Annotated in this window: 39 protein-coding genes; 26 read left to right on the top strand and 13 right to left on the bottom strand. The window is 50.8% G+C overall.

Annotated elements, in window-relative coordinates; all coding sequences use genetic code 11:
• From NT140_12045 to NT140_12025, 5 genes are all read left to right on the top strand, one after another.
• The coding region (locus tag NT140_12045) for a transposase (protein MCX5832595.1) at positions 1 to 592 on the top strand (592 nt) is incomplete at its 5' end.
• A gap of 116 nt (positions 593 to 708) precedes the next feature.
• Positions 709 to 1,788, top strand: a complete 1,080-nt coding sequence (locus NT140_12040; GenBank protein ID MCX5832594.1) for a tetratricopeptide repeat protein — start codon at positions 709 to 711, stop codon at positions 1,786 to 1,788.
• Between the two features lie 172 nt (positions 1,789 to 1,960).
• On the top strand, positions 1,961 to 2,437 hold the full coding sequence (locus NT140_12035) for a ParB N-terminal domain-containing protein (GenBank protein MCX5832593.1): 477 nt from the start codon (positions 1,961 to 1,963) through the stop codon (positions 2,435 to 2,437).
• A gap of 206 nt (positions 2,438 to 2,643) precedes the next feature.
• Positions 2,644 to 2,916, top strand: coding sequence for a hypothetical protein (locus tag NT140_12030; protein ID MCX5832592.1), 273 nt, complete (start codon positions 2,644 to 2,646; stop codon positions 2,914 to 2,916).
• A 33-nt stretch (positions 2,917 to 2,949) separates the two neighbouring features.
• A complete protein-coding gene (locus NT140_12025) occupies positions 2,950 to 3,486 on the top strand; it encodes a hypothetical protein (protein MCX5832591.1) in 537 nt (178 codons plus the stop codon).
• A 217-nt stretch (positions 3,487 to 3,703) separates the two neighbouring features.
• Here NT140_12025 and proC read toward each other — a convergent pair whose 3' ends face one another.
• The 5 genes from proC to NT140_12000 form a co-directional block, all read right to left on the bottom strand.
• Positions 3,704 to 4,522, bottom strand: a complete 819-nt coding sequence (proC, locus tag NT140_12020; protein MCX5832590.1) for a pyrroline-5-carboxylate reductase — start codon at positions 4,520 to 4,522, stop codon at positions 3,704 to 3,706.
• 165 nt (positions 4,523 to 4,687) lie between these two features.
• On the bottom strand, positions 4,688 to 4,939 hold the full coding sequence (locus NT140_12015) for a hypothetical protein (GenBank protein ID MCX5832589.1): 252 nt from the start codon (positions 4,937 to 4,939) through the stop codon (positions 4,688 to 4,690).
• Between the two features lie 33 nt (positions 4,940 to 4,972).
• Positions 4,973 to 5,149: a hypothetical protein gene (locus NT140_12010; GenBank protein ID MCX5832588.1), complete on the bottom strand. Its 177-nt coding sequence runs from the start codon at positions 5,147 to 5,149 to the stop codon at positions 4,973 to 4,975.
• A 245-nt stretch (positions 5,150 to 5,394) separates the two neighbouring features.
• On the bottom strand, positions 5,395 to 8,058 hold the full coding sequence (locus NT140_12005; protein ID MCX5832587.1) for a CHAT domain-containing protein: 2,664 nt from the start codon (positions 8,056 to 8,058) through the stop codon (positions 5,395 to 5,397).
• A 355-nt stretch (positions 8,059 to 8,413) separates the two neighbouring features.
• Positions 8,414 to 8,641 (bottom strand): hypothetical protein, encoded by a 228-nt coding sequence (locus tag NT140_12000; protein ID MCX5832586.1) that lies wholly within the window; start codon positions 8,639 to 8,641, stop codon positions 8,414 to 8,416.
• Positions 8,642 to 9,384: 743 nt separating this feature from the next.
• Between NT140_12000 and NT140_11995 the strand changes: the two genes are divergently transcribed.
• The 5 genes from NT140_11995 to NT140_11975 all read left to right on the top strand — a co-directional run bounded on the left by NT140_11995 (position 9,385) and on the right by NT140_11975 (position 15,514).
• The gene (locus tag NT140_11995) at positions 9,385 to 10,404 is read left to right on the top strand and encodes a DUF362 domain-containing protein (protein MCX5832585.1); all 1,020 of its coding nucleotides are present in this window, start codon (positions 9,385 to 9,387) and stop codon (positions 10,402 to 10,404) included.
• A 30-nt stretch (positions 10,405 to 10,434) separates the two neighbouring features.
• Positions 10,435 to 11,949 carry a leucyl aminopeptidase gene (locus tag NT140_11990; GenBank protein MCX5832584.1) on the top strand — a complete coding sequence of 505 codons (1,515 nt, stop codon included), beginning with the start codon at positions 10,435 to 10,437 and terminating at the stop codon, positions 11,947 to 11,949.
• Between the two features lie 3 nt (positions 11,950 to 11,952).
• On the top strand, positions 11,953 to 12,930 hold the full coding sequence (locus NT140_11985) for an ABC transporter ATP-binding protein (protein MCX5832583.1): 978 nt from the start codon (positions 11,953 to 11,955) through the stop codon (positions 12,928 to 12,930).
• Complete coding sequence (locus tag NT140_11980; GenBank protein ID MCX5832582.1) at positions 12,923 to 13,936, top strand: dipeptide ABC transporter ATP-binding protein; 1,014 nt, start codon at positions 12,923 to 12,925, stop codon at positions 13,934 to 13,936. The genes NT140_11985 and NT140_11980 overlap by 8 nt, the downstream gene beginning before the upstream one ends.
• Before the next feature lie 417 nt (positions 13,937 to 14,353).
• Positions 14,354 to 15,514 (top strand): phosphoglycerate dehydrogenase, encoded by a 1,161-nt coding sequence (locus NT140_11975; protein MCX5832581.1) that lies wholly within the window; start codon positions 14,354 to 14,356, stop codon positions 15,512 to 15,514.
• 59 nt (positions 15,515 to 15,573) lie between these two features.
• Here the strand turns inward: NT140_11975 and NT140_11970 are convergent, their stop codons facing one another.
• Both NT140_11970 and speY read right to left on the bottom strand, forming a co-directional pair.
• The gene (locus NT140_11970; GenBank protein ID MCX5832580.1) at positions 15,574 to 16,713 is read right to left on the bottom strand and encodes a type III PLP-dependent enzyme; all 1,140 of its coding nucleotides are present in this window, start codon (positions 16,711 to 16,713) and stop codon (positions 15,574 to 15,576) included.
• A 15-nt stretch (positions 16,714 to 16,728) separates the two neighbouring features.
• Positions 16,729 to 17,913 carry a deoxyhypusine synthase gene (gene speY, locus NT140_11965; protein ID MCX5832579.1) on the bottom strand — a complete coding sequence of 395 codons (1,185 nt, stop codon included), beginning with the start codon at positions 17,911 to 17,913 and terminating at the stop codon, positions 16,729 to 16,731.
• A 338-nt stretch (positions 17,914 to 18,251) separates the two neighbouring features.
• Here speY and NT140_11960 point away from each other — a divergent pair, with 338 nt between their 5' ends.
• The 4 genes from NT140_11960 (at position 18,252) to NT140_11945 (ending at position 21,972) form a co-directional block, all read left to right on the top strand.
• Positions 18,252 to 18,389 (top strand): lycopene cyclase family protein, encoded by a 138-nt coding sequence (locus NT140_11960; GenBank protein MCX5832578.1) that lies wholly within the window; start codon positions 18,252 to 18,254, stop codon positions 18,387 to 18,389.
• 3 nt (positions 18,390 to 18,392) lie between these two features.
• Positions 18,393 to 19,592 (top strand): FAD-dependent oxidoreductase, encoded by a 1,200-nt coding sequence (locus NT140_11955; protein MCX5832577.1) that lies wholly within the window; start codon positions 18,393 to 18,395, stop codon positions 19,590 to 19,592.
• Positions 19,593 to 19,702: 110 nt separating this feature from the next.
• Complete coding sequence (locus NT140_11950) at positions 19,703 to 20,629, top strand: transporter (protein ID MCX5832576.1); 927 nt, start codon at positions 19,703 to 19,705, stop codon at positions 20,627 to 20,629.
• Between the two features lie 74 nt (positions 20,630 to 20,703).
• Positions 20,704 to 21,972: an MFS transporter gene (locus tag NT140_11945; GenBank protein ID MCX5832575.1), complete on the top strand. Its 1,269-nt coding sequence runs from the start codon at positions 20,704 to 20,706 to the stop codon at positions 21,970 to 21,972.
• Between the two features lie 129 nt (positions 21,973 to 22,101).
• Here NT140_11945 and NT140_11940 read toward each other — a convergent pair whose 3' ends face one another.
• Both NT140_11940 and NT140_11935 read right to left on the bottom strand, forming a co-directional pair.
• Positions 22,102 to 22,656: an NUDIX hydrolase gene (locus NT140_11940; GenBank protein MCX5832574.1), complete on the bottom strand. Its 555-nt coding sequence runs from the start codon at positions 22,654 to 22,656 to the stop codon at positions 22,102 to 22,104.
• A gap of 20 nt (positions 22,657 to 22,676) precedes the next feature.
• Positions 22,677 to 23,609 (bottom strand): LysR family transcriptional regulator, encoded by a 933-nt coding sequence (locus NT140_11935; GenBank protein MCX5832573.1) that lies wholly within the window; start codon positions 23,607 to 23,609, stop codon positions 22,677 to 22,679.
• Between the two features lie 169 nt (positions 23,610 to 23,778).
• Here NT140_11935 and NT140_11930 point away from each other — a divergent pair, with 169 nt between their 5' ends.
• From NT140_11930 to NT140_11880, 11 genes are all read left to right on the top strand, one after another.
• Complete coding sequence (locus tag NT140_11930; protein ID MCX5832572.1) at positions 23,779 to 25,419, top strand: NAD(P)/FAD-dependent oxidoreductase; 1,641 nt, start codon at positions 23,779 to 23,781, stop codon at positions 25,417 to 25,419.
• A 21-nt stretch (positions 25,420 to 25,440) separates the two neighbouring features.
• Entirely contained in the window at positions 25,441 to 25,854 is a 414-nt protein-coding gene (locus NT140_11925) for a hypothetical protein (protein MCX5832571.1), read from the top strand.
• Positions 25,855 to 25,922: 68 nt separating this feature from the next.
• Positions 25,923 to 27,605: an NAD(P)/FAD-dependent oxidoreductase gene (locus NT140_11920; GenBank protein ID MCX5832570.1), complete on the top strand. Its 1,683-nt coding sequence runs from the start codon at positions 25,923 to 25,925 to the stop codon at positions 27,603 to 27,605.
• Between the two features lie 59 nt (positions 27,606 to 27,664).
• The gene (locus NT140_11915; GenBank protein MCX5832569.1) at positions 27,665 to 28,555 is read left to right on the top strand and encodes an ARMT1-like domain-containing protein; all 891 of its coding nucleotides are present in this window, start codon (positions 27,665 to 27,667) and stop codon (positions 28,553 to 28,555) included.
• 56 nt (positions 28,556 to 28,611) lie between these two features.
• Entirely contained in the window at positions 28,612 to 29,367 is a 756-nt protein-coding gene (locus NT140_11910) for an SDR family oxidoreductase (GenBank protein ID MCX5832568.1), read from the top strand.
• Positions 29,368 to 29,442: 75 nt separating this feature from the next.
• A complete protein-coding gene (locus NT140_11905) occupies positions 29,443 to 31,125 on the top strand; it encodes a PEP-utilizing enzyme (protein MCX5832567.1) in 1,683 nt (560 codons plus the stop codon).
• 44 nt (positions 31,126 to 31,169) lie between these two features.
• Positions 31,170 to 31,826 carry a hypothetical protein gene (locus NT140_11900; protein ID MCX5832566.1) on the top strand — a complete coding sequence of 219 codons (657 nt, stop codon included), beginning with the start codon at positions 31,170 to 31,172 and terminating at the stop codon, positions 31,824 to 31,826.
• Positions 31,827 to 31,918: 92 nt separating this feature from the next.
• Positions 31,919 to 33,247 carry a phenylacetate--CoA ligase family protein gene (locus NT140_11895; protein MCX5832565.1) on the top strand — a complete coding sequence of 443 codons (1,329 nt, stop codon included), beginning with the start codon at positions 31,919 to 31,921 and terminating at the stop codon, positions 33,245 to 33,247.
• An 88-nt stretch (positions 33,248 to 33,335) separates the two neighbouring features.
• On the top strand, positions 33,336 to 33,515 hold the full coding sequence (locus NT140_11890) for a hypothetical protein (GenBank protein MCX5832564.1): 180 nt from the start codon (positions 33,336 to 33,338) through the stop codon (positions 33,513 to 33,515).
• A gap of 68 nt (positions 33,516 to 33,583) precedes the next feature.
• A complete protein-coding gene (locus NT140_11885) occupies positions 33,584 to 34,609 on the top strand; it encodes a PEP/pyruvate-binding domain-containing protein (protein MCX5832563.1) in 1,026 nt (341 codons plus the stop codon).
• A complete protein-coding gene (locus tag NT140_11880) occupies positions 34,609 to 35,223 on the top strand; it encodes an HD domain-containing protein (GenBank protein MCX5832562.1) in 615 nt (204 codons plus the stop codon). The genes NT140_11885 and NT140_11880 overlap by 1 nt, the downstream gene beginning before the upstream one ends.
• A gap of 144 nt (positions 35,224 to 35,367) precedes the next feature.
• Here the strand turns inward: NT140_11880 and NT140_11875 are convergent, their stop codons facing one another.
• The gene (locus NT140_11875; GenBank protein MCX5832561.1) at positions 35,368 to 35,904 is read right to left on the bottom strand and encodes a hypothetical protein; all 537 of its coding nucleotides are present in this window, start codon (positions 35,902 to 35,904) and stop codon (positions 35,368 to 35,370) included.
• Positions 35,905 to 36,003: 99 nt separating this feature from the next.
• The gene (locus tag NT140_11870; GenBank protein MCX5832560.1) at positions 36,004 to 39,117 is read right to left on the bottom strand and encodes a caspase family protein; all 3,114 of its coding nucleotides are present in this window, start codon (positions 39,115 to 39,117) and stop codon (positions 36,004 to 36,006) included.
• On the opposite strand from NT140_11870, the gene NT140_11865 reads away from it, so the two are divergent.
• Positions 39,071 to 39,358 carry a hypothetical protein gene (locus NT140_11865; GenBank protein ID MCX5832559.1) on the top strand — a complete coding sequence of 96 codons (288 nt, stop codon included), beginning with the start codon at positions 39,071 to 39,073 and terminating at the stop codon, positions 39,356 to 39,358. The two genes, NT140_11870 and NT140_11865, sit on opposite strands and share 47 nt — an antisense overlap.
• Positions 39,359 to 39,808: 450 nt before the next feature.
• On the opposite strand, the gene NT140_11860 is transcribed toward NT140_11865, so the two are convergent.
• Together NT140_11860 and NT140_11855 are read right to left on the bottom strand one after the other, a co-directional pair.
• The gene (locus NT140_11860) at positions 39,809 to 40,504 is read right to left on the bottom strand and encodes a UPF0280 family protein (protein ID MCX5832558.1); all 696 of its coding nucleotides are present in this window, start codon (positions 40,502 to 40,504) and stop codon (positions 39,809 to 39,811) included.
• A 112-nt stretch (positions 40,505 to 40,616) separates the two neighbouring features.
• A partial coding sequence (locus tag NT140_11855) for a 4Fe-4S binding protein (protein ID MCX5832557.1) occupies positions 40,617 to 40,991 on the bottom strand: 375 nt, incomplete at its 5' end.

The following is a 40,991-nucleotide window of genomic DNA, read 5'->3' as shown; positions in this document are numbered from 1 at the left end:
GACCTTTTTCCGTGAGGAGGACTATCGTCTATATAAGCAGCTTATGGCGGAATGGTGTTCTTTCCATGGGATTGCAGTATGGGCATACTGTCTCATGCCGAATCACGTTCACCTGATAGTGGTTCCTCAAACCGAGGACAGCCTGCGATTGGCGATAGGCGAGGCCCATCGGCGCTACACTTGTCATATCAACTTTAGAGAGAACTGGCGTGGGCATTTATGGCAGGGGCGGTTCTCCTCCTATGTGATGGACGAGAAGTATTTGCTGGCGGCGGCGCGGTATGTTGAACTCAATCCGGTAAGGGCAAGGCTGGTAGCAGATCCGGCTGAATATCCCTGGAGCAGTGCGGGGGTGCATTTAACAGGCGCGGGCGATGGTTTAGCGACCGCAGAGCCGTTGCTGGAATTAGTTGGTGATTGGAGGAGCTTTCTCACAGCCGGTCTGCCGGAGGAAGAGTATGAAGATCTTCGCAGACATGAAAGAACAGGGCGTCCGCTTGGAAATATAAAGTTTACAGAGACGTTGGAAAGTGGGTTGGGAAAAATATTGACGCCACGAAAGGGCGGGAGACCCAAAAAGCAAAAAAACTAGTATGGTGTCCCTTGATTTCGCCCTTGATTTCGTCCCTTGATTTCGGGTAATTTCCCCTTGAATTGCACTGCTTTTTGGTCAATGTAAAAAATATATCACAAAATAAAGGGGGTACGATGAAAAAGCTGTTTTTCTTAATACCATTTACCTTTTCCCTCTTATTCTTTTTATTCACCACCCCATGCCCAGCAAAACAAATGAACATACTGGTACACCCTTTTGAGAACACAGGAGATAAGGAATACTCCTGGATATCGGCAGGCATGACAGATACCGTCATATCCGACCTCACGCGTATTCAAAATATCAGTGTTGTCTCGAATCAAGACAGGAAGAAGATACTTGAAGAGATGAAGTTTATCTTCTCAGGTCTTGCAGAAGAAGACAGGATGATTAAACTCGGCAAGCTCACAGGTGCTAACGTTATCTTCACGGGAAGCTATCTCGTATCAGATTCCCGCATAAGGGTCCATGCAAGGCTTGTCAATGTAGAGACGGGCAAGGTAGAAAGCTCCACCAAGATAGACGGCACCCTAAATGGGATCTTTGACCTACAGGATAAGGTGGTATTTACCTTAATGGGTGAGACAGAAAAAATCACCATAGCCGACATTATACCTGTAAAGTTTATCAAACAAGACAGGAAGAAGATAGCGGAGAAACCCAAATTAAAATTAAGCGCCTATGAATGGTATGCAAAAGGCTTAGAGGTTGAGGATACCGACCCCAAAGAGGCGCTTAACAATTTCAAGAAGGCACTCGATATTGACCCGAACTATACCGATGCATTGATAACCGCAGGTTTTACTACGGGTATTACATTTAACCTCTTTAGCGAGGCCCTCGGATATCTTGAAAAAGCTGAGAGAATTTTTAAGGGCCGTAATGATACCAAATCGTCCGGTTATACCCGCCTCATGATGAACATCGGCAATATTTACGTGAGCAAGGGCCAGCTTGACCGTGCGCTGGAATACTTCCTGAACTCCCAATCCATTTATGACAAGCTCGGGTTACAGAATACCGCCGGTTATGCCGGTATCATGGCGAACATCGGCAATGTTTACGGGGAGAAGGGCCAGCTTGACACGGCAGGGAGGTATTTCAGAATGGCATACGATGCATATGTTAGATCTGATTATTCAGGGGAAGAGAAAAACTGGGCTCTTAATAGTGCAAGAAGGCTGGGATACTAAAATTAAGGTAGAGGCGTTACTAAATACACGTCTCCGTCCATAATACACGTTTTCCAAGAAATCCGATAAGTATCTGTTTGTAGGGTATACCTTGTAAAACTTATGACTTGTCGGTAAAGTCCTGCCATGGGAGTTCGGTATACGACGCGAACATGCCAAGATGAGAGCTTGAATGAAGATTCCAATTGCTAAGTTACAACTGGTGCCTTATAACGCAGTCCATAAAGGCAAGTCCACTCCTGTCGAGTTCGGTTTTGCTGATATCGATGAAGCAATCATGAACAAAGAATGGGAGTTCAGGTCATTTCAGGGTTGTTTTAGAGAACTCCAGACCGAATGGGAATCAGTAGATGAAGATACATCCATTGTTTTACAGAAAAAATATCACATCAATAGAATCGCAACAATAGCTGACAAGGGAATTTGGAGAAAACCTTTACTGCTATACAATGATTATACCATTCTGGATGGCGGCCATCGGCTATGGGCTTGTCATTATTTGAAAAATTGCGAAGTTGATGCAATCGTAATAGAAAAATATTCATTAACAGACAGTGAAAAAGAAACGATCTGGGAGACGATTAGAAAGTGCCGTGGCGACGTAAAATGTGCTTTAGTACAGTTGCGAATTGAAATCATCAGAGAATGAACTCGGCAATCTCCAGACGGGTAATCTACGTGGTCAAAACTGGCATTTCGGTGGCATCTGTGCCTCGATGTAGTTGAAGAAACTGAAAATTGGATATCCATGTCGTAATTGCCTGTGATAAGGCTCCTTCAGGTCTATACGAGTTGGCCAAAAGCTTTTCGGTACAGAGTAGGTAGATATTATTCGTTCTCCTGCGAGGTAGATCAATGTATATTCATTTTGCATTTGGTGCGTATAAAAATGACATTCAGATCCAAACTAACTCAGTAATAGATGACGTTCTGCAAAAAAAAAGATTGTTATTAAAGGCAAACCCTGAGTTTATACCCGTGTTTCAGCCCCACATTCACGCAAAAATCTTTAACGACTCAAGATTTATAGATACAACTGTACTGAATCTGCCGCTGGAGGGTTTTCTTTCAGAGAATGATGGATTGGCAGAATTGAGAAAAAAATATACCGATAAGCCCGAAATATGACATCTATTATTTGGATATGGATGTCAGGATGTTATGCTTTTCGATGTTTCTTTTGAGCAACTGCCTATGCACCCGCACAAAGAGCAATATGGCAAACTCGGACTGGTCTTTGACAATGAATACTTGAGTAAAAACAAAATAAGAAAAGTTTATTACTATAAGGAAGAATCTCTTTTCTATGACCCCATAGTTCTGCAATGGAACCATTATTTTGCATATAAATCCAATCTGTCGCCTATAGAGATTCTTCGCAAAAAAGAGCTGGAAGAACAGATTTTAGCTTATAGAAAACCTCATACGCTCTTTAATAGTTTTTCAGAAAGCAGGAAGCTTGCTGTAAATAATAATGGTGTAAGAATTGCTGATGTGTATGAACGATATCCAATAGGTTATGAATTCTGTAAAGAAAATGAATGGCGAATATCTTCTCAAAGCAATGAAGATTATTTGAACTTTGAAGAAAAGGATCTGAAAGCTGTAATTACATCTGATGAAAAATCTACGAAACAATTAGAGCGTTATTTTGCAACAGAGTGGAATGTTTCTCCAGATATTCTTGTATTTCCATAAAAACCGCGGGGGCACAAGCCGGAATTCGGGGGACACCATACTAGTTTTAGAATTACGTCCACATGATAATGCGTTCTCAAACCGAAGCCAGCCTGCTGTTGGCGACAGATTAGTACCATCGGCGATAAACTCTTCATCTTGATAAAGGGGCGGAAGGCCAAGAATGCAAAAAACTAGTATGGTGTCCCCATATTACTAAAGGGGAAGTGCTGCCGACTTACCTGTGCCCGCCCAGCTCCCTGGAACGTAAGGTTGCCGCCTCCACCGCCGCCATCAAGGTCGCCCTGATCTTGCCGTCCTCTAATACCTTCAGGGCGGCTATAGTAGTACCTCCCGGCGAGGTTACCATATCCTTCAACTCCGCCGGATGCTTGCCACTTTGCAGACAAAGCTTGGCTGACCCCAGCATGGTCTGGGACGCCAGTTTAAGGGCCACATCCCGGCTCAGCCCCATCAGCACGCCGGCGTCCGTCAGTGCCTCTATAATGACGAATCCATAGGCGGGACCACTGCCGCTCAGTCCCGTGACGGCGTCCATCAGTTCTTCTTTGACGACCACCGTAATCCCGAGAGCTCTGAAGATCAGTTCCGCCAGCTCCAGATCTTTCTCCGAGGCATTTTTGCCGCGCGTCAGGGCGGCTGCCCCTTCACCGATCAGGGCCGGGGTGTTGGGCATGACCCTGATGACCCTTACTCCCTCTTTAAGACAGCCTTCGATAAACCCCGTGGAAATACCCGCCGCGATCGAAATCACCACTTTTTTATTGTCTATGACGGGGCTCAGCTCCTGGAGAACGTTTCCCATATCCTGGGGTTTTACCGCTAGAACAACCACCGCTGCTGCTTGCGCCGCCTTTTTGTTGTTCTCCGTTGTCGCAACCCCGTAAGCATCCTTAAGTCCCAGCAGGCACCCCCTTACCTTATCGGCCACCGTAACATTAGCGGCCGGCGCCAATTGGCGGGAAACGATGCCGTTGATAATCACCCCGCCCATTTTCCCTCCGCCGATAATCGCAATCTTTTTCCCTTTCAACATCTTCTCCTCCTTTGTTATCAGTAACAGAAACAGCGTCCATACCTGGCCAGAGCAAAGTGGATGCCGGCGCCGGTTTCAATTCCCGTTTATTGAAACTAACCAAATATTTTATTAAAATCAATAATTTTATCACGCGAGAAAGTCCACCGCGCACATCTGCCCCGGTCATGGCGGTGAATGATCGCCTGCTTTCACCTGGTCGTTCTCCCGGAGTTCCACCGCAGCGCCGCTCAAGGCCACCCGCCCTGTTTCCAGGATATAGGCCCGGTCGATTGATAAATAGTTGCTATTACGTGGATTGGGGATACGGAAAACGGTTTTGTCTGCCAAGGAGATTAATAAGGATAAAGCGATGCTTCTTAGCTTCAATAAGCCAATGAACCCCGTGCAGCAGCGCCGGAATTCTTTGTATTTCACCAATGATAATCCATTGCGCACCGGCGTTGCCGATCATCTTCTCCAGCCGCTGCGGATTGGCGCCATATCTCGAATAGCTGCGGCAATATTGGCATAGCAACTGTAGACGGCCATGACAATGACAAAGCTCGGGGAGAAGATCGTGTTGAGAAGTACCTTTAGCAAGATGTTGTTCATGAATTGCCGGACCCGGGCGATGATGTTCCCCACCTTGCGGGTCTCGAAGTAGCAAAAGGGCAGGTTACGTATAGTTTATTGAAGTCAATGATGGAGGCTGACGCGTTTTTATAGCAGACTTCAATCCGTACTGCTTGACCAAAAAGACATCGCTGGCGATCTCTTACACTTACAACTAAACGGTTTTCGATGCGGGATTGAGGTGAGGATTGCCACTTGGAAACGATGCTTTCTATGGCAGGTAAATCCATCGAGCCGATCACCGCAAGCGATAGTGTTTATGGGCCAGGATCGCCCATCAGTACAAAAGGTGCCCAGAAAAGGGGATGGGCGTAACTGGCGATGATCTTGCCCGTGGCTTGATCCTTCAGCGTCTCCCTGTCGATCAGATCCAGCATAGATCTCCTCAGCGCCTGTGATCTGGTCAGCTTAGCATCATCAACTTGAAACCTGAATAGGCCGGTGACCAGTTTCCGGGCCGACGTCGTTTCAACAGGATACATACTGGCCAGGATCGCCCGGCTACCGGCATAGAAAAAGGCCTGACCAAGTCCCGACAGACTTTCCGCTCCGGCGCCACCCGCAGCTCCCGTATTACACGCTGAAAGAACGATCCAATCGGCATTCAGCTTCAACTTCATAATATCTTTCATCGTCAACAAGCCATCCTCCTGGTCTCCTGTGACGGAAGATGAGGACAGGGCAAGAGCAGGCTGATCCAAGCCGTCCAGATCCCCGGGAACCAGGGCATGGGTGGCAAATGCAATGACCTTCCGGTCCGACAGGGGCATTGTTTTAACCCGGTGCTTGGAAGCCTGCTCCTGTAAAAAGACGTCTTTTGTCAGGTCTGCGTTCAATACCTGCGCAATGGTTTTAATTTCTTCTGCCGTGTCGGGCAGACGGTCCAGATTCTCGGTCTGAATGGATGCGACCTTCTGATTATCGAGAGTTCCCTTCGCAGTAATGCGGATACCCCTAACTTGGACACTACTTGCATTTATTTTGTCGATAGCAGCTATTTTTCTTGTGGTATGTTCTTCTAACCTGTTCTGCTCTGCTTTCACAAACGCCAGCTGTTCCCGATTAAAGAGGGGATCACCGAATCCCAGAAAGGCCTTACGACCGGGATCAGCGGCCTGCATCGTCCGCAGATTGAAAAGGGCTGACACAGAAGGCTCCATGGTAATGGAAACCCTGCGTATCAACCATGGAACCTGCCGGTAAAGGGCAAAAAGCTCCTCACGTTCACGATCAAGGTGAAATGGCGCCGTCGGAAGAATAGCCAGGGGGATCTGATCCAGGGGATTATTTGTGACAATAAAAAGGTCGGTGGCATCCTTCAATGCCGATTCAACAGGAGAAAATAATTTCAAATAAAGGTCATAGGCCAGAGAGATATCAAAATCGGGAATATCTCCCAGCGTTCCCGGTTCCGAATCAAGTGATTTTCTCAGCTTTGCCACAACGGGGATGAGATTGTTTCTACCCATGCCGACGGAAACAAATTGTGCATTTTTTCCATGAGGAATGGCCCAGATAAAGGTCTGATCTTTAGTGGTATAAAGGGACAGCAGCACTTCCCCCGGACGCATTATCGTCCGGATAGAAGAAATGGATCGTGCCGATGGATTTACAAAATCAGCATATCTGGGGAAGCGGCGCTTGGTTTCACCCAGAATGGTATTCCGGGCATCGCGCAGCTTTTCGATATTAATTTGTAGATTCCGAACGGCATTCGGGTCCTGCTGACCGGCCGGCGCCGCTAGAAGATTCAGAATCGCGCTTTCCAAGATGACGATCTGTCTGTCTGCATCCTGTTCCTTACGGGCCAGGTCAGCCAGTTCCGGATCTGTCACTGCGGCACGGGCACTGCTTGCTACGAGAGCTCCCTGGACGCTCCTGCTTCTATTTGCTTCTGCCAGATTGAACGATGTGGCCACTGCATCGATCCCCAGCTCCTTTTCAAGGGGAGTGCCCTGAATCTTCGCCAGTAAAGAGACATAGTCATCAATGATTATTCTCCGCAGTTTTTTGTGACTGGCAAATTCACCTTCTTCCGTTCGGTGTTCCATAAGTACTTCTGTTGCGGTGGAAAGGTCCCTGACGGCTTCGCGATAATGGTTCAAGTGTTCCTCAGTCATGCCCCTGAGCGCCAGCATCTCCGCTGTTTTATCGTTCCTTTCACCAAAGCGTAACCTGAGTTTCTCGTAGTTTTGTGAAGCCTGTTTCTTCGCGTCGTCATAACGGCCGGTCATGAGCATGGATAAAACCATCAAGGGATCCTGTGTAAAGGATCTTTCAGAGAAAAACGGATTTTCTTTCATACCGACCTGGGCCAGATCGTATTGTGACATGGCGCCGACGTAATTCTCCATTGACGCCAGGATATCACCCTTTGTGATCCTGGCAAGGGTCACGAAGGGGGAATCAGCAGGGGTACGCGCAGCTTCAAGAATACGAATGGAGGCATCAGCTAGCCGTTCCGCTTCTTCCATGCGACCCTGCACCAGCAATATGCGGGTAAGCAATATCAGTGCCTGTCCCGTAAGCGCTGATTCCTTGCCGGTATGCGCCAGAGAGGCTTTCAGGACATTTCTGGCTTCTACCTCCGCCTCCAGCAGGCGTTGCTGATTCAATAAATTCCGTGCATGGAACATATCCACAGAGATAAAAGACGTCGGATATTTTTCCAGGAGCACCCGGCCCGGCCCCGTCCCGAGGTTCTTGATCTTTCGATATTCTGCATCAGCTTCCGCGTAGTTTCCCTGTGCCTCCAAAATGAAGACATCCATCAAATGCAGCTGCATCTCATGCAAGAATCCTCCTGTCGGCCCCTGTCTACTTTTGTTAATGAATTCAACACCGCTCTGCCTGGCGCTTTTAGCAGACTCCAGATCGCCAATCGTGGCGTAGAGAAAGACCAGTTGAAAATAAGCTCTCACAGGGCTGGAAGGAGTCTCATATAATGGGATAATGACTACTGGATATGTTGAACTATCTTTATATAATGCAATCGCTTTTTGAAAATTACCATAACTGTGTTCTATAATGCCGAGACGGCATTTGATGAATCCATCGGAATCATCCTTAATATTATAAGCTAATGCCTTCTGTAGATCATCCCTGGCCTGCCCGAAGCGGTTCAATTCAAAGGCGGCCCCCCCGCGGTCCCTGTAAAATGTTTTGAGAGTCCTCGGATCTTCCGTATCGGGTGGTTTGGCGTCAGCCTGTTTCTTGAATTTCGCTGTAATCTGAGATTCGAACTGACCGGGCTGGTCCAGAACGGAGAGAATATCGTTAATTCTGCGGGGGGGGGGGAATAAAGGCCGGCGATTCCGCCATGGAGATGGTAACCTTTTTTGCTTCCTCCAGAGACATTTTTGTGGCGCAACCTGACATTAGGGGGAGAATCAATCCAAGCAGGAAAGCCGCTCTGAGGGGATTGCGTTTGATCATCGTAACACCGAAGATTGAATAAAAACCCCGCACTTTTTTGAGTAAGAAGGTTTCGTAAAATCTCTTCATGGCATTACCCTTCAAAAAAGGGTTCAAAGTGGTTGTTAACCGATTGGCAATGCTTCATTTAAACTCATGTTCTTAATGAGTTGAGAAGTCAAGGGAATCTTTTATTGATAACCAATTGAAAACTTTCATATCTCTGGAGATATGGATTCGATTACAGTATCGGCAGCCTTCTCTTTGCCTATATAGGGCATGTATAGTACTGAAGCGCAAACACACATAAAAACAAGAAAGATCAGACATCCCCATTTGCGTTTACTTTTATCGGGTTTTATATGGCTATCTACATGTCCCATATATTTATTAGTATCAACATTCCCATTAGGAATCTATTATATCCTCGAAATGTGATGAGTTAATGCTTTCAGGAAGCTATCTTCGCCTAAAATAACCTACCGGTGCTGACCCGCTATGACAAGTAATGCGGGCTATAGCGATCCCTCCCTGCTACCCGATCAGGCAGTTAGTCGTTATATACTTTGCGGACACCAGCCGCTCCTCACGAAACTGCAATACACAGCAAAATCTGCCCATGGACCGTGGTTCGTGAACTAACACACTCTGTTCTTTTGACAAACGACCCAAACGATAATCCTTTTTAGCGGCCAGGCTCGCTACTTCGGCAACGGACAAATTAACTGACTCAAACCACGAGGGGGGAAGGTTTTTTATGGCAATGGGGTGTCATTTTTGGTAGTAAGGAGCGGCAAGGCGTGTTCTATTCGATATGGCAGGAGGAAACGATCATGCAGGAAAGCTTGCGGCAGGGCATCTGCACAGCGAAAGGGGGAACGGTTGAGTCCCTGCGTATGTTGCTCAAGGAGCTGAAAACTCCCTTTACCCCCGGTCAGAGGGTGGGGATCAAGCTCCACTGGGGTGAGAGGGGGAATCATACTTTTCTGCCCCCGGACCTGGCTAAAGAAATTGTCCGGTGGCTTAAGGAAATGGGGGTTTCTCCCTTCGTTTTTGATACTACCGTTCTGTATTCCGGGGGTCGCCGCACGGGGAAAGATGCCCTCGCGACGGCGGCGGAGCATGGTTACCACGAAGAGTTTCTTGGTTGTCCGGTTATCATCGCGGACGGTCTGGACGGGCGCGATGTGATCGAGATACCGGCGGGTTATAAACATTTTACGGCGGTGCAGGTGGCGGCTCAGGTCGAAAAGGCCGATGGATTTGTGATCTTTTCTCACTTCAAGGGTCACATGGTTTCCGGTTTTGGCGGCGCCCTGAAGAATATCTCCATGGGGTTTGCCTCACGGGCGCAAAAGCAGCGCATGCACGCCGATGTCTATCCCGAGCTTGATACGGGCACTTGCAGCCGCTGCGGCGATTGCGTTGCGGCCTGTCCCACCGGCGCCGCCCATATCGCGGTAAGTGGCTATCCAGCCTATGACCGTAAACTTTGCATAGGCTGCGCCCAGTGTATCGCGCTGTGTCCCGAAGTAGCGCTGCGCATCCTCTGGGGCGACGACAGCGGAGCCTTCCAGGAAAAACTCGTGGAAACGGCGGCGGCCCTCTGGAAGATCATCAAAGACAGGACCGTCTTCATCAATGCCGTAGTCAAAATTACCACCGACTGCGACTGTCTGCCGGGCACTCATCCCGTTATAGCGCCGGACTTTGGTTTTGTGGGCGGGTATCACCCCCTGGCGATAGACCGGGCGTCCCTGGAAATAGTCGGCGCCGCACCTTTTGAAAAGGCCCATCCCGGTATCCGGTGGCAGCGGCAGTTTATATATTCAGAAGAAATTGGTTTTATATAGATAGACAGGCATGACCTGTGGGAGGAAGATATGGAGTTTATTGTTAAAAAGGGGAAAGCTGCCGAATTTGCTACTGAGGCGCTGGTGGCGCTGCATTGCGAGGGTGACAAAAAACTGAGCGCCGGGGCAAAGCTCCTCGACAAAAAAATGCACGGTCTGATCGCGGAAGTCATTGCGGCGGGCGATTTTGAGGGGAAGTTAAACCAGATCGCCGTCATCTATACCCAGGGCGCCATCCCGGCCCAGCGCATCGTTTTGACCGGTATGGGCAAACGGGCAGAGCTGGACCGGGAAAAGCTGCGCGGCGCTTTTGCCAAAGCCGCCCGGGAGATCAGGGGTCTCAATGTGAAAAAATTCGCCGTCGCGAGTGATCTGGGCATCTCCTCTCTTCCGGACGCAGAGGTGACAGAGGCTATGGTCGAGGGGGTGTATCTCGGCCTCTATCAGTTTACGCCTTTCAAAACGCTGGAGCGGGACAAGATAAAAGAAATAAAGGAGTTCGTGATCATCGAGGAAAAGGAAGAAAACATTCCCAAGGTAAAAGCGGCGGTAAAAACGGCTGAGAACATCTGCCACGCCGTTTGTTTTGCCCGGGATCTGGTTTCCACGCCGGCCAATGAAATGACGCCCTCGGATCTGGCCCGGGAGGCCGAAACAATGGCCGCCGCCCGGAAAAAAGTCCAGGTCCGGATTCTTGATGTTCAGGATATGAAGAAATTGGGGATGAATGCCCTCCTCGCAGTGGCGAGTGGCAGTTGCCAGCCCCCAAAATTCATCGTCCTTTCATATCGGGGCGGCCGCAAGGGGCAGGCGCCGGTGGCTTTGGTGGGCAAAGGCTTGACCTTCGACAGCGGGGGGATTTCCATCAAGCCTTCCGAGAAGATGGATGAGATGAAATCCGATATGGCGGGGGGAGCGGCGGTTATGGGCGCGATCATGGCCATTCACGATCTGCATCTGCCGGTCAATGTGGTGGGTTTGATCCCGGCCACGGAAAATCTGCCCGGCGGCAAGGCCTATAAACCCGGTGATATTCTGAAATCGCTGTCCGGTCTGACGATCGAGGTTTTGAATACCGATGCCGAAGGCCGCCTTATCCTGGCCGATGCCCTGACCTATGCGGGCAAATTCAAACCGGCCGCAATCATTGATATCGCCACCTTGACGGGCGCCTGCATTATCGCCCTGGGAGATAATGTCATCGCCTTGCTGGGTACGGATGAGAAATTGAAGGCCGGCCTGAAGGCGGCCGCGGAAACTACCGGGGAAAGGGTCTGGGAGCTGCCCTTCTGGGAAGAGTATCATGAGTTGATCAAGAGCGAGGTCGCAGACTATAAGAATGCCTCGGGACGGGCCGGCGGGACGATTACGGCGGGGGCATTTTTGAGCAAATTCGTCGGCCCCTGGCCCTGGGCGCATCTGGATATTGCCGGCCCCGCCTGGCTGGCCAAGGATAAAGCTTATTGTCCGAAAGGGGCCTCGGGCGTGGGGGTGAGGCTCTTTATCCGGTATTTGCGTGATTTGGTTAAAGATGGGGGAACGTAAAGGTTGAGCGAACCTCTCCTCAGGGTTACCAACCTGACCACTCATTTTGAGACGCAGGAAGGCTGCATCAGGGCGGTGGACGGGGTGGATTTTACCGTCGGCCGCGGTGAGACGCTGGGTGTGGTGGGCGAATCCGGTTGCGGCAAGACGGTGCTGGCGCTGAGCATAATGAGGCTGGTGCCAACGCCGCCCGGCCGGATCGTCGCCGGCAGCGTCTTTCTGGACGGCACAGACCTGCTCGCGCTTAATCAGAAAGATATGCACCGGTATTTGGGCAAGGAAATTGCCATGATCTTTCAGGAGCCCATGACCTCTCTCAATCCGGTGCTGAAAGTGGGTGAGCAGATTGCCGAGGTGGTGCGTTTTCACGAGGGGCTCTCCCGCAAGGAGGCCCTGAATCGGGCCGTGGAGATGCTGCAATCAGTGGGGATGGCGGCGCCGGAACGGCGCATCCGTGACTATCCGCACCAGTTGAGCGGCGGGATGCGGCAGCGGGTGATGATTGCCATGGCCCTGTCCTGCCATCCGCGGCTGATGTTGGCCGATGAACCGACGACCGCACTGGACGTTACCATCCAGGCGCAAATTATCGAGCTGATCGGCCGACTCAAAGACGAATTCGGCGCCTCGATGATTCTTATCAGCCATGATCTGGGAGTGGTTGCCGAAGCCGCCCAGTTCGTCGCAGTCATGTACGCCGGGAAGATTGTCGAGCAGAGCAGCGCCCTGGACCTCTTCTCTTTTCCCCTGCACCCCTATACCATAGGCCTGCTTCTCTCCCTGCCGCGGGTAGACCAACGCGGCAATAAGGACGGATATTTGCAAACGATTCCGGGCAGCGTACCCCCCCTTTATAATCTTCCCCCGGGTTGCCGTTTCCAGGAACGGTGCCTGAAGGTAATGGATATCTGCCGGAGCGCGGAACCGGCCCTGACGGAGGAAAGGCCCGGACACTGGGTAAGGTGCTGGCAATATGTATGAAAAGGAAGCTTGCCATCCGGTCGCTGATCAGCAGGGCGAGGCCTTGCTGGAGGCCAGAGGATTGAAAAAATATTTTCCGCTGCGCCAGGGATTCTTGGCGGGGCGCCTCGGGACGGTCAAGGCCGTCAACGGCCTGGACCTGAAAATTTATCGCGGCGAAACGCTGGGATTGGTGGGAGAAAGCGGCTGCGGCAAGTCCACCTTGGGGCGCATGCTTGCCAGGCTTGAGGAACCAACGGCCGGCGCCATTCTTTTCGATGGTGAAGACATCAATAAAGAGAAAACAATTTCTACCGCGCTAAAAAACTATCGCCGCCAGGTGCAGTTCATCTTTCAGGACCCTTACGCCTCGCTGAATCCGCGCCGGACGGCGGGAGACATCATCGCGGAACCCTTTATCATCCATCAGCCGGGGAGCCGTCGTGAGAGAAAGGAAGAAGTGGCCCGCCTCATGGAGGTCGTAGGGCTGTCGCCGTCGCAGATGGGACGTTATCCGCATGAGTTCAGCGGCGGCCAGAGACAGCGCATCGGCATTGCCCGGGCGGTCGCTTTAAAACCAAAACTCATCATTGCCGATGAGCCGGTCTCCGCCTTGGACGTTTCCATCCAGGCCCAGATATTGAATCTGCTCAAGGACCTGCAGAGGAATTTCTTTTTGACCTACCTCTTCATTACCCATGATCTGAGCGTGGTGCGTTACATGGGCGACCGGATCGCCGTCATGTATCTGGGGAGAATCGTAGATTGGGCGGACAATCAGGAATTTTTCGCCCGCCCCCTGCATCCTTATACCAGAGCGCTTCTTTCCGCCGTGCCCGTGCCGGAGCCGGGCCGGAAAAAGGAGCGGGTCATCCTGGCCGGCGAAATGCCCAACCCTCTTGCCATTCCGGCCGGGTGCGCCTTTCACCCCCGCTGTTCCTTTCGCCTGGACATTTGCGATAAGCTCGAACCCGAGCTTCGGGAGAGAGGGAATGGCCACTTTGCGGCCTGTCACCTGGAAGATTAAGTTTCGCGTCCCATAACGAAAATATGATTCATCCGGTTGATGCGTACTTACTCGATAAGGGGCGTCACTATCATGATATCATCGTATTATTTCCACGCTCATTATGATACGAAGACCTGTAACGTGAGGTGCCGGAGCCAACGGATACAAGGTTAAAATAATGTAGTATCAATTCATACAACATTCCAACCTGTAATAAACACTGTTCACGCCAGACAAACATAGGCATCGCACACCCACATTTTTTGGCCAAGATTTCCTTGACACACAAGAATGTCAATGCTATACCCCATCCCACAAAATGAAAATTCTCATCAAAAAAATGTCATAAGGACAATTTGTTTTGGACAATAGTGGCACAACTGAGCATTCTGTACTATCAGAGAACTCTCTAATGAAAAAGAATAGGAGGTTTTTATGTATCAGATTGATCTGTTAAATAAAATTTCGGAAAAAGGGCTTAGCATTTTTACTGAGAAGTATGAGTATCGTACTGATATTCCCGATCCTGACGGCATCTTGGTAAGAAGCAAGGAAATGAAAGAGGTAAGCCTGCCGTCGAGTCTGAAAGCAATTGCTCGCGCCGGCGCCGGTGTCAACAATATTCCCATCGACAAATGTTCGGAGAAAGGCATTGTTGTTTTTAATACCCCGGGAGCAAACGCAAACGGCGTAAAAGAATTAGTCGTCTTGGGCATGCTGCTGGCATCCCGCAAGGTGGTTGAAGGAATCGCCTGGGCCAAAGGCCTGGTGGGTGAAGGCGACAAGGTGCCGGACCTGATCGAAAAGGGCAAATCCAAGTTCGGCGGCACCGAGATCCTGGGCAAGAAGCTCGGAGTGGTGGGTCTGGGAGCCATCGGCACCATGGTGGCCAGTGCCGCCGAGGGCATGGGCATGGAAGTCTGGGGATTCGATCCATTCCTGTCCATCGAGGCGGCCTGGAGCCTGTCCCGCAATACCAAGCAGGCACCAAGCCTGGACAAGCTCCTGTCCGAGTGCGATTTCATCTCGCTGCATGTCCCTCAGAACAAGGATACCAAGGGATTCATCAATGCCAATAAATTCGCGGTCATGAAGAAGGGCGTAGTAATCCTTAATTTCGCCAGAGGGGGACTTGTGGATACCCCGTCCCTGAAGAAGGCTATTGCCGACGGCATCGTGGCGTGCTACGTGACGGATTTCCCCGATGGAGAAGTCATCAAGACGGACAAGGTCATAGCCATTCCGCATCTGGGGGCCTCCACGGAGGAGGCCGAGGAAAACTGCGCGTTTATGGCGGTTAAACAGCTCATGAATTTCCTGGAAAATGGCAACATCAAGAACTCAGTCAATTTCCCAGAGTGTTCCCTTGATCGTTCTGGTAATCAGCGGCTTACCATCGCGAATCAGAACTTGCCGGGCATGATCGAAAAGATCACGCATTTCCTGGCCGAAAACAAGATCAACATCACGAACATGATCAACAAGAGCAAAGGGAGTATCGCCTATAACATCATAGATATAGACGGCGAGATTTCTAATGACCTTGTAAAGAAGATTGGTTCGACAGAGGGCATCATAGGGGTCAGGGTGATTTAAGAATACCTCTGGCATGTCCTCCATTTATAAAGAAAGTATCAACGAGACAGCAGCCTGAATCAACGTCTGAGATTGATATGGATAATTTTGGCGCCGTCGAAACCGTTAAATTTTGTTGAAGAAGCAATGCTGTAGGCGCCGATATTTTTCGTCAGCAGATAATCCCCGACGGCCAGATTTTCCGGCAACTGAACGGACAGGGATATCTTGTCAAAACTGTCGCAGGTCGGTCCGACCACCGCACAAACCTCTTTTTCCCCCTGCCGGAAAGAAGTGAAATTGGGGAGCCAATGATCATAAATAACGCCCGAAAAGGTATGATAAACGCCGTCATTGATGTAATAAAACATCTTGCCGTCTCGCCTGGACTTGCCGACGATTTCGGTGATCAGCGTTGCTGCCGTCGCGGCGATGAATCTCCCCGGTTCCGCTATAATCTCGATATCTGACGGGAAAAGTCGTTGACATTCGGCATTAATGACATTCGCCAGCTTTTCGAATTCAGGCATCTGCGCATCATAGGGCACGGGAAATCCGCCGCCGATGTCTATGATTTTCAGGTGGTAGCCCCTTTGCCGGGCATCCTTGAGTATTGCCGATGTAATGGCGAGCGCTGCCGTGTAATTGTCAAAATTGGTGCACTGGCTGCCCACATGAAAGCTCAGCCCTTCCACCACAAGCCCCGCATCGTTTGCCTGGCGGATCAGAAGGTCGGCATCTCCTGGCTCGGCGCCGAATTTCGAACTCATCTCGACCTGTGAGCCCGAATCTGGCACCTTCAGCCGGAGAATTAAACCGGCCGTGTCGCAGTAATCCTTTATTTTTTTCAACTCCTCGCGGTTGTCGAAAGTGACCAGGGGGCGGTATCGTTTTATCTTGCTGAGTGTCTCTTTGTCCTTGATGGTATTGGAAAAAATAATCTTGTCCCAGATGAAGAAGTCCTTATCTTTTTCTTCGAAATGCTTAATGTATTCGTAAATCTGCATGAATTCGTTGTAGGAAGCGACGTCAAAGCTCGACCCTTCCAGGAACAGGGTCTTGATGATCTCGGAATGGGAATTGGCCTTGACTGCATAATAGCATTGAATCCTGGGCAGATTTGTTTTGAAGGTCCGGTAATTATCCCTGAGCTTTTTGTGATCCAGGATAAATAAGGGTGTCCCGTACTGCTCGATAAGTTTGATAAATTGCTTTTTCATGGCCATTTTCCACCTTTATACCGGGAGCTTTTTCATAAGTTTTTTCAAAGATTCCACTTCTTTGTTATTTTCCAGATAAGATTTAACCAGCTTTGCATGCAACTCTTCCCCCCGGTGATAAAGCCTTTTTTGTTTTTTGGGCTTGGTAGTATGCGTGACATAGGCGACCATCAGCGGCAAGGCTACCGTAACGTCGAGATAGGCGGTGACGGCTTCTTCCAGCTTCGTCGGGTCTATCTTGCCCCAGCTTGCCGCCTCGCTGGGCGGGGCGCCCGACAATCCGCCCGTATCCGGTCTGGCATCGGTAATATTGATGTCATAATCCTGCCCCACTTCGGGGATCATGAGGACTTCCTGAATCTGCGGTTCCGTCTGGAGCATGAAGTTTTTTGGGCTGCCGCCGCCGATCAGGATAACGCCGGTTTTTCCCTGTTCATAACGCTTGGCATTCAAGATGATGGCGGTTGAATCATTGACGTCCATGCTTGAGTTAATTTTCAGTCTGAATTTATCTCTCAGTCCGGCGGTTTCCGCTAAAAGCTCCAGGCCGGCGACATTCATGCCGATAGTGGAATCACCGGGAGAGGAGGTGAAAACGGGAATCCCGTTTCTATAGGCGGCGGCAACGACGCTTACTTCGCCCAGTTTGTTTTTCTCTTCGTATTCATTCATCACCTTTCCCAGGTGGTAATAAAATTCACGGGTTCCCATTTCTTTCTGAAACTCCGGCTGCAGCAGGATTTTTCTCAAGCGGCGATCCGTTTCCATCAGCACGTCTTCATAATCAAACAGAATATCATAAATCCTGGTTACTCCCTTGTCCCGCAAATCAACATCGTTGACAACATGAGTGCCGCGATGCATCGGCAGGTTGAAGGCAAAATGCAGATCGTGGTACATATTCGCGCCCGTGGCGGTCATCCAGTCAACAAAACCGTGGTTCATCAGGGGAATAATCGCCGCAGGCCCCAGACCGGCCGGGGTCAGCGCCCCTGCCAGACTTAACCCCACGGTGACGTCATTGGCGGAATATTTGTCTCTCAACAACTGACAGGCGGCCCTTAAGCGCCCGCCGTTGTAGGCATCCATGTTATCAATCAATTGCACGATATCCGTCTTCCCTGAGATTGGCTCGGGAAGAATCCTTTTACCGGCAAGATATTTTAATTTGCCGGGGCATTCTGTTTTCCTCTGTTTCATCTTTTTCCCCTTTCTGAAAAGTGTCGAGGTTTTCCTTAATTACTGTGATACCTTCGGGCGACGTAGAAGACGTTTAGGGATTACTCAAACTTGTTTTTCTATATCTCATTTTTTCGAGAAATGAAACAGTGCCGATCACCTGATATGTCGGTCAAATTTCACAAAAGAAATAATAATCGGCTTTATAAAGTGGTTGCTTAACCGTCTAAAAACGACTATATATCCACCGGGACAAAAAAAGAGGACGCCGTGAGGGAGGGCCATATTTCTACGCATTTTGATCGGGAACTGGAAGAATTTCTACGCTCCCAGTGGGGAAATAAGGGGGAGGATTATCTATGAGCAAGAGCAAGACATTAGTCATTGTCGGCGCGGGCGCCGCGGGCGGTTCCGTAGCTGCCGAGGCAAAAAGAAGCGACCCCGGTCTTTCTATCACCATGATCGAGCAGGGGCCACATGTAGCAACCGCCGCCTGACCCATGCCCTATTACATCGGTGATGTAATCAAGGATGAACGGAAACTGACGGCACGCACCCCGGAAAAATTCCGGGAATCAGGAATTGAAGTCCTTATCAATACCAGGGTCGAAGAGATAGATCCGGTTGCTCAGGTTATCCGTCTTGGCGGTGGCGCCTCCCTCCCCTACGATTTCCTCGCCCTGGGAACCGGAGCAGCGTCCATCATGCCGGGCATACCCGGAGAGGATATGGAAGGGGTGTTTCTCCTTAAAAGACTGAGCGATGCCCTGAGGATAAAAGACTACCTCAAAGAAACGCCCTGCCGGAAGGCGATCATCATCGGGGCCGGTTTTATCGGCATGGAAGTTTGCGAGGCTTTCGTGACGAAGGGAATTGTCACCGAGATTGTCCTCCGGGGCAAGCTACCCGTCAACCGCTGGGATCCGGAATTGGGCCTGATTATTTTAGACGAACTCAAAAAGCATGACGTCGCCTTCACTACGGATACGGAAATCCGGTCCATCGAGAAAGGATCTGCCTACCGGTTACGCTTGAACACGAATCATGGCCCCACGGAGGGCGATCTGATCCTTCTGGCAGTCGGCGTTAGACCCGATACTACCCTTGCCCGGGCGATGGGTCTGGCCATTGGTAAGTCCGGCGCTATTGCCGTTAATTTCTCCCAACAAACCTCCGTAGAAAATATCTATGCCGCCGGCGACTGCTGCGAGTCATTTAACAGGGTCAGCAAGCGGTGGGGCAACATTCCCCTGGGCGACATCGCCAACAAGCAAGGCCGCGTTGCCGGCAGCAACATCGGCGGCAAACCCATGCTCTTCCCCGGTGTTGTCGGGGCCCAGTCTTTCCGGATTTTCAGTCTGGCGGCGGCGGCAACGGGCCTTACTGAACAGGAGGCCAGGGCAAGCGGTTTCCATCCTGTCAGCGTGATCTCCTGGGGAAATGCCATCGCCAACTCCCTGCCAGATCCGAAAAAGATAGGTCTCAAGCTTATTGCCGACAGGGCTACGGCCAGGCTGATCGGCGCCCAGGCGGTCGGTGAGGCCGGTGTCGTCAGCCGCATCAACACCCTTTCTGCCACCCTGTGGTCTGGTCTGGGCCTCGAAGAAATTGGCTACCTTGATCTTGCCTATGCCCCGCCCTTCAGCGGCTCCTGGGATATCATTCACAATGCCGCTCAAGCATTGTTAAGAAAATTATAATAAATTGATAAAATTTGCTTGACAGACAATTATGTCCTCGTCTATAGTCCGCAGTCAGGAGAGTTGTTATCAGAATTGGTTAGCATTTCAACTTAACAAAGGGAGGGAGTATGAAAAAGAATGGTAGTATGAGCGGTAATTTTGTCAAGTTAATCTTAATGGCATTTGTATTAACATTGGTTCTTTCTGGTGCGCCGGTATTTGCGACGGAAGGCGGGGGGTCCCATTATGTTGGTGGCAATGAAGATTTCATGTCTGGCGCCTTGCCTCCTCCGGGGATGTATCCTATTGTTTACTATGTGAATTATTCCGCCAATAAGCTCAAAGATAATGATGGTAACGATATCCCCATCGGTTTCAAGCTGGATGCGAATGCCTTGGCATTCCGTTTCATCTATGTCTCCAAAATGAAACTCTTGGGCGCCGACTTGGCCTGGCATGTTATTGTGCCATTGGTTGATCAGAAGGTAAAAATCGATGCAGCCGGTGTAGATAAAAAATCTTCTGGCCTTGGCGACATTGAGTTCTCCGGCCCGATCCTTGGCTGGCATTTCAGCAAGAACATGCACCTTGTCGGAACGGTTGACTTCATGGCGCCGACGGGGCAGTATGACCAGTACGATGAATCCAGCATCGGCCGCAACTACTGGACCATCGCTCCCATCTTGGATGCTACCTATATCAGCGACGGCGGGTTCGAGATTTCGGGCAAGTTCCAGTACTTCTTTAATACGGAAAACAATGATACCAAATACAAATCGGGTAATGAATTCCTTTTGGATTATCTGATCGGTCAGCATTTCGGCAACTGGAATGTCGGCTTGAACGGTTTTTATCACAGGCAGATTACCGATGATGAAGTCAATGGTGTCACGGTTGGTACGGACGGTAATAGACTCCAGTCTATTTCCTATGGACCGGCAATCCAGTATAACTACAAGAATATGTTTTTCAACGCCAAGTATCAGTGGGATTCGAACGCGAAAAACACCGTGGAAGGCAACAAACTCTGGCTTAAATTCATGTACGCGTTTTAATTAATCTCTCCTGTTCTCCCCTCCCGCCCGTGGGAGGGGAGAATTTCTAACTCCTTTATTCCACCAAGAAGCTCTTGACTGATAACAGACAACATAATCGCATCTTCTACGGCTGGTATATCGTCGCCGCTTCCTTCGGGATTCTTTTTTTCAACTCCGGCGCCCGGTATGCCTTTGGCGTGATGATGAAGCCCATCATTGCCGAATTCGGCTGGAGTCGCGGGGCCGTCTCGGCCGTCTTTTTTGTCAACATGGCTGTCTTTGCGCTGGCTCTGTTCATCGTGGGCAAACTGTATGACCGTTTCGGCCCCCGGTGGGTCATCCTGGTCTCCACCCTGTTTATTGCGGCGGGATTTGCCCTGACATCTTTCATTAATTCCCTCGGCCAATTCTTTTTCTCCTATGGAATCCTGGCCGCCCTCGGCATGGCCGGGACGTCGGTTCCCATGATTGCGACCCTGACGAGCAAATGGTTTGACAAGTGGCGCGGCCTCGCCATCAGCCTCGCCATATCGGGCAACTCGATCGGGCAGTTTGTCCTGATTCCGCTCTTCAGCTCTCTGGTCTTGAATCTGGGCTGGCGATCGTCCTATCTCTATATCGGAACTATCATGCTCGTGGTGAATACCGCGCTTGCCTGGCTCGTCATCAAGGGCGATCCCGCCCATCTGGGCCTGATGCCGTTTGGCCGCGATAAGGCCGAGGCAAAAAAGAAAGACCTGACCCACGAGATTGGCACGGGCACGAATATCATTTCTCCGGACATGAACCTAAAGCAGGCCATGGGCACATCTTCCTTCTGGCTGTTCCTGATCGTTATGGCGATCTGCGGCAGCGGAGATTATTTTGCCACCACCCACCTGATTCCCCTGGCTACCGACTACGGTATTCCGCCCTTGGTGGCGGGTAAAATGCTTGGGTTGTACGGGCTCATGAGTCTGGCCGGCATCCTCATTGCGGGGCCGGCCGCTGATTTTATCGGGAGCAAGATCCCCATCATCCTCACCTTTACCCTGCGGATCTGCCTGTATATGCTGATTTTAAGATACAAGAGCGCCATGTCTTTTTACGTCTTTGCCCTGGCCTTTGGCTTCACCCATCTGATCACGGCGCCCCTCACGCCGATGCTGATCGGGAAACTCTTCGGCACAGCGCATTTGGGCGCCATTACCGGTCTGATCAATGCAGCGCATTTTCTGGGCGGGGGGTTCTGGGCTTTCATGGCCGGGTTGATTTTTGACCGGACGGGCAATTACCAGTTGACCTTCATGCTCTCGGCGCTCCTGGCCTTGGTGGCGGTGGTGAGCATGGCTTTGGTTAAGGAAAAAAGGCACAAAATTTGACGACCTCGACAAAAGTCGTCACACCGGTGAAAACCGGTGTCCAGTGTTTTTGTAACGCGTTGAAATTTCTGGATTCCGGTGTTCACCGGAATGACGATTCTTGGGCATTTTTGACCTTTGGCGAGACAATCAAATTTTATACTCGATATAGTAGCGATAAAAGGCCGCAACAACAAGGGCGTGCGTAATCACTCCTTCCCTGATCAGGCGCGGGATGTCGGCCAGCGGTTCGAGTACGACGGCAATATCTTCCCGCTCGTCCTGCTTTTGAGCACCAATGGAGTAAACATTCTCGGCCAGAAATGCGTAACAGAGATTATTCTGCAGGGCCGGATTGGGATGGACGGACGAAAGCGGAATAACCGCATCCGCCCCGTAGCCCGTCTCTTCCTGCAGCTCCCGCAAGGCGGCGCTCGCCGGTGAATCAGTGCTTTCCACGAGTCCGCCCGGAAGCTCCAGCGTCACCTCGCGCGTGCCATGGCGGTACTGACGCACCATGACGACGTTGTTATCGGGCGTCAGCGGCAGAATATTCACCCACGGCGACGACTCAATGATAAAAAAATCATGAGCCTGGCCGGTGCGTGGCGAGCAGGCCCGATCCGTGCGCAGGTCGAAGATGCGACAGGATTTACTGCGCTCAGTGGATATCAGCGTCCAGGGCTTGGGATTCATACTGAACATATTCTTCCTTCCGGGGCCGTTTAAACCATTTCCAACAAATCATCCGCAAGCGTTGTCAAGTTGCGTGATCCCTTGTTTTCCTGAAGAAAGTAGAGAAATGTCGCCGCCGCCGGGGACAGTGTCTTACCCTTCAGATGGATGATATCTATGCCCATGGTAATGCTGCCTTCATCAAGGGGTATGGCAACGAGCGTCCCATTCCGTATATCCTCCCTGACACAGATGCTGGAAAGAAAGGCATATCCCTTGCCTTTTTTTACCAGGGACTTGATGAATTCCGTATTCCCGGCTTCAATGATGGACGCAGGCGTTAGACCTCTCTGCTCAAATTCATGCCAGATGGTAAATTTGGTGGCCGATTTGGCGTCGGTGAGAATGATGGGCTCTGTGGTCAGATCTTGAAGGGTCACCCTGGCTTTCTTGAGCAACTTACTGCGCGGTGAAGCCACAAGGACTAGCTCGTCTCTTGTGAAAGGTATGATGGCCAAACTTTCCGGGTAGGGGACCCTGGCTACAATTGCCAGCTCAAACCGATGGTGCAGGATGCCGTCAACCAGCCCCCGGGAACTCCTTTCGTCAAGGTGGACGGCTATATGCGGGTACCGGTCCTGAAAAGAAGAGACGATGACCGGCAAGAGGTACTGGGCCAGGGCCTTGGCGGCGCCCAGGCGTAAACAGCCTTTTTTGAGATCCTGCAGCTCCTTCACCGCATACGCCGCTTCCTCGACGAGGCTGAATATCTTCTCGGCGTAATCAAAGAGAAGCTTGCCGATCTCGGTGGGACGCAATTCCTTGCCGAATCTGTCGAGCAGGGTGAAGCCCATATCACGCTCCAGGGAGCGCACCTGGATGTAAACGGCCGGCTCGGTGACGCATAGCTCTGCCGCTGCCTTGGCAAAGGTGCCTTGCTTGACAACGCAGTACAACGCCCGCAACTGATTAAGATTCATCATTCCGAACAACCCGAGGTGTTACAATTTAATTAAGCAAACTATAAAATTAATTGTCTTGACCTGTCAAGATTTAAAATATAAACACGCACCAAGATTTAACAGGCCAGTTATTTTTTATAGTACAATGGTGATAGAAAAATAGTTATTGAAACAGTGAGGAGGCGGAACTATGAGGGAATTGGAATTTGATGGCATTATCATCGGCGCCGGTCCAAATGGACTCACTACGGCGGGATATCTCGCCAAGGCAGGGTTGAAAATTGCGGTTCTGGAGAGGAGATACGAGATCGGAGGGGGGCTGGCCACGGAAAACCTGCTGCTGCCGGGCATGCTGGTGGACAGTCACGCCATCTACCACATGATGTGCGAGTACGCGCCGCCCTTGAGGGATTTCGAGCTCGAAACGAGGTATGACCTGAAATGGATATATCCCGATCTCCAGATCGTCATGCCCTTTCAGGATGGCACCTACTTGGCCCTGTACAGTGACCCGGTAAAGTCAGCCGAGTCCATTAGAAAGTTTTCTGAGAAGGATGCCGAGTCCTTCCTCAACTTCGTCGGCATTTCCGATGAGGCGATGGATGTTTTCCTTGCTCCGGCAAGTTACGTCAATCCGCTGCCGAGTTTGGAGCAGGCGGCCAAGTTGGAGCTCCATCCGGCGACGAAGTGGGATGACGAATTGACGGGATACACGCCCCGCCAGATCGTTGACACCTGGTTTGAAAACGACAAGGTACGGACACTCTTTCTCTATCTTGCCACCATGTGGGGGCTGGATTACGACCTCGAAGGTCTGGGTTATCTGGTGCCCCTGATGATCAACCGGGGGTGGCATTTCCGCCTGAGTCACATGGGCTCGCATCATGTGGCCCACCTGATGGGAAAGTATATTTCCGAGAACGGCAGCCGGGTAATCAGCGGCTGCGTAATCAAAAAAATCATCATCGAAAACAATGAAGCCAAAGGCGTGGAACTTGATGACGGGACGATAATCAAGGCCAGCAAATTCGTTTGCAGCACCCTTAACCCTCATCAGACCTTCTATGACTATGTGGGCAAGGAGTATCTTGAACCGGAAATGATAACCAGGCTGGATCAGTGGAAGTATTCCGATATGAGCTTTTTCACCGTCCATCTGGCCCTTACGGAGCGACCACACTTCAAGATATTCGATCAGCATCCGGAACTCGCCGATGCCCTGATTTATGTTATGGACTATGAATGCGAGCAGGACCTGATCAACCACTTTGAGGCTTCCAAGCGAGGGGAACTGCACAACGGCGGCTTCAACTGCTGCTTTCCGTCCATCCATGACCCGGTCCGCATGCATCGCCATCCCGGCAGCTTCGTAAAACATATCGGTCTCATTTCTATGGAGTGCGCCCCCTACAACCTGAAAGACGGAGGCGCCTTGGCGTGGAACAAGATGAGAAGGCCCTATGCGGAACAATGCAAGGCCACCCTTGCCAAGTACGCGCCGAACATGAACAAGGATTCGATCGTCTGGGATTACATCGGCACGCCGTTAGATACGGAAAACAAGTTCCCCGACATGAAGCAGGGTTGTTTCAAACAGGGCGCCTATCTTCCGTTGCAGATGGGTTATTTCCGGCCCAACGAATACTGCAGCCAGCATGATACGACGATAAAGAAGCTCTACATCGGCGGATCATCCACCCATTCGGGCGGCATGATTACCTATGGGCCCGGCTTCAACGCCGCCGAAAAGATTGCCGAGGATCTGGGGGTCAAGAAATGGTGGCCCGAGCCGCGCGGCGTTAAAGAGGCGAGAGACCTCGGGTTATTTTAATTTCATAGAAAGGAGAATGCCATGTTTGTAAGATCCACCGGCTTAGGTAGGACATTGCTGACGGGGAGAATCGACAAGATTATCACCACTACTGTAGTCCCCTCAACCCTGGAGCAGCCCACAGACGGTTCTAAAGAACCGATGCGGCTCCTGGTGGAGGTCGAAATTACTAATCCCGTTCACTGGACGGTGCGAGCATTTGTTGACCCGCCTGATTTAAGGGAAATGATAATGATCATCCTCAGCAGTCCGGGACTGATTTTCAAATGCCTTAAGTTCCTCTTTATGAAGGGACCGGATTATAATGTGGCAGCGTCGGCCGGGAAGTCTGACGCCGCCGCCGCGAACCTGTCGGCTCCGGCCGTTCCGTCGAAAGCTGTTGGCTCCGGACCGGCGTCAGCAGGTCCCATGTCCATTCCCGTAAGGAAAAAGTGATTTTTTAACATTACAGGGGACAGAATTCGATTCTGTCCCCATAAGGATACATGTACAGGGAGGGTATTATGCCAGATAAAAAGTATGATGCAGTTGTAGTCGGAGGTGGGCATCACGCAACTATAATCGCGTGTTATCTGCAGCGGGCCGGTCTCAAGACAGCAATGTTTGAGCGGTGGCACGAGATGGGTGGAGGCGCCTGCGGTGAAGAGTTGCCGCTGCCGGGTTTCATACAGAATGTATGTGCGCACTTTACGAGATTTTATACGAATCCGGCGTACGCCGATTTTAATTTGCGAGACTACGGGTTGGTTTACCTGTTCCCGGAGAACAACGAGGCGTGGATTTATCCTGACGGTAGCTACATTATGGGAAAAACGATCTTTCCGGTAGTGGATCCTCTCACGGGCCGGGCGGAATTCTCGCAGTCGGCGGCCGACTACACGATCAAAGAGATTGCCAAGATCAACCAGGACGATGCCAATACGGTTGAGGATATCATCAGGCGCTTCAAAAATAAGTGGAAAAAGGCTTTTGGACTTTACCGTTACACGGGACCTGGCGAATGGGGCACGGGACCTGATCCCCTCGAGGCACTGTTTGACGATCCGAAAGATGGTCTGGATAAAGATATGTGTATGGCAACCGTCGGAGAGATCGCCACCAGGATGTTTAAGAGTCCTGAGATGCAGACCTTCTACATGCGGGCTATCCAGACCTCCAACGGCCTGCTGCCCTGCGACAGACCGGGACCATATTGGCATGTTCACGCCCTGGGCCTCATCCTCTCCATGGATGCCGCGGCGATCGTAACGGGCGGGACGCACAGTATTACCCATGCCCTTCTCCGGGCTTTTGAGCAGTACGGAGGAGAATTTTTTGTTCTCAACGAAGTAAAGAAAGTCCTGGTAGATAACAACAAGGCCTACGGAATCGAATTGAAGAATGGCGACCGGGTGCTGGCAGACATCGTCGTGAGCGATTTGAGCGTAGAACTAACCTTGGAAGCCGTGGGCAAGGAGTGGACGCCCGATGAGCTCTGGGATAAGGCGCAGAAACTGAAGGTAAAACCGGCGACGTTGGAAGAAAAGGGTTATGAGCGGACTCAGCTTATGTGGGGGAATATTGCCCTGATGGAAGCCCCCGTGTACCCGATGAACGCGGAATTGGGAATGGTTCCCAGGTTATACTTCGGCAAGGCGGATCCCGAGTATTTCCTGAGCGGCCGTTATCAGAAGGAACGCTGGGAAAAAGGGATTGCCGATCAGCTTTATCTCTTGGTGGCGCCGGACGTACAGTGGGATAAGACACGCGCCCCGGCAGGGAGATTCGCGGCCCTCGTAGAGGAGTTCACGTGTCCCTGGAGACAATTCTCGGAGAGAGAGTGGCTGAGAATGAAGAAAGAGATTGAGTTCCGCATGGTGGAAGAATGGGGTAAATACGCCCCCAATGTGACGATGGATAACTTCATTTCCGGATGGATTGCCACGCCGGACGATGTGGTCAACAGAAATCCCTGTATGCCTCAGGGCGGTTGGGGAGCGCTCGATGCCCACTATGAGTGTTCTGGAAGATTGAGACCCTTCCCGGAGATATCGGGTTATCGTCTGCCCGTGAAGAATTACTACCTCTGTTCATCGGCGGCGCATTCTGGCCACGGCATCGGTCGCGGCAGCAGTTACAACTGTTATAAGGTTATTGCCGAGGATCTGGGTCTGAAATACAAGCCCTGGGAAGAACGCGGCTGGTAGCAATATCCCCGATAAAAGCACTCGGGGATGACAAGAAAATACCGGATAGAGGCCAGCACATGAAACCGGACGTAAAATGTGGATTGTGTATTCTGGAGTGGGTTTACGGTCGGGCGATAGCGCAGAATGGGAATAAGGACATTCCCCAACTGTTCAAGAATATCGCCCGGCTCCTTTCCCACGAAATCAAGGCCTCTGCCAACATGGGTGTCCTGTGTAACCAGGCGGTGGAATTAATCTACGAGTTTGTTACCCCGCAGTCGGATTTTTGGGAGGGGATCAAGCAGGAGACGAATGAGTACGTCGCGGGATTACTGCCGCAGGCTAAATTATATATCAATAAGGCCAGAACGTCGTCGGGAAGGTTCAAAAGGGCATGTTTTCTTGCTGCCGCCGGGAACGTATCCCCCATGGGCGCACCCACCGGGGGGAAAGCCTTTGCCTTTCCGGAAGTCCTTGCCATTATGGATGGGACGGGTCCCTTGCCCGTCGTTGTGGGCGACGTGTACCAAGCCGCTCTCCAGTCACGCCATATCTTCTATGTAACCGATAACGCAGGCGAGATCGGTTTTGACTCGCTCCTGGTGACACAACTGAAGGAAATGGGCAAGAACGTAACCCTGGTGGTTAAGAAACCGGCTTATTTTGAGGATGCTACGCGGGCGGATGCGGTCTTTTACAACCTCGACCGCACGGCAGATAAGGTGGTGACGGTCAACAAGGTTTTTGTCCCCGGGAAAGGCAACTCTGCCGCCGACCGGGCTTTTCGTGAGAGCGATCTCGTGATTTCGAAAGGAACCGGAAACTATGATGCCCTGCGTGGAGAAACACAGGGAAAGCCTGCGCTCTACCTTTTGAAAATCAAGTGCGATCCGGTCGCCAGGGGTATGGGCATACGCGAGGGACGATTTGTTGTCAAACTTGACAGCGCTTCAACACTTAAAACGTGAACATCTTAATCTTAGATGTGAGTAAAAATCATTAAAGGAGGTAATATCAATAACCTATGAAAAGATTAGAGGGGAAAGTGGTAATCATTACGGGAGCTGGGAAAGGGCTGGGCAAGGCCTTTGCCGTGAGGTTTGCCGAGGAAGGCGCCCGGCTGGTACTCGTGACTCGGAAAGACATGGATGGCCTCAATAAAGCAGCAGCGGAAGTAAAAGCCAAAGGCGCGGAATGTATTTTTTTCCAGGCGGACGTTACGAAACTCGATGATATGCAGAAAGTGGCTGATGAGACCTTGAAGAAGTTCGGAAGAATAGATGTACTGGTCAATAATGCCGCCTACTATTTTGGCATCGAGCGGAAACCCTTCGATAAGGTCCCGCCTGAAGAGTGGGATCTGATGATGAACATCAACGTCAAGGGACCCTGGATCTGTGCCCGGACGGTCTTTCCCAGTATGAAGGCACAGGGGAAGGGGAAGATCATCAACCTGACCTCCGAGGTATTTTTCACCGGTTCTAATGGTTTTGTCCATTATGTTGCCTCCAAAGGCGGGGTGGTGGGATTAACCAGGGCTCTGGCCGCCGAACTGGGACCGAACAACATCACGGTTAACGCAGTAGCGCCGGGTTTTACCGACACCGAGGCGAGCCGCACCATAGCGGATGTGACAAAATATGACACATCGAAGACACCGCTCCGGAGACTGGGCACGGCCGAAGACATCGTTGGAGCGGCACTTTTTCTGGCTTCTGATGACGCTGACTTTATCACGGGGGAGATAATACTCGTGGATGGTGGACGGGCCATGCACTAAGAAGCTGTAAGACATTTAACCCCTGGGGACAGAATTGAATTCTGTCCCCAGAAGTAATTATGCAGGGAGCATGCGATGAAGATTTATGATTGTGTGCCGGGATTTGAATTTGATGAGAAAACAGATCTTGAACAGTCCCCCGCCTGGTTTCTTGACGGTACCCACTCTGTTCCTCCTTGGACGCCGATGTTCGGGTGGTTCTGGATCAATTTCTGCCGTCACGGGATGCAGTACGGGGCTGAGACTCTGCAGTTGCCCACCGTCAATGGCTGGGACTGGCGTTTTAAAGATGGCGGCGCTTACCTGACGCTGTTATTGGTGGGCTCGGAGGAAGAAAAGCGGGCCCGGGAGGCGAAGTTCAGTCAGGCGATCCGGCCTTTCGTGGAGGACTATGACAAACTCTGGACGGGCTTACTGGAGGAGCTGTTCGTCCGTTACCGGAAAATTAAGGCGGTGGACGGCGAAAAAGCGACCCAGATAGAACTCCTGGAAAACTTCGAATACGCAATCGCCACATGCCGTAGAATGTGGGAAATCCACATGTATATGATGTACGGCACCTACACGCCCTTCGTACTGTTTGAAAAGCTCTGCAAGCATCTGCTGAACATTGATGATACCCATCCTGATTTCCAGAAGCTCATGAGTGGCTTCGATAATGAGAGTTTCCGTGTTGACCGCGGTCTGTGCGACTATGCCCAGAAGTTAAGGGATATCGGCATGGAAGCAACACTGCAGGCGACTGCCCCCAAAGATTGGGAGGCCAAGCTCCAGGCAACCGACAAGGGGCGCGATTTTCTCAAAGACTTCGCGGTGTTCCTGGACACGAAAGCCGGCTGGCGGATGGAAAGAATGGCAGAGATCTGCTTGCCCACGTGGTCGGAAGATATAGCTCAGGCCTTCGACAAGGTGTTGGTTTATCTGAAGGCGGGAGAGGCGTTTGATCTCGAAAAGAAGAGATTGTCTCTCGAACAGGAAAGAAAAAAAACAGAAGTGGAGTTGCTGAACAAGGTCTCACCCGAACAGAGGGGATGGTTTTCCACGCTTATGAAAATTGCTCAGAACTGCAGCCGTTTCAGTGAAGAGCATAACCACTACCTCGACCAGAGTACCCATGCTCTGCTGCGCAAGACATGTATTGATATTGGCAAGCGGTTTGCGGCCGCGGGAACTATCGCCGAACGGGATGACATTTTTTTCCTCATGCCGGATGAAGTCCGCAAGGCAGGAATCAACCCCGTGAGATTTAATCTTAAGGGTATTGTAGATCGCCGCCGGGCCGAATGGACGCAGTGGAACAAGGACGGGAACCCGCCCATCATTTTAAGGGATGGTTTCAGTATGCCGCAAGCCATGGATATGATGATAAAAGCCATGGACCCGATCGCCCTCAAAGTAGTCGTAGGCACAATGCCGACGGCCCGACCTGATATTAAGGCCGACCTCTTCGGAACGTGCGGGTCCACCGGTGTGGCCGAAGGCATCGCCCGGGTCGTCTTCAAGGAAGAAGATCTCGCCACCATACAGCGTGGGGATATCCTCATAGCGGTGAGTACATCGCCGGCCTGGACGCCGATCTTCGGAATGATCAAGGGCGTGGTGGTGGACAGAGGCGGCAGTCTCTCCCACGCCGCCATCGTAGGCAGAGAATACGGCATCCCCGTGGTGATGAACGTATTCGAAGGAACGACGAAGATTAAATCGGGCCAGAGAATAAAGGTAGATGCCAATCTGGGAACAGTAGTAATTCTGTCGTAACCGCATCCCGGCAAGGCAGGTTATAATTTAAGTGGAGGTGAGTTATGTTTCTGTTCGTTCAGCAATTTGAAGTCAGAAAGGGCAAGGAGGTTGACTACTCTAATTTTATCCTGCGGAAACATCTCCCTGCCATGACGAGGATGGGTCTCAACGTCATCGGTGGATTCCATGTTATTCTGGGATCCGGTCCGAGGATCACCTCCGCGGCAGTGACCGACGATTTCGTGAGCCTGCAAAAGGCCATGCAGGGCGATGAGTTTCTGGAAGTAACTAAAGAGCTGCATGAATATGTTCACAGTTACAGCAACGCCGTCCTCAAGGACACGGGCCGGGTGGCCATGGCTAATTACAACATGGCTCTCGGAACTTGGCGATTTAACCAGTATTTTAAATTAGTGCCGGGTACGGAAGCGGAATACTCGGACTTCCTGAAGAATGAGTATATACCAATGCTGGCAAAATTGGGTATCCTGGTTCATGCAGAGTGGCAGGTCATCATTGGCAACACCCTGCGCATTCTTTTGGAAGGAGTCACTACCAACCTCGTGGATGTTGCGAAGGCGATGATCACGGATGAATACCGCCTCCAGAGACGCCGGTTGCTGGCCAATTTTGCGGGCGACTACAGCAGCAGAATTCTGGCGCCGACGGGGAGAGTGGAGCTTGCCTATCTTTTAGGCGAGATGACGAAAGCGCTATAGGGGATAGTCCCGGTGGCAAAGGATAACAACACCGACATGTTATCGGGACTGACATAGGACTGCACGAAATAATTTTAAGTGAGGATGATGCTATGGCCAAGAATGAAAGTATTTACTGGAACCCTGTCATGGAAACGATGCCGCGCGAAAAGCTGCGGGAGCTTCAGGTGAAGAAGTTCAAGAGGATATTTACCTGGGCTTACGAGAACTCGCCATTTTACAGGAAAATTTACCAGGATGCCGGCATGGAGCCGGGCGACATCAAAACCTACGAGGACATCAAAAAGGTTCCCAAGACAGATAAGGGTATGTTGAGAGACGTCCAGACCCGGCCGCCCTTCCCTTATGGTGATATGCTGGCTGTGCCGCTCAGCCAGGTTACGGAGTTCCGGCAAACCAGCGGTACCACGGGAACCCCTGTATATCAGGCCGATACCTGGCAAGACTGGGAATGGTGGGCGGAGTGCTGGGCCTATATACTTTATGCCCAGGGTTACCGCGATACGGACAGGATGTTTATCCCCTTCGGTTACAACATTTTTGTTGCCTTCTGGGCCTGTCACTATGGCGCAGAGAAGCTCGGCTGCGAAGTCGTACCGGGCGGTGTGCTGGACACGGAGGCCCGGATCATGAAGATGCAGGAACTCAAGTGCACCGCCTTCGGAGCTACCCCGACTTATGTGCTCGGCATGGCCGACACGGCGAGAAAGATCGGGATTGATCCCCGCTCGATCGGCATCCAGAGAATCACCTGCGCCGGTGAACCAGGCGCCAGCATTCCTACCACGAAGAAGAGGATCGAGGATGCCTGGGGAGCGAAGGTATATGATCACATCGGCGCCACGGAGATAGGTGCGTGGAGTTACAATTGCACCTTCCAGAAAGGCCTCCACATAAACGAGGCCTTCTTCCTCGTCGAGATAGAGGATATTGATACCGGTGAAATCATAGATACGCCCGGAAAGAACGGCAAAATGATTATCACGGCCCTGGACCGGATTGCTAAGCCCTGCATCCGTTTCGACTCGAAAGACGTGATCCGTTGGGCTGATTATGACTGCGAGTGCGGACGCACCTTCCGGAGTATTGACGGTGGTGTCGTCGGCCGGGCCGATGACATTACCAAGGTGAAGGGCGTACTTCTGGCCCCGACGGCTATCGAAGAAGTGGTGAGGAGCTTTGAGGAGCTTAGTGACGAATACGAAGTTGTGGTGAGCAAGAAGGGCGACATTGATGATATCCTTCTTAGGATAGAGATCAAGCCGGGATGCGAGAAAAATGAAGCGGATATTCTCAGGCGTTTAAAAGATCAGCTTCGGGTCAAAACGAATCTCGGGTATAAAATGGAAATTCACCCCTATGAAAGCTTGCCCAGGTACGTCTTGAAGGCGAAGAGATTCAAGGATCTTAGAGAACATTAGCAAGTTAGAAATTGCTTGCTGCGTCTTTATGCAGCAAGCAATTTCGTAAACTTGCTTGTCCCGCGTAGCGGGGTTAGGAGAATTTATTATGAAAGCCAAGTACGACATCAGAAAAATGGATGCCAAGATCAAAGAGATAAGGAAAGCCGCCGAAGAACTCCAGAAAATGGGGGGAGATATCGAGGCCGTAAAAAAGAATCTGGTTCGGCTCCTCGCGAGTACCAAGATGCTGGAGCTCAACATATCCGATGCGATATTAGTGCTGTAGGGGCACGTTGCAACACGTCCCAACGTTATTGGCCGGGGAGGTCGGTAAGATGATGAAGAGTCCTAGATATGGAGCAATGGATATATAGGTTCGAAGAACTGGGCGCCGATTGTAACGATCTGGTAGGGAAGAAGTGCGCCAACCTTGGCGAGATGAGTCAGATCGGCATGAGAGTGCCCGACGGCTTTGCCATATCTGTGCGAGGATTTGAGGAGTTCATGAATCTTACCGGCCTGGCCCGCTTGGTCAGGGAGCGTATCGAGCCGTGCCTTGACATGTCTAAAAGGGTGGAAGTATGCCAGGATGAGAGCCGTGCCGTCCAGCGTCTCATTGAGACTGCGGCGATGCCTGAGCCGATGGGGCAAGAGATAGCCAATTATTACCGGGAGTTGTGCCTGAAGGTGGGACTGCCGGACGTACCGGTAGCGGTCCGTTCGAGCGGCGTGGTTAGTATGCCCGGACATATGGATACGTATCTGAATATTACCGGAGCGGATGCGGTTATTGAACATATCAAGAAGGTCTGGAGCAGTTCTTATACGGTGCGGGCCATGATGTACCGGATCGAAAAGGGCCTGCCGGTAGAGTGGGCGCCCATCGGCGTGGCAGTAATGAGACTGGTTGATGCGAAATCGGCGGGCGTTGTCCTGACAGTATTGCCCACGACGGGAGATACGACGAAGGTGGTGATCGAAGGGAATTGGGGGTTGGGAGAGAGCGTCGTCAGCGGTGAGGTCACCCCCGATTTGTTTACAGTGGAGAAAGACGATTTGCAGATCGTGAGCAGAGTGGTTACCCGTAAACAGGGGATGGTGGTACGGGAAGTTTCCGGGACAAAGTACGTGCAAGTCCCCGAAGAGTTACAGGAGAAACCCTGTCTCGACGATGAAGAGCTGATCGCTATTGCCAAAACCGCCCTTGATGTAGAGAGCCACTTCGGTGTTCCCCAGGATATGGAATGGGTTGTTGATAAAAACCTCCCCTTTCCGGAAAATATATTCTGGGTTCAGGCCAGACCGGCGAATTATACAAAAGCGGATAAGTCCAAAGATGTTGACTACATTATCAATCTCATGGTGGGAATGTTTGACTGATGTTGGGCCGGAAAGAAATTAAGGACAACATTGGTTACGCTGAGTACCGCCATATTTTTCAATTAGCCAAGCCCTACTTGAATACTCGCAGAAACGATATTCATACGGAAATCGTTTATCGTTTTGCGGCCCGGCTACTTGCGAGTGAGCCAGGCGATGCCTCGGTAGCCTTACCGGCGGCTATCTGCCATGACGTAGGTTGGAGCAAGGTGCCGGAGGAGTTGCAGTTGAAGGCCTTCGGGCCCACGTTTGACCCGGCGCTGACCCGCCTGCATGAGATTGAGGGGGTAAAGCTGGCGCAGGAGATTTTACTGGAGGTGGATTATGAACCGCAAAAGACAGCGGAAATACTGGCCATCATCGAGGGACACGATACCCGCTTGACGGCGCTTTCGCCCAGCGATGAAATTGTCAAAGATGCGGATAAGCTGTGGCGCTTTGATCAAGTCGGTTTAGAAATTGATATAGAGCGTTTCCGGGTAGATAGGACCGCTCACATCAATTGGCTGGAACAGCAGATCGCTCCCTGGTTTTTTACAGAGACCGGCAAAAAGCTGGCGCGGGAAGAGATCAGGCTATCAAGGCGTGGAACTGGATATGGAATTAAACTCTGAGGAGTTTGCCAGAATTGTTTTGGAGCAGTTCGGAGGAATGATGAACACCGGCCCTCGCTCCTGAACAATGTTGCCTCAATGGAAAAATCACTTTAAGTTATCAAGGTCTTTCTTTATTTCTTCTTGCCTTCCACTTATGCACCCCTATTTTGAAACAGGCTCAAGAATAAGTGTTTTATTGCCATCCTTATCAACCGAAACCGAATAAGTGCGTTTTTTCTGACGAACAAACTTGGGGGACGGCATAACTATTTTGTTGTCACTTGTGATAATAAATGTTTCTCCTGCGAATTTATTCCCCATGTTGATTTTGACAAAATATTCCACGTTTTTTTGCAGTTCAACAGGGCCTTTTGTTATTTGAAACTCTTCAAACTTCTGTCCGTATCTTATCTGTTGCAACTTTAGATATTTTCTTTTCTTAACCTCGGTTTTCATATCATAACCAAGCAACCACATCACCTTAAGATTCTCGTACCTCCATTTATCAGGGCCACTTTTGTTTTTATCTATTAAAGTACTTACCTCCAGGGAGGTAATCTCATGCTCTTCCTCAAGCACAAAAAACAGTTCATTGTCTATCATTACCACATCAACCGGAACCGGGCCTATGCAGGAATAAAAACAGATGCCAAAAATAAACAGAAGCATTATTCTTGTGAAATACTTTGCTGTTTTCATCTTAACCCTCCTCCTTTCGCTGGTTTTCATGTAACTTTTGACATCACCGAGCAAAAGGGCGCTGTCGCTAATTATTTAATGACCGGGCTTGTCGTAAAATTACCTTACCCTCCCGATCGGAAAATCATTTACGCCCGTCTCAATCATCGGGTTCTGTTGACGCTTGAAGACTTCCTCGGAGAGCGTCATCACCCGCTCCTCTGTATGCAGGGCAAGCCCCTTCACGGTTATGAAACCGTCTTTCTTGAAGTCCGCCTTGCCCTGCAATCCTTCCAGGAGCACATAGGTGAATAGGCCGTGTCCTTTATAACCTTCAAGTGCTTGTTGCGTATCGGCGGAAGCGGAAAAGACTGATGAGCCGACAGCCCGCTGCAGGAGCTTGACCGCTGTTGCGTCGGTGAGGCCTCGTGTCTGCTGCAAGAGAGCTATCTGAATTTCCTTGCCCCCTTTGCCGGCATTGCAGGTGTCGAGGATCACGAGTTTCTTCTGCGCCGGGATGCTTCCGATAAGACTCACAAGGTCTTTGTGACTCAGGGCGTCTTTGCTGATATGTTGAGAGGAAAGGAGCCGGACATTACTCGTCAGTAAAAAATACTGCTCTTCGCCATTCACCACGTCAACCATACCGTGGGAAGCATTGTAGAATATAAAAAGGTCGTTGGGCTTGACCATCTGCCGTACTTCTTCAAAGGCTTTGGTGATGGCCTCTTTAGTCGTGGCCTCAGGCGTAATCAGCGTCCGGATGTCAGCCTTCTCAAACAAAGGGGATGCAACCTTCTGCAACGTCCCGGCAAAGGCAATGGCATCGGGAACCGCGTAGGTCAACGAGATGGATTGGTTCCTGTATGTATTGATGCCGATAACCAGGGCATAGAGATTGGGTTTCTGCATAGCGGCCCTGGAAATAACGCTGATCAGGGCGGGATTCGACTCCATGGAGTTCTCCCCATTGAAAGCGACAGCCCTGATTTCGTTTTGTCCTTTGATGAGAGGTATGGTGAACGACAGAATCCTTTCGTTGGCCGAGGCCTTGCCCTTGACGATGACGCCCCGCGTATCATTGGCGACCTGAGCGCCGTTAAGATAAACATTCACAATCCCGATCCCGCCGCCGCTGTCCGTGATTTTCAGGGTGACGGCAACGTTATCCTGGTCCACGGAGCTGTTGGTGACGGGTGACAGGATCTGAACGTTGGGAGCGGGTTTTTGGGCGGCAATATCCGTAATCAACTCGCCTTGGGGCATTTCCTTGCCGGCAAGGGCCAACTGAACAAGCTCCGGCCGGTAAAACTTTGCATAAAACTGATCAATGCCGTAGACGTTGTTGCCGACCCGCACATTGAGATGTTTGGCGCCATTAGGTGAGGCGTTAAAATATCCATTCGGCGTGATGACTACCCATTCTCCGTCGGTGAAGCTGATGAATTGAGCAATCTCTTTGCCGGTGGCACTGTCCCAGAAACGAGTCGTGCCGTCTTCACTCCCGGAGAGGACATATCTGCCATCAGGTGAGAACGCAATAGAGACGACGGAAGAGGAATGTCTGGATGCCCATACCTCTTGTCCTGTGGAAATGTCCCAGAATTTAACGGTGTTGTCTGCACTTCCCGACGATACATATTTACCATCAGGGGAAAAGGCGACAGCGTAAACAAAGTCAGCATGTCCGGTAAATTGTCTTATCTCTCTTCCTGTTGAAATATCCCATAACTTGATGGTACGATCGCCGCTGCCTGACAATGCGTAGCGTCCATCAGGACTAACGGCTATGGAGTCAATACTTGTAAAATGCTTCCCGGCGAATGTCCTTATTCCCTTTCCTGTCGATACTTCCCATAGTTTGAGGGTGGTATTATATTCGCTTCCCGACAATGCATAACGGCCGTCGGGCGAAAAGACGACGGATCCAGGATGTTTACTGCCGCTGAATGTCCTGATCTCTTTTCCGGTTATGACATCCCATAGTTTGATGCCTTCCACATTTTCAGATAGTGCCTGCTTACCTTCTGGAGAAAAAGCTACCGCGCCAATAGTACTTACTTCTTTTACAAAAGACTTAATTTCCTTCCCCGTCTCTACATTCCAAAGTTTGAGATTTCTCCCTCCAGAGAGCACATATTTTCCATCCGGGGAAAAAGCTGCTGCCTGAGGGAAGTGTGTCGAAATATTGTTCCCCCCCAGGGGAAAAGTTTTCACCTCTTTTCCTGCCACTATATCCCAAACCACGAAATAGTCTTTATCCAAAACATCAATACTAACAGAAAGTGCACGCCTGCCATCAGCAGACACGGCTATAGAGGCAACCTTTTTCATATACCCTTTAAAGACTCTCATTTCTTTTTGTGTTTCAATATCCCAGAGTTTGATAATACCACCCGACATCCCTGATATTACATATCTTCCGTCGGGCGAAAAGGCTATTGGCCCAGCATGATAGTCATCTCCTGATACTAAAAAGGCCGCGATCTCTTTACCTGTTTCTGTTTCGATCAGATTGAGTTGTCTTTTATCAAAAAATGATAAAACATATCGCCCATCGGGAGAAAAGGCCGCTGCGCCGGAACTTGTGGGATTCAACGTCCATATTGCCTTTCCGGTTTTAACATCCCACAGTGTAACATGACGATGGTTTCCAGAGCTTTCCCAATATGAGGCCAAAACGAACCTGCCGTTAGGAGAAAACGCAACAGAATTAATCAGGTCGGGAGATATTAATATTCTGATCTGTGCCCAGGTTTTTACATCCCAGAGTTTGAGCGGGCTACTGCCGCCGCCTGTTGCGGCATACCTGCCATCGGCAGAAAATGCGATGGCGTGAACACCTCCTTCCTTTACACTTCTAATCTTTTCCCCCGTTGCTGTGTTCCAAAGGATAAGTTCATTCTGGTGTCCGGCAAGGGCATTTTTACCGTCTGGGGATATCGCCACGGAATAAACACAGTCAACGTTTCGACTCTCATCTTTAAATGTCCTTATCGCTTGCCCCGTGTTCGCGTCCCAGAGTTTAAGTGTCCCGTCACGACTTGCCGACAAGGCATATTTCCCCTCTGGAGAAAAAACCACGGAGGTAACTCCGTCGGTATGACCTGCGAACGTTCTTAATTCTCTACCCGTTGCAACATCCCAAAGTTTAGCAGTCTTGTCCGAACTCCCTGACAGGATATACTTGCCATCTGGAGAAAAGGAGATAGAGTTAATCCCGGAATGCCCCATTTGCACAAATATTTCCGGCCCTTCCGCGGCAAAAGCAGAAGCTGAACTTATGGATAGTATGAAAATAATTCCAAAGCAGATCGACAAAAAAAAGGATAACCTCTTAATTCTAAACATATTATCTCCGTTCATTTATCTCCATGACGTTTATCTCTCCGGTAAGAATGATTTCACAGATTCCTCGAAAATTCCTTTGTATTTACCTTTTGTCTCATCAGGAACAGACAATTCAAGAACATAAAATCCCTCATCCTTTGTTTGTCTTTCATAACCGCAATTCGGGCACACGGCCATATTGATGCACTCCATAAAAGGAAGCCCCGCTCTCTTTTGGAAAACGGGGTTCAGTAATCAGTCCATAGCACCCTCCCAGGGCGTAGGGTTATAAATCACTCAACCATTTACCACATTTGTTAACCGATACTCTTATCCTTATTATCTCTCAAGGGATTTTTTTAATGTTCACTAAAAATTGAGATGACGTTGGACGGCATCATTCCCATCTGAAATCATGTATAATCCGGTTCGACTGGCAGGTGTGTAGTACAGGAAGTTATGCTCACCCCCGATCATCCCCAAATAACGCCACCTTTCATCTGGTGCTCAGTAATATACCTTGATCAAAAAAATAGCTATTTGTAACGTTTTTCTTTTGTATTGCCATTACTATCAGGCGATGCTCGATGGCGCGTTATCGGCCCATCCTGACCAGAGGGGGAACCCTGCCGGCCAACCCCACGTGGCCGTCTTTGACGATCAGCAAACCGCTCACGCCGGCGATGGCCACCATCGTATCCAAAGCCTTTTCCACATCCTCCACGGTTCTGACGAGATTGGCGGCCCGCGTCGCTACGGCATCGGCAAGGGCGGCGTCCTTCGCGACCACGGTAGCCAGATCGCACAGGCCCAGACTGAGCGAATGACCCATTTTCCCGGAGGAGGAGCAGATGGAAAGGGGGGTGTCGGATGCCTGAAGCGAAAAGGCAAGCCGGCCGATCTTTCCGGAACCGCCGGGGAAAAGGCCTATGACGACCGGCCCGGTGGTCTTCAGATAGATATCTCCTCCGTTGTCCACGATAGCCTCTTCGGCGCCGGCCTCAAGACCAGCCTCGACGGCGAGCTGGGCCATCGCGCCGGCTACGGCAGCCATCGGCCCCACGCCCGCAATCTTGGCCGCGCGGGCCATCCGCTTTGCCACCTCGGGGGCGTCGGCTGGAACTTCGAGCGGTTCCAGTGTATGCCTGAAAATGAGATCCCGCCGGACATAGTCTTCCAGGATTGCCCGTTGCCGGACGATCTCCCGCGTGACGGCAGTGAAGGCTTCGCAGCAGATGCGGAAGACCGCCTCCTTGTGGATGAACGTTCTGTAAACCCGCTTGCGGCTCATGGAGACCTAACCCCGATAAACGGGATAAGTAAGTTTACGAAATTATTTTTTGCTACTCTTTTCAGTGCCCCCCTTGATGGGTAGAAAAACGCAAAAAATAATTTCTAACTTACTAAAACGCCGAGGCGAAAGCCCCAAAGGGACATATACGGACGCATGCCATGCACTCGATGCATTCGGATTCCCGGTAGGAGACCTTGCGGGTTGCGCTGTCACCGATGGTCAGCGCCTCGGTGGGACAGTAGGTCACGCAGTAGCCGCAGTGGGAACAGAGCTCTTCGTCGCGTGTGACCCCCTTGCCGGTGTAATTGACGGTCACATTGAACGTCTTGACGAAATCGATGCCGTTCTGGATCGCCTCTTCCGTGCCCGTGACGTCCAGCACCAGATAGCCCTCTTCTTCCGGGGTTACTTTGGCGCGGAAGATATTGACAATGAGGTCGTAGTCCTTGACCAGATGATAGACGATCGGTTTTTCGCACTCGCA

The sequence above is a fragment of the Deltaproteobacteria bacterium genome, assembly GCA_026388415.1.
In the GTDB taxonomy this organism is placed as follows: Bacteria; Desulfobacterota; Syntrophia; order Syntrophales; family JACQWR01; genus JAPLJV01.
The sequence above is the reverse complement of the archived record's forward strand: the minus strand, read 5'-3'. Positions and strand labels throughout refer to the sequence as shown.

Bases quoted from the DNA above. Each gene is read 5' to 3' on its own strand.
- NT140_11930 (MCX5832572.1), top strand. From the start codon at position 23,779: ATGAGGGAATTGGAATTTGATGGCATTATCATCGGCGCCGGTCCAAAT.
- NT140_11950 (MCX5832576.1), top strand. From the start codon at position 19,703: ATGAAAAAGAATGGTAGTATGAGCGGTAATTTTGTCAAGTTAATCTTA.
- NT140_11860 (MCX5832558.1), bottom strand. From the start codon at position 40,504: ATGAGCCGCAAGCGGGTTTACAGAACGTTCATCCACAAGGAGGCGGTC.
- NT140_11890 (MCX5832564.1), top strand. From the start codon at position 33,336: ATGAAAGCCAAGTACGACATCAGAAAAATGGATGCCAAGATCAAAGAG.
- NT140_11990 (MCX5832584.1), top strand. From the start codon at position 10,435: ATGGAGTTTATTGTTAAAAAGGGGAAAGCTGCCGAATTTGCTACTGAG.
- NT140_11885 (MCX5832563.1), top strand. From the start codon at position 33,584: ATGGAGCAATGGATATATAGGTTCGAAGAACTGGGCGCCGATTGTAAC.
- NT140_12030 (MCX5832592.1), top strand. From the start codon at position 2,644: ATGTATATTCATTTTGCATTTGGTGCGTATAAAAATGACATTCAGATC.
- speY (MCX5832579.1), bottom strand. From the start codon at position 17,913: ATGAAACAGAGGAAAACAGAATGCCCCGGCAAATTAAAATATCTTGCC.
- NT140_11870 (MCX5832560.1), bottom strand. From the start codon at position 39,117: ATGGGGCATTCCGGGATTAACTCTATCTCCTTTTCTCCAGATGGCAAG.
- proC (MCX5832590.1), bottom strand. From the start codon at position 4,522: ATGTTGAAAGGGAAAAAGATTGCGATTATCGGCGGAGGGAAAATGGGC.
- NT140_11940 (MCX5832574.1), bottom strand. From the start codon at position 22,656: ATGTTCAGTATGAATCCCAAGCCCTGGACGCTGATATCCACTGAGCGC.
- NT140_11910 (MCX5832568.1), top strand. From the start codon at position 28,612: ATGAAAAGATTAGAGGGGAAAGTGGTAATCATTACGGGAGCTGGGAAA.
- NT140_11895 (MCX5832565.1), top strand. From the start codon at position 31,919: ATGGCCAAGAATGAAAGTATTTACTGGAACCCTGTCATGGAAACGATG.
- NT140_11935 (MCX5832573.1), bottom strand. From the start codon at position 23,609: ATGATGAATCTTAATCAGTTGCGGGCGTTGTACTGCGTTGTCAAGCAA.
- NT140_12040 (MCX5832594.1), top strand. From the start codon at position 709: ATGAAAAAGCTGTTTTTCTTAATACCATTTACCTTTTCCCTCTTATTC.
- NT140_11875 (MCX5832561.1), bottom strand. From the start codon at position 35,904: ATGAAAACAGCAAAGTATTTCACAAGAATAATGCTTCTGTTTATTTTT.
- NT140_11975 (MCX5832581.1), top strand. From the start codon at position 14,354: ATGTATCAGATTGATCTGTTAAATAAAATTTCGGAAAAAGGGCTTAGC.
- NT140_11905 (MCX5832567.1), top strand. From the start codon at position 29,443: ATGAAGATTTATGATTGTGTGCCGGGATTTGAATTTGATGAGAAAACA.
- NT140_11880 (MCX5832562.1), top strand. From the start codon at position 34,609: ATGTTGGGCCGGAAAGAAATTAAGGACAACATTGGTTACGCTGAGTAC.
- NT140_11960 (MCX5832578.1), top strand. From the start codon at position 18,252: ATGAGCAAGAGCAAGACATTAGTCATTGTCGGCGCGGGCGCCGCGGGC.
- NT140_12035 (MCX5832593.1), top strand. From the start codon at position 1,961: ATGAAGATTCCAATTGCTAAGTTACAACTGGTGCCTTATAACGCAGTC.
- NT140_12000 (MCX5832586.1), bottom strand. From the start codon at position 8,641: ATGAAGAGATTTTACGAAACCTTCTTACTCAAAAAAGTGCGGGGTTTT.
- NT140_11980 (MCX5832582.1), top strand. From the start codon at position 12,923: ATGTATGAAAAGGAAGCTTGCCATCCGGTCGCTGATCAGCAGGGCGAG.
- NT140_11900 (MCX5832566.1), top strand. From the start codon at position 31,170: ATGTTTCTGTTCGTTCAGCAATTTGAAGTCAGAAAGGGCAAGGAGGTT.
- NT140_11920 (MCX5832570.1), top strand. From the start codon at position 25,923: ATGCCAGATAAAAAGTATGATGCAGTTGTAGTCGGAGGTGGGCATCAC.
- NT140_11915 (MCX5832569.1), top strand. From the start codon at position 27,665: ATGAAACCGGACGTAAAATGTGGATTGTGTATTCTGGAGTGGGTTTAC.
- NT140_11970 (MCX5832580.1), bottom strand. From the start codon at position 16,713: ATGAAAAAGCAATTTATCAAACTTATCGAGCAGTACGGGACACCCTTA.
- NT140_11995 (MCX5832585.1), top strand. From the start codon at position 9,385: ATGCAGGAAAGCTTGCGGCAGGGCATCTGCACAGCGAAAGGGGGAACG.
- NT140_11955 (MCX5832577.1), top strand. From the start codon at position 18,393: ATGCCCTATTACATCGGTGATGTAATCAAGGATGAACGGAAACTGACG.
- NT140_12025 (MCX5832591.1), top strand. From the start codon at position 2,950: ATGCTTTTCGATGTTTCTTTTGAGCAACTGCCTATGCACCCGCACAAA.
- NT140_11925 (MCX5832571.1), top strand. From the start codon at position 25,441: ATGTTTGTAAGATCCACCGGCTTAGGTAGGACATTGCTGACGGGGAGA.